At 31.4% G+C, this 57671-nt stretch carries 35 protein-coding genes and 2 tRNA genes (2 of these 37 cut by a window edge); 4 read left to right on the top strand and 33 right to left on the bottom strand.

Annotated features, from left to right (window positions below):
• The 6 genes from BW723_RS13905 to BW723_RS13930 all read right to left on the bottom strand — a co-directional run.
• On the bottom strand, positions 1 to 327 hold the 5' portion of the coding sequence (locus BW723_RS13905) for a DUF805 domain-containing protein (RefSeq protein ID WP_068359898.1). Its footprint begins 57 nt before the window's first position; the window shows 327 of its 384 coding nt (coding positions 1–327); the start codon lies at positions 325 to 327; the stop codon falls past the left edge of the window.
• Between the two features lie 26 nt (positions 328 to 353).
• Positions 354 to 1688, bottom strand: coding sequence for a DUF58 domain-containing protein (locus BW723_RS13910; protein ID WP_175335404.1), 1335 nt, complete (start codon positions 1686 to 1688; stop codon positions 354 to 356).
• A gap of 298 nt (positions 1689 to 1986) precedes the next feature.
• Positions 1987 to 3012 carry an AAA family ATPase gene (locus BW723_RS13915; protein WP_068359896.1) on the bottom strand — a complete coding sequence of 342 codons (1026 nt, stop codon included), beginning with the start codon at positions 3010 to 3012 and terminating at the stop codon, positions 1987 to 1989.
• A 4-nt stretch (positions 3013 to 3016) separates the two neighbouring features.
• Entirely contained in the window at positions 3017 to 4234 is a 1218-nt protein-coding gene (locus tag BW723_RS13920) for a hypothetical protein (protein ID WP_068359894.1), read from the bottom strand.
• A complete protein-coding gene (locus tag BW723_RS13925; RefSeq protein WP_068359892.1) occupies positions 4234 to 5001 on the bottom strand; it encodes a DUF4129 domain-containing protein in 768 nt (255 codons plus the stop codon). The genes BW723_RS13920 and BW723_RS13925 overlap by 1 nt, the downstream gene beginning before the upstream one ends.
• A complete protein-coding gene (locus tag BW723_RS13930; protein WP_068359890.1) occupies positions 5002 to 5967 on the bottom strand; it encodes a stage II sporulation protein M in 966 nt (321 codons plus the stop codon).
• A gap of 21 nt (positions 5968 to 5988) precedes the next feature.
• Here BW723_RS13930 and BW723_RS13935 point away from each other — a divergent pair, with 21 nt between their 5' ends.
• Entirely contained in the window at positions 5989 to 6801 is an 813-nt protein-coding gene (locus BW723_RS13935) for an RDD family protein (protein WP_068359888.1), read from the top strand.
• A 997-nt stretch (positions 6802 to 7798) separates the two neighbouring features.
• Here BW723_RS13935 and BW723_RS13940 read toward each other — a convergent pair.
• The 22 genes from BW723_RS13940 to BW723_RS14045 form a co-directional block, all read right to left on the bottom strand.
• Complete coding sequence (locus BW723_RS13940) at positions 7799 to 9637, bottom strand: hypothetical protein (RefSeq protein WP_068359886.1); 1839 nt, start codon at positions 9635 to 9637, stop codon at positions 7799 to 7801.
• A 154-nt stretch (positions 9638 to 9791) separates the two neighbouring features.
• Complete coding sequence (locus BW723_RS13945; protein WP_068359884.1) at positions 9792 to 11480, bottom strand: ATP-dependent nuclease; 1689 nt, start codon at positions 11478 to 11480, stop codon at positions 9792 to 9794.
• Between the two features lie 270 nt (positions 11481 to 11750).
• Positions 11751 to 12650, bottom strand: a complete 900-nt coding sequence (locus BW723_RS13950; protein ID WP_068359882.1) for a hypothetical protein — start codon at positions 12648 to 12650, stop codon at positions 11751 to 11753.
• Between the two features lie 1137 nt (positions 12651 to 13787).
• The gene (locus BW723_RS13955) at positions 13788 to 15233 is read right to left on the bottom strand and encodes a S41 family peptidase (protein ID WP_068360066.1); all 1446 of its coding nucleotides are present in this window, start codon (positions 15231 to 15233) and stop codon (positions 13788 to 13790) included.
• Between the two features lie 284 nt (positions 15234 to 15517).
• A complete protein-coding gene (locus BW723_RS13960; RefSeq protein WP_068359880.1) occupies positions 15518 to 15946 on the bottom strand; it encodes a UPF0158 family protein in 429 nt (142 codons plus the stop codon).
• A 72-nt stretch (positions 15947 to 16018) separates the two neighbouring features.
• The gene (locus BW723_RS13965; RefSeq protein ID WP_237150083.1) at positions 16019 to 16198 is read right to left on the bottom strand and encodes a helix-turn-helix transcriptional regulator; all 180 of its coding nucleotides are present in this window, start codon (positions 16196 to 16198) and stop codon (positions 16019 to 16021) included.
• A gap of 175 nt (positions 16199 to 16373) precedes the next feature.
• Positions 16374 to 17387, bottom strand: coding sequence for an NAD-dependent epimerase/dehydratase family protein (locus BW723_RS13970; RefSeq protein ID WP_175335403.1), 1014 nt, complete (start codon positions 17385 to 17387; stop codon positions 16374 to 16376).
• A 61-nt stretch (positions 17388 to 17448) separates the two neighbouring features.
• Positions 17449 to 18018 carry a Crp/Fnr family transcriptional regulator gene (locus BW723_RS13975; RefSeq protein WP_068359876.1) on the bottom strand — a complete coding sequence of 190 codons (570 nt, stop codon included), beginning with the start codon at positions 18016 to 18018 and terminating at the stop codon, positions 17449 to 17451.
• A 294-nt stretch (positions 18019 to 18312) separates the two neighbouring features.
• Positions 18313 to 19182 carry a carboxypeptidase-like regulatory domain-containing protein gene (locus BW723_RS13980; protein ID WP_068359874.1) on the bottom strand — a complete coding sequence of 290 codons (870 nt, stop codon included), beginning with the start codon at positions 19180 to 19182 and terminating at the stop codon, positions 18313 to 18315.
• A gap of 566 nt (positions 19183 to 19748) precedes the next feature.
• The gene (gene fucP / locus BW723_RS13985; RefSeq protein WP_068359872.1) at positions 19749 to 21071 is read right to left on the bottom strand and encodes an L-fucose:H+ symporter permease; all 1323 of its coding nucleotides are present in this window, start codon (positions 21069 to 21071) and stop codon (positions 19749 to 19751) included.
• A 101-nt stretch (positions 21072 to 21172) separates the two neighbouring features.
• Positions 21173 to 25222 (bottom strand): hybrid sensor histidine kinase/response regulator transcription factor, encoded by a 4050-nt coding sequence (locus tag BW723_RS13990; RefSeq protein WP_068359870.1) that lies wholly within the window; start codon positions 25220 to 25222, stop codon positions 21173 to 21175.
• A gap of 44 nt (positions 25223 to 25266) precedes the next feature.
• Complete coding sequence (locus BW723_RS13995; protein WP_068359869.1) at positions 25267 to 27114, bottom strand: metallophosphoesterase family protein; 1848 nt, start codon at positions 27112 to 27114, stop codon at positions 25267 to 25269.
• A 111-nt stretch (positions 27115 to 27225) separates the two neighbouring features.
• Positions 27226 to 30207: a glycosyl hydrolase 115 family protein gene (locus BW723_RS14000; RefSeq protein WP_083139718.1), complete on the bottom strand. Its 2982-nt coding sequence runs from the start codon at positions 30205 to 30207 to the stop codon at positions 27226 to 27228.
• A gap of 1 nt (position 30208) precedes the next feature.
• On the bottom strand, positions 30209 to 31354 hold the full coding sequence (locus tag BW723_RS14005) for an acyltransferase family protein (RefSeq protein ID WP_068359868.1): 1146 nt from the start codon (positions 31352 to 31354) through the stop codon (positions 30209 to 30211).
• Positions 31355 to 33580, bottom strand: a complete 2226-nt coding sequence (locus BW723_RS14010; protein WP_068359867.1) for an alpha-N-acetylglucosaminidase — start codon at positions 33578 to 33580, stop codon at positions 31355 to 31357. It lies immediately after the preceding gene.
• A 5-nt stretch (positions 33581 to 33585) separates the two neighbouring features.
• Positions 33586 to 36855: a beta-galactosidase, LacZ type gene (gene lacZ / locus BW723_RS14015; protein ID WP_068359866.1), complete on the bottom strand. Its 3270-nt coding sequence runs from the start codon at positions 36853 to 36855 to the stop codon at positions 33586 to 33588.
• A gap of 28 nt (positions 36856 to 36883) precedes the next feature.
• A complete protein-coding gene (locus BW723_RS14020; protein ID WP_226789186.1) occupies positions 36884 to 38386 on the bottom strand; it encodes a glycoside hydrolase family 28 protein in 1503 nt (500 codons plus the stop codon).
• Positions 38387 to 38510: 124 nt separating this feature from the next.
• A complete protein-coding gene (locus tag BW723_RS14025) occupies positions 38511 to 39077 on the bottom strand; it encodes a hypothetical protein (protein WP_068359862.1) in 567 nt (188 codons plus the stop codon).
• 3 nt (positions 39078 to 39080) lie between these two features.
• Complete coding sequence (locus BW723_RS14030; protein ID WP_068359860.1) at positions 39081 to 41348, bottom strand: GH92 family glycosyl hydrolase; 2268 nt, start codon at positions 41346 to 41348, stop codon at positions 39081 to 39083.
• A 7-nt stretch (positions 41349 to 41355) separates the two neighbouring features.
• Positions 41356 to 43713: a GH92 family glycosyl hydrolase gene (locus tag BW723_RS14035; protein WP_068359858.1), complete on the bottom strand. Its 2358-nt coding sequence runs from the start codon at positions 43711 to 43713 to the stop codon at positions 41356 to 41358.
• Between the two features lie 166 nt (positions 43714 to 43879).
• Complete coding sequence (locus BW723_RS14040) at positions 43880 to 45505, bottom strand: RagB/SusD family nutrient uptake outer membrane protein (RefSeq protein ID WP_068359856.1); 1626 nt, start codon at positions 45503 to 45505, stop codon at positions 43880 to 43882.
• Between the two features lie 28 nt (positions 45506 to 45533).
• The gene (locus BW723_RS14045) at positions 45534 to 48578 is read right to left on the bottom strand and encodes a SusC/RagA family TonB-linked outer membrane protein (RefSeq protein ID WP_083139715.1); all 3045 of its coding nucleotides are present in this window, start codon (positions 48576 to 48578) and stop codon (positions 45534 to 45536) included.
• A gap of 228 nt (positions 48579 to 48806) precedes the next feature.
• Here BW723_RS14045 and BW723_RS14050 point away from each other — a divergent pair, with 228 nt between their 5' ends.
• Positions 48807 to 49685, top strand: coding sequence for an inositol oxygenase family protein (locus BW723_RS14050; RefSeq protein ID WP_068359852.1), 879 nt, complete (start codon positions 48807 to 48809; stop codon positions 49683 to 49685).
• Between the two features lie 23 nt (positions 49686 to 49708).
• Positions 49709 to 51280: a solute:sodium symporter family transporter gene (locus BW723_RS14055; RefSeq protein ID WP_068359850.1), complete on the top strand. Its 1572-nt coding sequence runs from the start codon at positions 49709 to 49711 to the stop codon at positions 51278 to 51280.
• A 286-nt stretch (positions 51281 to 51566) separates the two neighbouring features.
• Here the strand turns inward: BW723_RS14055 and BW723_RS14060 are convergent.
• From BW723_RS14060 to BW723_RS14075, 4 genes are all read right to left on the bottom strand, one after another.
• Positions 51567 to 51648, bottom strand: a tRNA-Tyr gene (locus tag BW723_RS14060).
• 57 nt (positions 51649 to 51705) lie between these two features.
• A tRNA-Thr gene (locus tag BW723_RS14065) sits at positions 51706 to 51779 on the bottom strand.
• Between the two features lie 220 nt (positions 51780 to 51999).
• The gene (locus tag BW723_RS14070; protein ID WP_068359848.1) at positions 52000 to 52713 is read right to left on the bottom strand and encodes a LytR/AlgR family response regulator transcription factor; all 714 of its coding nucleotides are present in this window, start codon (positions 52711 to 52713) and stop codon (positions 52000 to 52002) included.
• Entirely contained in the window at positions 52710 to 53534 is an 825-nt protein-coding gene (locus BW723_RS14075; protein ID WP_162274042.1) for a sensor histidine kinase, read from the bottom strand. The genes BW723_RS14070 and BW723_RS14075 overlap by 4 nt, the downstream gene beginning before the upstream one ends.
• Positions 53535 to 53972: 438 nt before the next feature.
• Here BW723_RS14075 and BW723_RS14080 point away from each other — a divergent pair, with 438 nt between their 5' ends.
• Positions 53973 to 54845 (top strand): DUF5694 domain-containing protein, encoded by an 873-nt coding sequence (locus tag BW723_RS14080; RefSeq protein WP_068359844.1) that lies wholly within the window; start codon positions 53973 to 53975, stop codon positions 54843 to 54845.
• Positions 54846 to 55096: 251 nt separating this feature from the next.
• Here the strand turns inward: BW723_RS14080 and BW723_RS14085 are convergent, their stop codons facing one another.
• Positions 55097 to 57671, bottom strand: partial view of an ABC transporter permease/M1 family aminopeptidase gene (locus BW723_RS14085; protein WP_068359842.1) — the 3' portion only. The gene runs 716 nt beyond the window's last position; 2575 of the gene's 3291 nt are visible here — the last part of the coding sequence; its start codon lies off the right edge, out of view; its stop codon occupies positions 55097 to 55099.

The following is a 57671-nucleotide window of genomic DNA, read 5'->3' on the forward strand; positions in this document are numbered from 1 at the left end:
TCCCCATTTGTTTGGTTCTTCATCACCATCTGTACAAAAAAGAATCAAGTTATAGATTGGTATTAACATATACCAACCACTTTTACCAACATCATGCATTCTTCTAGCACTTACAGCCAAAGAGGGTACTAATGTAGCAATACTGTAAATAGTCTCAAAATATCCATCTTCATTTAAAGGTCCATAAGTTGTACCTAATAGATTATCTAAAACCATCATTATAATTGAAATGATTGCATTAATTAATACAAACATCCAATATTCTTTTCGTCTTGCTCTGCCTTTAAAATCTGCGTATTGTTTTAATACTTTTACATACCAATTCATAGTTTTTATTTTTTTAATTCATAATTTTAAAATAGACCTCTAGATTTTAGCTCAAGATATTTGTTGATTGTATCTCCGGTTAAATCTTGTGGTTTGGTGAGTACAGACTGGATTCCGTACTTTTTTAATTCGTTTACAATGCGTTTCTTTTCGTACATGAACTTCTCTGCAATAATGCTGTCGTAAACACCTTGAATATCATCTGATTCTGCATCAATTAAAGCATCTAATTCTGTGTTTTTAAAGAAGACCACTAATACCAAATGGTTTTTAGCTAAGGCTCTTAAATAGGGGAGTTGTCTGTTTAAACCGTCTATGGTTTCGAAATTCGTAAACAGTATTAATAAACTTCTGTGTGTTATTTTTCTTTTTACTACGGAATATAATGTACTAAAATCAGGTTCATCGAAATTGGTTTTAATGTTGTGTAATGCTTCAGAAATTAAACTCATTTGCGAGTTTCTTCTTTCTGCAACTACCCAATCTTCTAGCTTTGTAGCAAAAGACAACATCCCTGCTTTATCTTGTTTTCTAAGGATGACATTGCTGATGGCTAAAGTTGCATTTACAGCATAATCTAAGAGGCTTAAACCGTTAAAAGTCATTTGCATGGCCCTACCTTTATCAATAATAGCATAGACCGATTGTGATCTTTCTTCTACAAATTGATTCACCATTAGTTGGTTTCTCTTGGCAGTCGCTTTCCAGTTTAAGGTTCTAATATCATCACCAGAAACATATTCTTTAATTTGTTCGAACTCTAAAGAATGCCCAATTCTTCTTACTTTTTTAGATCCGTAAGAAGTGGTGGAGCTGTTAAAGTTCTTAATATCAAACTCTTTTAATCTTAGGAAAGAAGGATAACATTTGAGTTCTTTTTCAGTGCCCAACACATATTTTTTAGTGGCTAGTTGTAAACCTGAGTTTGCAAACACATTGATATGCCCAAAAAGATAAACACCTCTTTCTTTGGGTGTTAATTTATAATGAATGGTTTTGTCTGCTTTCTTTTGGATGATTTGTGTAAAAATAAAATCCCTTTTTTGGAATTGATAAGGTAATTCTTCAATAAGCGATAAATGTGCCACAAAAGGATAATTGTTTTTAATGGATAAAGAGATCTTATTTTCATCGCCATTGGATAATCTTTCTGGTAAATAACGATCTACTTCGATTCCTTTTTTGGTTTGATAAAGGATTAGAATATCAATAAAAGTTAAGACAATTAATATGAAAAACAACACTTTAGCTATTTCGAAAACTATAGGCGCAAAGAAGCCTACTACAAATAATGTAGCTACTATAGCTAGTGCGTAGTAGAATCTGTTGTTTAAGAATAAAGTATTGAATAGATTTTTCAATGTTATTTGCAATTGTTTATTTAAAAATTTCTCGATACAATTCCGCAAAAAAGCGGAATCACTCGAAATGACATACCTAACGTTTATTATTTTATTTATCCTGTAAAATACAGGGATGCTATTTATTTGTTATTCAATTTCTCGATACAATTCCGCAAAAAAGCGGAATCACTCGAAATGACATACTTATCGTTTATTATTTTATTTATCCTGCACAATACAGGGGTGTTATTTATTTGTTATTCAATTTCTCGATACAATTCCGCAAAAAAGCGGAATCACTCGAAATGACATACTTCTATCTTGGTATTTCTACGGCTTCGATGATTTGTTCAATAATTTGTTTACTGGTTAAACCTTCCATTTCTCTTTCTGGAGTAACGATTACTCTGTGTTGTAAAACTGGAATGGTAGCCTTTTTAATATCTTCTGGTGTTACAAAGTCTCGACCTTCTATGGCTGCAAATGCTTTGGATGCTGATAAAATAGCTATACTTGCTCTTGGTGAAGCCCCTAAATATAAAAAAGAGTTGGTTCTTGTATTTACCACAATGTTGGCAATGTATTTTAACAAGTTTTCTTCTATCTTTATTTGGTTGACTAAACTTCTGTATTCTAGAATTTTACTACCCTCTATAATGGTTTCTATTTTGCCAATTTTAGTGGTATTCTCTAAGGCCTGTTCTCTCATTATGATTTCTAATTCCTCTTCTGCATTTGGGTATTCGATAATTACCTTAAACAAAAAACGATCTAATTGGGCTTCTGGTAATCTGTACGTACCTTCTTGTTCTATAGGGTTTTGGGTTGCTAATACTATAAAAGGCTCTTGCATTGTATAGGTAGTACCATCCATAGTAACTTGCTTTTCTTCCATAACCTCGAACATTGCAGCTTGAGTTTTGGCAGGCGCTCTGTTGATCTCATCAATTAAAACCATATTCGAGAAAATAGGGCCTTTTTTAAACTCAAATTCTGAGTTTTTTACATTAAAAACTGATGTTCCTAAGATATCCGAAGGCATTAAATCTGGTGTAAACTGTATTCTGCTAAAGCCTATATTTAAGGTTTTAGACAATAACTTTGCTGTAATGGTTTTGGCAACTCCAGGTACACCTTCTATTAAAACGTGGCCGTTTGCTAAGAGGGCCACTAAGAGTAAATCCATCATTTCTTTTTGCCCAACAATTACCTTTTGCAATTGCTTTTTTATTTGAAAAACACTCTCTTGTAATTCGGTTAAATCGATTCTACTTTCGAATGCTAAATTGTTTGTATTTTCTAAACCCTCATTTTCATTGGTAGGCACATTAGGTGTATCCATAAACTTATTTTTTAAAGAATTTTACAATCATTTTATGAAGTACAAGTAACTCTTCTTGAGTACATTCTGACTTCTTATTTAAAGTGATAATTGTGTTGATTAAATATTTTGTATTTCTAATTTCATTATCTGATTTTGCGGCTAAATCTCTAATAAAATTCTTGTTTAAATTGGTGGTATTCAGTAAGTATTTGGTTCTTACTTTTTCTAAGAAATAGGCAATCTTTTTATCGACTAAATTCTTATGATTTTGTTCTTTTAAGTATAAACTTGCAATGGTTTGTGTAAAGGCAACCGTTGTATTTTGCAAAGGATGAATTACTGGAATTGCGCGTTGTTTTCTTCTAAAGTTAAAAAGCATAAATAATATAACGCCTGCGAAGGTGATGCATAAAAACCAAGTTAAGGTTTTGTGCTGTAAAAAGAACTTAAATACAGATTCTTGATCATTGTCTCTGTTGTTAACGTATTTGCTCCATTTTATTTGAGGATCCCAAAAGACGGTATTGGAAGGCAAATAGGAGAGTAGGTGCTCTGCATAGACTTCTTTACCCTTTAATAGGTTGTAATTGGTAAAGACAATAGGATTGGCGTGAATGTATATAGCGCCTTTACCATGATAGATTTTTAAGAAGTTGGGTACTAATTCTCCGTCTATTTTTGCATTTCCTAATACAATGGTTTTGTTTTCGTTGTAGGTTACAAAATAATGTCTTTTTATGTTTCTATCGAAGGTAAAGGTTTGGTCTTTAAAGCTTTCATCAACTAAAGAGAATTCCCCTTTTAAAGCCTTTAAATCTGCGTTATCGTAAACATTTTTATCTAAATTGTTGGTGGTGATGCCCAATTGTGCCTCTAAATTTTCTGAAAAATAGTTTAAGGATAAAAAGGCATTATTACCATCGTGTACAAAAGATAACAAGTCTTTTACACCTTCTTCAGGCAGTTTGTTGGCATTGTTTTTAATACAGATATAGTTGCCAAAATCAGCTTTTGTGGTATCGTAGTTTAAAAATAGGTAATCGTAAAAGTTCTCTTTTAAAAGTACTATTTCTTGATTCGGGAACAGATTTTTAGCTTCATTATATATAATGTACGTGCCAAAAGGACTTTTTTCCTTTTCTCTGTAATTTTCTATCCAGTTCGTTTTATTACAACTTGTGAATAGTAGTAAAATAACTATGATACCCAATGGTATTTTTAGAGGAGTTTTTATGAGCATCAAACTATAGAATTTAAAAAAGATTGATACTTGTTTTGGGCTTTTTCGAAGCTATTTTCATCTACAGGGAATTCGCCATACCACACATAAGCATATACATAAGACAGGTAAGAGAAATCGGTTCTGGTTTGGGTATTTTCTATTTCGAAAAGGTATTCTGAGTTGGTTTTATCCTTATGGTAATCAATAATTTGCTTGTTAGATAGGCCTTTTAGCGTTGTTAAGTAATAATATCTTATGGCAAGTCTAAAATCTTTGTTGGCAATGGCTTGTTGCAATAGAGCTTCTAAATTGAGCTCGTGAATGTCTTCGTCTTCATAAATGAGTTTATCCGAAGAAGTTTTTGCTTTATTTGTTGGTTTCCAGAAACGAGCATCGAAACCTAAAACGGACTTTAAAATTACGAATATTACAAATCCGCCTAAAAGAAAAGGGAAAATAGCCGACATGAAAAAGGAAAAGAACCCTAAAAAGGCACTACTAGAATTACTGTCTGTATCCGTTTCTAGTTCTTTCTTTTTCGTTTTATCTTCTTTATATATAAAATCTTCGTCGTTATATTTTTCTTTGAGGTTTGTGTTAAAATCCCTTTCTGTACTGATCTTGGTGGTTTTGTTGTATACGATGGTATCTTTCTGAACCGTAAGTGTATCTTGTATGATGGCATTGATATCACCATTTACAAGAACAGTATCCGCAGCCGAATTTACTTGCGCTTGTGTAAGAAATGCACACCAAAAAAGGAGGGAAGCCAGTACTCTTTTCATTTACCTTAAACTGTGTTTACGTGCCACTTTAAAAGGCAAAATCAAATAATAATAACTGATACTTACCAAGCTGAACCCAATAATTAAAAAACAAAATACAGTTGGCATTTTGTTGGAATAACGCGTTACATATCCCTCTAAAAAAGCCGCGATTATGGTAAATGGAATGGTACTAATAAAAATGTAAAACGCATCTCTAATTCCGTTTTTAAACGACTCAAAACGCTTTAAGGTACCAGGAAATAAGATGCTTGCCCCAATAATATAGCCAGCTGCAGCTTCTATAATAATACCGAAGATTTCGTAAGTACCATGAATCCAGATTCCTTTTAAGCTATCGAACAAACTATTGTATTGATAGAAGAACGCCTGAAAAACAGCCACCATAATAGCGTTCTTTACCACGTAAAAAGCGGTGCCAATGCCCAAGAAAATTCCGGATAAAAACATATATAAACCCACTCTTTGGTTGTTGTCGTAAATGCCAATAAAGGTTCCCCAATTGCTGCCCCCTTTGTAAATTGCCATTGCATCGCCACTTTCTATATTTTCTATAGTAATATCTACATAATTATCGCCAAGAATTTGTCTTGCAAAAGTTTCATCATTAAAAGTAGAGAGTAAGCCAACAAAAAAGCAGACAAAAAACACGATAAAGGATAAGTAAAAGTATTTTCGGTATTTGTAGCAGAGTAGTGGTACTTTGTCTAAAAAGAAGTATATAAACGGGTTTTTATCGGTTCTTTTGGCATCGTACACGTGGTTAAAACTCGATTTTGCTAACTTATTTAAATATACAGTAACCTTACTTTTAGGGTAATAGGTTTGTGCATATACCAAATCGTTCATGATTTTAATATGCAAGTTGGCAATGTCATCAGGACTTTTTTTATCTTTATTTTGAAATCCTTGTTCAAATTCAAGCCATTTTTCTTTATTTTGCTTTATAAAAGCGACCTCTCTCATTAGAGCGAATTTAATCATTGCATGAAAACACTCCAAATAAAAACCGCACAAAATGTAAATATAAAATTTACGGCAGCTAATGTATTTCAGCGTCTTTTGGCTTTTTCTGTAGACAACGTTATAAAGTTTGCCTACTTTTATTTTGCGGCTAAATTGTTTGATTTTAACCTTATCGATGATACTTTTAGGGGTGATGGTTGGACGATTAAAGCTATGGAAGTGCTTTTTTTATTGCCGATAACGTTTTATACCCTGTATTCTGAGATTTTAATGGATGGGCAAACCCTTGGTAAACGTTTGTTAAAGATTAAAGTGATTAATATTGACGGTTTTAAACCAAGTATTACCGATTACATTATTCGCTGGTTTTTACGTATTGTAGACTTTAATTTGTTTATTTTGTTGTTTATCTATGCAGCATCTTTGGGTTTAGGAGACCAGGCTGGTTTATTGGTTAGTTTGTTCTTTTTTGGTAAACTCGTTGGTTTTCTTTTGATTTTATTTACCAAAAACAGTCAGCGGTTTGGAGATATTATTGCCAATACGATTGTTATTTATTTGAAAGATGATGTGGCATTTTCTGAAACCATTTTAGAGAATATTAAAGCCAATTATGTACCTACATATGCGAATGTTATTAAACTTTCTGATAATGATGCACGTATTATTAAAGAGACTTACAAAACGGCGATTAAAACGAACGATTTTAAAACCTTAATAAAATTGCGTTCTAAAATCTTAGAGGTTACTGATATTAAATCTGTACATAAAAGTGATAGCGAATTTATTGATACGATTTTAAAGGATTACAATTACTATACACAAAATATGTAAATCATTTTATAGTTGATGATTGCACAGTAGGTGTTGGTACAGAAATATTCTATTTTACATAATATAAATTATAAGACATATTGTATTTGTTTTAAGTAGTGGTTTATTTAACTTTATTTGGGTTTATTATATGGTATATTGTTTTTAGTTTGATTCTACCCATTATTACCCTAAAAATTGGTGTGAATTCTATGCTATAATTTGTATAAATCTGTTTTTGAAATTATCTATAAATATCCTCCGATTTATTGGCTTAAATTCTGAACTAAAAAATGGCTGAAAATTGGGTCAATTTTGGGTTAAATTAGAGCTATTTTTTTGTGTTTTTTTACTCTTTTTTGGGTGTTTTTTTGAGGTGGCTTACTATGGCTTTGATATGACGTTCCTATGACGTTGCTATGACGTTGCTATGGAGTAACTATGGGGAACTTTTTTGGATGTTTAAGAATTATGCGAAATTTTATGGTTTTTGGGGTATAAAATTGCAGATTTTGGGTTTGTTTTTTGGGGGTTAATTTTGGTGTTTTTGAGGCTCTTTTTTGCCTTTTTTTTTTTTTTTCTGTGGGTTTTGTTTGGGGTGTTTGGTGTTCTGAGTCCTGAGTTTCTGAGTTACAAAGTTGCAGAGTTTCAAAGCTGCAGAGTTACAAAGTTTCTGAGTTAAAAAGTTTTGAGTTTAAAATTTTAAGTTTTGGGTTCAAAGTTTAACTCTTTTCTTTTTTCGATTGATAACCCTTCGACTGGGCTCAGGATTAAGAAATACTGAAATGAGTTGAGCATAGGATTTATCTGATCTAGATTTAGCACTTCCCTACCCAAATTACTTAGAAATAAAGTATATTTTGGTGATTATTTAGGGTTTTTGGAACGGTTTTGTGTATGATTAGTGGCGTGTTTCAAGCAACTAATTTAGTAAATAATTACCGACCAAGAAAGTCCGCGAGGACTTTCGCAAGCAGGCAAGAAGCCAGCAATAAATTATATAAGGTGTTAGGCATAGTTATTTTTTCGTTTTCTCTAAATGTTCACAAATTTCCTCTAATGTTCTTAATAATTCCTCTATTAAAAATTTTTGAGGTTGTATTTTTAAACTTTTTGATTTTTCTGTCAGTCTATTTTTTAAATCATCTAAAATTTCAAAATCGTCAAAAAGAAACTCCCCAATATTAACAGATTTATATCTATCTTTAAGAACTTCATTTAAATTAAATAATTGCTTATTAGTTGTTTCTGTTATTGCTGAACAAAGCTCAATCTTATCTATGTTGTTGAAAATTTTATCAGATAGATTATACTTGGCAAAAAAATCGGTTAAAGCAGTTTCGTCTTTTTCCTTTAGAATTATAATTAATTTGTTTGCCTCTTTAATGTCAAATTCCTTCTTAATTTCGTTATGAATGTTTTTTACCTTTTCTTTTAATTTTGTAATTCTCGCGTCTGCGTCTCCAAAATGCATTAAATTACTAATTCGTGTTTCGTTAATTTCTTTTCTTAATTTTGCTTTGTTAAGACCTTCCTCAATATTCGCATCAATTTCTTTAATGGAAATATCAAATAGATTATTTTCAGAGAAAAAATAAAAGAAATTCCCGATTTGAATGTAATCGTAAATTGAATACTTTCCTTCTTTAGAATACTTTAATACTTTGTTAGGTAATTTATCAAAATCTTCATTTGATAATTCACGAAAATGGTAACTTAATAGTTCTCTAAAACTTTTTATTTCATCACTAATAATTTCTGGCGAACGCTTTTCTATTTCTTCTTTTAGCTTATTTTCGTCTAAATATCCCGTAAGTATAAATGTGAAAATCGAAGAATAAAAGAAGTATTCATTAATTCGTTCAGTCAGATAAGTATCGTAAAATATTCTTGCAAACGATTTTTCAGGTTCTTCTTTTTTATCTTGGATTAAAGGTTTACCAACATTACTGTTCAGATTAAACAAATGAGGAAAATGCTTATCAATATGATTTATTCCTTTAGCATCATTGTACTCATTTGATTTTAATTTACCTAACTTAAATTCAATGGCAACCAATGCAGAAAATAATATGATTTCACGACTAAATTGTACGTTAATATCTTTAATAATCGGATGAAGTGTTTCTAATATTCTAAAATAAAAAGAAGTAATTCTTAAATTATTTTGATTAGAATCAATAAATATATTAGAAATTAATTCTTTATTTTGGTTTAGGAAATTGTAAAACACAATCTTTTCTTCTTTGTAATTATCGATTAACAAAGAAATAGATTCCTTTATGTCTAATTCAAAATTAAGTATTCTTCCAATTACTTTTTCCTTTATATTATCATAACCTTCTTGTGAGTTATCAATATTACCTTCATCTGCAAAAATTATTGTTTTAAGAAATTTATGTTCCGTGTAATTATTTATAAAACCTAATGTTTCTTTTATAGGTATTTGACATCTTTCTAAATCATCAAAACATATAACGTATTTATCAAAATCGAATGAATCTAAACCTACACCTTTGAATAAATCATTAAAATCTGATTTTGTAAAAAATTTGCTAATCGCATTTGCTGAATTACCTATAAGTTTTGTTAAGTTCTTTATGTATTTGTTTTTAGAATCTCCAATGAAAGGAATTAGTTTATAAAAAAGAGTTCGTTCCAATACTTCAGTACTACTAATTCCATTTAATGTTATATAAATCGCTTTATATCCATTATCTTTAGCAGTTTCTGTTAATTCATTTTTCCAATAATATGTTTTTCCACTTCCCCAAGTTCCATTTATTAAAATCGCATATTGTGTTTTAGGTTCGATAAGATAATTAATAAAAATAGTTTTGAGATGTTCAGTCTTCATAGTTGGTTTTGGGTGTCCTTTTAATTATGCCTAACGGTTATGTATAAGATTAGTTGCATGGTTTAAGCACTAAAGCTAGCAAATATATTACAGATAGAAAAACCGCGAGGACTTTCGTAAATAAGCTTTTACTAGCAATTAATTTTATACGGTGTTAGTTGCTTTTATTTTTAAACAACTCATTAATCAATATATTGATTTCCGTAATTTTAACCTTGTTGATAGTTTCTAGAAGTAAATAATCGGAAAGGTTCAACTTAAACTTTTTCCTATAATAATCTCTTACTTTGCCTAATGCATTTTTACCAGCTATAACTTTATATCGTTCATTTTTATCAAGCCAAATTTTATCAAATACAGGTATAACTTCTTTAAAAATGGTTTTTGCATCAATTTTTCCAGGATAAAAATCTGTATGAAGCTTAACTAGACTACCTTGAGAATCTGTTTTTTCTTCTTCTGAATAGATTGTTTCTTCATAACTTTTGAATTCTGAATCGTCTTTGAATAGCTCTTTTAAAACTTTAGGATGTAAAAACATATTTTCAATTTCTTTCCCAAGAGTAAAGAATAGGTCAATGTTTTTCTTTTTAAGATCTACCTTAAGTTTAGTTAAATATTTTTCTGGATAATAATCTCTATCTAGAAGCATTGTACACTCAACATCTTGACCAATAAGTAATTCATATGCTTCTTTATAATAAATTGCTTTATTATATTCACTGAATCCATGAAGCGGTATATTAAAAGTTTTCTTCTTAATGTTTTTGGCAATGCCTGTAATGTATTTGTAATCATCCACATTTTCAGTAAAAACAATTAAATCAACTTCTTCAAATTGAGATGAGATGAAATTAAAATTACTGCCAATATGTGATCTAATTTGTTCAAGATTTTTTTTGTCATTGGTCAGTTTTATTTTGGGATTCCTTTGAGTTTTTCTAACATGTATTATATGGCTAATATTTACGTTATTCATTAGTTCAACTGAATGAGTAGCTATAATTATACTACCTGCAAAATATTGCCTAATAATTCTTATTAAATCATTTTGTTTTTCAGGATGTAAGTTAATCTCAGGTTCATCAAGAATCAAAATTGACCTTGATTTTAATCTCACTAAATGTGCTATTATTTGGAACCAAACTTGCAAACCTTGACCTGCCCAACTGATTTCTCTTTCAAATCCTTTTTCTTTGAAAAAACAACTAATTCTACTTTCATTAAAATAATCAATTTTATAATCAATTAATTGTATTCCTTTCCAAGAATTTTTAACGATTTGTTTAATTAATTCGAAATCGCCATCAGATAAATTTTGAACTAAGTGATTTCTAAAATGCCTAGCAGCTAAAGATGTATTTAAGTTTGCTCTTAAGTATGAGATGTTTTTGATTAAATTTTCCTTTTCGGCAATTGGACCTAATGGTGGGATAAATCCAAATATTGACTCAAAACCTTTTTCAATTCTTCCATCATATTCACAATATATTTTGTCAATAATAGGATCTATATAAATAGTCAAATTGAATTTTTTTTCGAAATCAGCTTTTATTACAGCGATGTTGTCACTATAATTATATACCATTCTTTGTATTAAATAATCTTCTGTATCCTGTTTCAGGAATTCATAATACAATGTTGAATTAACTTTAATTTCATTCCTTTTTTTATTTATAACTCTGAAAGCTGCATCAATAAGCTTTAAAGCTAATATTATGTTTGATTTTCCTTCATTATTTTTCCCTGTGATTAAAAGGCAAACTTCATCGTTAGTCGCGAGATTAAGAGTATAGTTGTAGAAAGGTCCAAACTTATTGAGTTTTATTTGTTTAATCTTCATTCAGATAATTTGATTGTTAACCTAATTGCAACTAACTATAGTATATGCATCACTTTTATCAGTTTATAAATACAAACTACAAGGGTAATGCTTCGTTTTAGTAAGTTTTATGCTTTGTATTTTTTTGTTAAATATATTAATATACAAAGGAATAACCAACTTATTTTTTTGGTTGTTGATTTTTTCTAATATTCTTTTCCATTGACCCATCGACTGCGCTTAGGATTGAGAGTTTGCACAAAACCCACATGAAGTTTAGCCGGTGTAGTACTACGTTTTTTTCATTTTATTTATAAGTGATTCTATAACTAATTCAATTAACAAATCTCTTTGAGTATATATCGTATCCCATTGTTCTTTATTCCAAGTATTTTCTTCTCGTTTATATATACCATGAGCTAAAATATGTCTCATATCATCTAATTTTCGATTTCTCAAAAGGCCATTTTGATTTTCAATTTTATTAATGATACTTTTTCGTATAAATTTATTTTCTCGACCAGGAGCATAATCTTCAGATAGCATTCTGTTAAAACTAGTTTTTAGATTTGTGGTTTCTTTATCATTAGACCAAAATCCTTCAATAAAAGAATATAAACTTAGTAGTTCTAGTAGAATTTCGTTAATTCCCGTTATTTTATAAATTTCTTCAAGTACAGAACTATATTTAACATTCAATGAAGATAAAATGTTAAAATATTCTATTGCTTTTTCAAATGTTGTAGGATTAATTTCAAGTCTTGAAAAAGGAGAACAGTTTTTATACCCATCCCAATTAGGCATAACAATAGCTCCCTTAGGTATATACTCTGATGTACTAGAAACTAAACTTGGTGAAAAATAAACAAGTCTTAAACATAATTGAAATAAATGAGTGAAATCTGTAGAGTTTTGATTTTCATAACCATTGAGTGCTATAATAAAAATCGAATTTATCGGCAATGGTGAGTTTTTTGAGTACATCATTCCATTATTAATCAATTTGTTATATATCCAATCTTTAAAAGGTTCTTTAAGTTTTTTTAAATTTTTGTAATCAGTTATTAATAAATCTATTTTCTGATTTTTAAAAATTATTTGCTTTTTGAATTCTTCACCTGAGAAATTAATGTTGTCAATTAACCAACATCCATATCGTATATTGTCTTTTAAAAAATGAATATCATTCATAAATTTTTACCGAAATGTAGTACAACTATTGTATAAGCATCACTTTTATCAGTTTATATATACAAACTACACGGGTAATGCTAGTTTTAGTGAGTTTTGTGTTTTACAATTTTTTTGTTAAATATATTAATATACACAGGAATAACAAATTAATTGCTAAGGTTTTTGTGTTGGTTGTTGATTTTTTCTAATGTTCTTTTCCATTGAACTATCGACTGCGCTCAGGATTAAGAAATTCTGAAACGAGTTCAGCATAGGCTTCGCCTAAAATCTAGACTTATTATTCGCTACGCGAGTTACCTACAACCAAAATACATTTTGGTTTTGGTAGTTCGAATTCTACCTCCTATTCCACTATCGCATCCAGACCGTTTCACTCTTTGGACGCTTACCGTTTCATAGGACTTGAATTGCTACGTAAACTATAGTATGTCGGGGTTTTTGGAGTTTAGAATTCTATTTTTTAGTTTAAAAAGTTTAACTCTTTTCTTTTTTCCATTGATGACCCTTCAACTGCGCTCAGGATTGAGAAATACTGAAACGAGTTCAGCATAGGTTTTATATAACATCTAAACTTACTATATTTGGGTTCAAAGTTTAACTCTTTTCTTTTTTCCATTGATGACCCTTCGACTGCGCTCTGGATTGAGAAACAAAAAAATCTAGACTTACTATACTTCACTTGAATTCTACCTCCTATTCCACTATCGCGTCCAGACCGTTCCACTGCGTTGAGTTCCCCAATCAAGTTGAGGACAGGCTTTGGACGCTTACCGTTTCATAGGACTTGAATTGCTACGTAAACTATAGTATGTCGGGGTTTGGAGTTTAGAATGCTATTTTAGGGTTTAAAGTTTAATTCTTTATTTTTTTATTGATGACCCTTCGATTGCGCTCAGGATAACGAATACAGCATAGGTTTTATATAATCTAGATTTACCACTTCCCTACACTAGTTACTTAGAAGTATAGTATATTTTGGTGGTTATTTAGGGTTTTGGGAACGGTCTCCTATAAGCATAGTAAGGGATTGGAATGCGATTAGTTTCGATTTAGTAACGACTTTTGCAAACACAAAGCTGCTATCATTTTTATCCTTAAACCCTTATTATGTTTATACAATGTTACCTACAGGCATTATTCGTTTAATATTTCTGATACAAATTTTATCCATTCATATTTTGGAATTTCCTTATCAATATAGTAATCGGGTTGAATACCTTTGTCATCAATTGTCATTTCAGGAATTCTCATACTTTTTGACAAACTATAGCCTAATTCAAATTCCTCGCAAGGTGATTTAACAAAATACATATTGGAAATGTCAAGTACTCCAGTCGTTGTTGTTCCAAACAATTTTACCTTTTTACTCTGTTTAGCTGCGAGTAAGAACTGTTCGGTCGTGCTACCATTATTCTCATTAATAATTATTCCAATGTTTTTAGGAAATTTATGAATTGTGTCAAAAGTTTCTTTTGTAATTGGGTATTCATTGAGCATCACAAATTCCCCAATATGCTTTGATAATTTATCGTATGATTCTTGTGCCCATTTTTTTCCTTCCTCATCAAAACCGTATTCTTCTTTATTTATAAAATCTAACATTCTTTGATTGTTCAGAGGCGTGGACAACATTTGTACTCCCACAGTTCTAATAGGATTAGTATATAGTATGGGTAGTAGTTCTTGGAAACTACCATCGCTTCCACCTCCATTATTTCTGAGGTCTATAATTAGATTTTCAGTTTTTAATATTGTTTCTTTATTGCTATTTATTACACTATCTATCTTGCTCTTTTCTGAACCCCAAAATCTTGGAATTCTTAGAAGAACTGTATTAGCATTTATTTTTTCAAAATATGGATTTTCAGCAGAAATTGCTTTGAAATACATTTCAATTTGTGGATCAGGCTTAGTTTCAGGGTAAATTCTTTCGAGGGTAATAAAACCCATTTCTAAGTAATTGTTACCTAACATTTTTGCCGATTTAAAATTTTGAGCTGAATGGTCTCGCATATAATATGTAGAAGACAAATCCTCTTTTACTCTCAATTTGACCTGCCCTTTCGACCAAAATATCCCGTCAGCTTCTATTATGAAACCTAAATATTCATTTCCAACTTTTTTTATTCCAATTTTATATGGTTCAGATACCCAAATTCCCTCAAAATCATTCTCGTTTTTCTCCTTTAATTGATTTTGAAACTTTTTTAAATCAATCTCAACTTTCTCCCAATCTTTAAAACTGTCAATAATCTCTTGATTACTTTGCTTATTTTCAGATTGCGATTGTCCTTGATTAATTCTTCGGATACCAATGTGTCCAGAACGAAAAAAAGTCATCCATTGATAAATTACCTGTGTACATTCAACCGAATTACCGAGTTTAGCTATTTTTTCAAGGAAGCTTTTATTATGCTGTTTATAGGCTTCTTCTCCTTTATTGTCAATGGCAAATTGAAATCCTGCATCATTTTCTTCAAAGGTTTTCTTCACCCATTCAAAATTTGACATACAATCGCAATTCTGAGAAAATGAAAACAAAGGGAAGAATAAAAGTAATGTTAGTGTTAATTTCTTCATTTTAATACTTTTCATTAAAGACTTCATTTTTTAATATTTGTTACAGTATTGTTCTGCTTGTAGGTAACTATAGTAAAAGCATCACTTTTATCAGTTTATATATAGAAACTACAAGGGTAATGCTTCGTTTTAGTACGTTTTATACTTAGCATTTTTTTGTTAAATATATTAATATACACAGAAATAACAAATTAATTGTTAAGGTTTTTGAATGGGTTCAGAGTTTAAAGTTTTTAGCTCTGAGTTCTGAGTCTAAAGTTCAAATCAATTCCTTATGATCTAAATTATTTGATGACTCTGACTAATTTTTTTTCTACTATTTTTTCTAACTCTTTTTTCTTAAATTCAAACCAACTTTGTTTAAAATCAGAATGGTTGATTTTATGCTTGAAATTCTGAAATGGTTTTTTATTTACTAAAGTGTTTTCCAATTCCGTCTTTAAGTTTTGGTCCGGTAACTGCTCAACAAAAAGCTGCATAATTTTAAAAGACTCAAAGCTTTCTAATGTCTCGAATTTTATAAAATCCGCTTTATGTTTTTCCACCTTTTCTAAACTGTCACTAAAAGCCTCTGTAAATTCATCATCTTCTGGAAAATGTAAAAAATTGGGGATCGCAACAATTTCGTCAGTTTTAGAATTGTAATAACAGTCAAATCCGCAATCCAATTCTTGTGCTATTTTCTTTATTATTTCTAAATGTCTTTTTTCCATTAAATTGTTTTTCTTGGATATTGTTCCACTTGTTTTTCTAAACCCTTTACAATTAGTTTTAATTCGTTGTTGTTAATTATAGGCTTCCATTACTGAATAGCCTTTTCCTACTTTCGTTACAACTGGAATCCCCGATTTTTCAAGTGTTTGAATGTCTCGAAAAACTGTTCTGGTACTTACATTGTGTTTTTCGGCAATATTCTTTGCATTTACAATTCGTTTCGATTGTAATTGAGTTTGGATTGCTATCAATCTTACAAGGCTCTGTTTTTCTTTGTCCATTCGGTTTTTTCAGCTTGTTGCCAACTTTTTGTGTAAGCGTTAATAAGGGAAAAAAGTGTTCGTATTTTTTCTCTGACGCTACTAATTTAGTAAAAAGGGCTGAATTTACGATAGCGAATTTAGCAGTTATTGCGTTTACCTATTGCTATATGCCGTTTTCTTTTTTCCAATCGGTTTTCAAATATTTTAAAGCATCTTCTAAAGCTTTTCTTGAAGGTTTAGGATTAAAATCTAATTCTTTTCTTGATTTACTAATATCATAATCTTGTTTTAAGCCATAAAACATATCCAAGTAATGTCTTTGTAATAAAGGTTCTTTGCCTGTAAGTTTACTGCTAAACTCCATTAAACCTGCTACAGAGTACAATAAACATTTTGGTACTTTTTTAGGTGTTTTTAGTTTAAGTTCAGGATATAATTCTGATGCTATTTTTACCGTTTCTTGTAATGTAGTATGTTGTTCATTCGATAGAATATAGCGTTCTCCATTTCTACCTTTTTGCATAGCGTTATATAGACCAAAAGCTACATCTTTTACATCAACCCAATTTAAAGTTACGTTTGTATCTACAGGTATTTCTCCATTTAAAACTTGGAATACTAGATTGTTAGAATAACTTAATTTATAGGCTTTAGAACCAATCATTGCAGAAGGTAAAACAAGAACAGTTCTAATACCATATTTTTCACCCAATTCTAATGCTAGCTTATCTGAATCATTTTTAGAATTATAATACCAGTTTCGTCTGTCTTTGTTATATCCATTGTCCACATTTGCAGGTAATTTTGTGAAATCTAAACTTGCTACAGAACTTACGTAAACGATATTTTTGATGCCACACTCTTTAGCAATGTCAAACACGTTTTGAGTTCCTTGCATGTTATTATCATAAATTTCCTCTTTTGGATTTTTAGCCCACATACTAAAATTAGCAGCCACTGCATATAGGTCTGTAACTCCTTGAAATGCTTTTTTTAGAGATTCTCTGTCAGTAATATCAGCTTGAACAACTTCACAGTTTAATCCTTTAAAAGGTTTTGTATTGTTACTATTTCGAACTGTTGTTTTTACCTTTTGGTTATTGGAAAGTAAAAGTCTAATTAGATTGTTTCCTAAATGACCATTTCCGCCTGTAACTAATGAAATTTCATTGCTCATAATTCTTAAATTTTGTTTGAGCAAATTTAGATACCTTTTAAGAGGTTAGAAATAACATTTGTTAGAAAGCGATTTGTTTACGGATACGACTTAAAGATTGAGGTTCTATTCCTAAAAAAGAAGCAATATTATCAATAGATACATTCAACGCTAATTTTGGATACTGATTTATAAATTTGAGATAACGTTCTTTTGCCGTTAAAATTTGAAAGTCTTTAACACGCTCTAGTTTACAAGCTAAATGTTGGTTGGTTACTTCTTTGACAAAGATTGCCCAAAATTTTGTTTCCTTTTGTAAAATGTCGAAATCAGGCTTTGCTATTTTTATTAGATTACAATCTGTAATGGTTTCATAATAATCTACGGATGGGGTTTCTGTCATAAAACTATCTAAGGATGTGAAAAAATCTTGTTCCCCTACAAGATGCTGTACCACAATCTTTCCGTCAATATTTTGATATCCTTTTACAATTCCAGTATCTAAAAAATAAATGTATCGTTCCACTTTTCCTGCTTCTAACAGATTAGTTTGAGCTGGAATTTGATCAGAAACGAAATACTTTTTGATTAAATTAATTTCGTTTTGAGTTAACGTAATTTTTGATTGTATGTAATTAATTAGATTTTCCATTGTTGTGTTGTAATGGTATATAACTATTGTTTAGGCAAAACTTTTATCAGTTTATAAATACAAACTACAAGGGGATTGCATCTATTTCACATTTTTTTTGTTAAAGATATTCATTCACAAAATAATAGCAAACTAATTGTTAAGGTTTATGTGTTGGTTTTTGAATGCTGGATACTGGGTGTTTGGTTTAAGCATTATTGTTAGCAAATAATTACTGACAAAGAAAATCCGATAGGACTTGTGCAAGTAGGCTAAAAGCAAGCAATTAATTTTGTACGTTGTTCTAAGCAGTTTTTATTCACACATTGCATTTAAATAAAAACTCAAATTTTGTCCTCCTTTGTTCCAACTATCCATTGCTTTTTCTCTGAAATAGGCTGTATGAGTTGGCGAACTTGCTGTTGAAATCGCAAAATACTTACTCTTTTCATTTACTTTTACACTTTCTAGCCATTGAATTGTTACTGCAACCTCTTCGATTTCTTTGTTAAGAAAAATTTCATAAGGTTCTAAATCGACTGTAAACCAACCCAGAAAGTTGTCTTTTATTTCGAACACAATATTCTGTTGAATTATCAAATCTATAGGAAGTCCGTCTTTAATTCTATAAAAATTTACCCTGAATTTTAAAGATTTAAAGTCATTTGAAGTTATATTAAAATTCAAATTTTTGATATGACAATTTCGCCTCATTTTAAATTTCATTCCTCTTTCTTTACTTAATCGGTCGTCAACATCTTTTTCATAATATGAGTAAAAATTTGAGTGCATCAATCCAAGTCCTTTCGACGTTCTTCCTATTTTTTTAGATTTAAGTTTTATTTTTTTTGAGCTAACAACTACTTCATCTAATTCCATATTTTGGGGTTGAAGTAAAATGGGTTTGTTTATTTTATTTAGTTTCGATACCAAGTATTTTTCAGTTTTAAAACCAATGTATGAAAAAACCACAGTGTCTTTTAAAGATACTTTGTCATTTAATAAAAGCTTGAATAAACCATTGCTATTAGAAACGGTTCCTACAGTTTTGTTTTTAATTCCAATATTAACATAGGCAAGAGGTTCATTATTCTCGAAATTCCAAACTTTTCCAGTTATTGTTTTTTCTTGAGAATGAACAATTACACTTATAAAAACTGATATTATAGCGAAAAAAAAATTCATAAAAGTCGCTGATTTATGTTTAGTTATCAATGTTAAAAAATCAGAAATAATTATTAGTTAAGAATTTAATAATTGGGAAAATCTTAAGATTCAGACGCTGATTTTGTCGATTTTGAAGCTATCCTTAAATTGCTTACAATTATTGTATAAGCATAATTTTTATCAGTATATAAATACAAATTACAAGAGTATTGCATCTATTTTAGATTTTTTTTGTTAAAGATATTCATTTACAAAGGAATAGCAAACTAATTGTTAAGGTTTATGTGTTGGTTTTTGGGGCTTTGAGTTATGAGTTTAAAGTTTAAAGTTCTGAGTTCAATATTTAAAGTTCTGAGTTTAAAATATAGTATCTAATTTTAATTTTAGTAGTTTGAATTCTACCTCCTATTCCACTATTGTATCCAGACCGTTCGTTCCCCAATCTAGTTGAGGACAGGCTTTGAACACTTACCGTTTTATAAGATTTGAAGATGGAATATTAAACTTTTCTGACTAGTACAAAATTGCTCAAGTAAATGGAGAATTAACATTACAAATTGGTAACCAAGCGTTATTTGAAAATATTATAAATCAGTAAATTTAATATTAAACCCTTTATAAACATACAGTCCATACCAAGAGATAAACAGAAAGCATAACAGAGGTAAAATAAAAGAAAAATTAATTTCTGAAACCCCTAAAATTTTAATATCATTTACTTTATTACCTCCAAAATCTATAATAATACCTTGTAGTTTTGGCATTAACGCACCACCAACAATTGCCATAATTAATCCAGCAGAACCTACTTTAGATTGTTCTTCTGTTAAATCTCCTAATGCAATACCGTATATTGTAGGAAACATTAAAGACATACAAAATGAGACTGCAACCAGGCTATACAAGCCTACTATGCCTTCTATTACAATAGCGCCAAATGTAAATACAATACCCATTAAAGCAAAGTACATTAATAATTTTCCAGAACTTACAAATCTTAATAAATAAGTACCTACAGTACGACCAATAGTGAACAAAACAAAAGCAACCATTTGATAATAACCTGCAGTAACTGCATCTATTCCAATAGCCTCAGAATATTGATAAATATATGTCCAACACATGATAAGGCATCCCATATGAAATATTTGTGCCATAACACCTAAAGCGTATTTTTTATTTCTAAAAAGAGATTTAAAGGTATCTCCTATTCTTGGCATTTTACCTTCATCTTTAGATTGTGGCATTTTACTTATTAAAAACAAAATAAAAATCCCAATTAGTACCAATCCTAAAATTACATACGGGTTTCTTATTACTAATAGATCTGAAGTTTTTATTAAAATTTTTGAAGCTTCATCAAGTGTACTAAAATCTTTAATATCATCTGACTGTAAATTTTTTAAAACAAATTGTTGGGCAACAAATAAACCCACAATTAACCCAATAGGATTAAATGCTTGAGCTAAATTTAAACGTTGTGTTGCTGTTTCTTTAGCTCCCATTGATAAAGCATACGGGTTTGCAGCTGTTTCTAAAAAAGCCAAACCAAAAGTTAAGATGTACAAACCTAAACAGAAAAACCAAAATTGTTCTGTAATTGCAGCAGGATAAAATAATAAGGCGCCTGTTGCATACAAACCTAAACCAATTAAAATACCCACTTTATAAGAATATTTTCTCATAAACATTGCAGCTGGTAAGGCCATACAAAAGTAACCGCCATAAAAAGCCATTTGTACCCATGCAGCTTGTGAATTTGATAATTCTAAAACTTTTTTAAATGCTTGTACCATAGGATCTGTAACTGCATTTGCAAAACCCCAAAGGGCAAATAAAGAAGTTACTAATATAAATGGAATTAAAATTTCTTTAGAAACTACAGGTGGTTTAGACGAGTTTTTCATATATTTTATTTAATAAGTTTAGTATATTTTTTCAAATATGCTTATTAAATAGTTATGGAACCAAGACAAATTATTCAAAAGTATGGATAATTTTAAATTAACTACTTTATTAAAGTACTTGGGGCGTGACCAAACTGTTTTTTAAAACATCTACTAAAATATAAAGGATCATTAAAACCAACCATATTGGCAACTTCAGAAACGTTGTAATTTTTTGTTTTAAGAAGTTTTGCAGATTTTTTTAAACGAATAGTTCTTATAAATTCATTAGGAGACATGTCTGTTAATTGTGTAATTTTTCTATAAAATTTAGAAGAACTCATACCTAACTCTTTACATAAATAGCTCGAAGTTAATTCTGGATTACTAATATTTGTTTCTATAATATCTTTAATTTTTGAAATTAAATCGATATCTATTTGAGAATGCGCTAATGATATTACATCACTTTCTGGATCTCCAGAAAATTTTTGTTTTAAATCGAAATGAATTTTTATAATATTATCTATTCTTGTTTTAAGTAGCGCTGGGTCAAAAGGTTTTACCAAATAACCATCTACCCCAATTTCGTAACCTTTTATTCTATTTTCATTTTCGGCTAATGCTGTGAGTAAAATAACAGCTATATGACTTATATTTTCATCTGTTTTTAATTCTTCTACAAAGTGAAAACCATCCATGACCGGCATCATAACATCTGCAACGCATAGTGCTGGTTTTATTTTTCTGCAAACTTCTAAACCTTCCTTACCGTTTTCGGCTTCATAAACTTTGTAAAAATCAGATAAATATTCAACCACATATTTTCGTAACTCAGGATTATCTTCAATCACCAATATTTTATGCTTTATATCTACATTGGTTTTTGCCTTTTTTACCTTTATGTTTGTATAAGATTGTGCCACTTGGTTAATAGAAACTAATTTTTCTTCGTTTGCTTTAGAAACTGTAAAATTAAATATATCATCATCAGAAAAAGCGCCTAAAAAAACAGGTAATTCTACCGTAAAAATACTGCCTTCATTTGGTGTACTTTGTACTTTAATTTTTCCTTTATGAATATTAATTAAAGCCTTAACAAAAGACAAACCAATACCGGTTCCGGTGGTATTATCTTTACTATTTTGCGCTTGGTAAAATCGTGTAAATATTTTTTCTTGACTTTCTAAAGGAATTCCAATACCATCATCACTTACCTCTATAATCAGTTTTTTATTCTTTTTTCCTTTAAAACCTATAAACAAATCTACGTTTCCATAATTATTTGTAAACTTCATCGCATTAGATAATAAGTTATATAATATTTTATTATACTTATCCATATCTATCCAACATTCTAAGTTTTTTTCTTCAATATTTATATTAAAGTTGATGTTTTTTGTTTGAGATAATTCTATAAAAGAATTAAAGATATTTTTGGTACCCGTTAAAATATCTACTTTAGAAATTTTAAGCTTTAATTCTCCAGTTTCTGCTCTTCTAAAGTCTAAAATTTGATTTACGAGTCTTAGTAACCGATTGGCATTTTGGTTTATTAAATCGCCTCTACTTCTTGTATAAGCATTTATACCTTCTTGATCTAGTAATTGTTTTACAGGACCTAATATTAATGTTAATGGTGTTCTTAACTCATGAGATATATTAGTAAAAAAACGCAATTTTTCGTTATTCAACTTCTCGTCACGTTCTCGTTTTACTTTTTCTAATAACAGTTCTTGTTTTAAGTTAAAACGTATTTTAATTTGCTTTCTTAAAAAATAAACCAAAAATATAAGTAATAATATAATGATGGAAATCCCTTTATAGGTTAACCAAAATGTTTGTAGTACTTTAATTTTATACGATGAAACCTCACTCCAATTACCATCACTATTACTAGATCTAACTTTAAAAACGTAATCGTTAGCATACAAGTTGGTGTATTGTACTGTTCTAGATTCATTGTTTGTATCTATCCATTGCTTGTCAAAACCTTCTAACATGTATTGAAACTTGTTCAGCCTTTCATTGGTATAAGATGGTGTAGAAAACTGAATTGAAAAGTTTCTATTCATATAATCTAATGTAGCCTCTTTACCGAAGTTTAAATCTTTTGTAAACGGAACTTGGCCATTAATATTATCACCAGGAAATACTTCTTTATTCTGAACTTTAAATTCTGTAATTATAGGTTTTGGAGAGTACTTATTTTCTTTAATAGTATAAGGAGAAAACCAAATAACCCCTTCTTTACCGGCTACATAAATATGTGTATTATTAAAATTATAAAAACCGCTAGAGCTAAAAACATCTAATCTATTACCGCTATTTACATGATAAGCATTTACAGTTTTAGCCGAAACACTGTATTTTACAATGGTATTATTATTCATATTTAACCACAGATCGCCTGTATTATCTGCAGTAATATTTGTAATCCATTTACCTTCGTACTCTTTTAATTCGGATATTGTTTTAAAATTGTCTTTATCAGAACTATACAAGGCTAATCCTTTGCGAGTTGCTGCCCATAAATTATTATTTTCATCAATAAACACATCGCTCACATTTTCATGAGGCAAAGTAAATTTGTTATTAGGTTCATGACTATATTGCTTTGTAATTTTTGTAATGAAATTATATTTTAACAACCCTGCCTCTGTGGCAAACCATAGGTTATTATTATTTTTAATTATTTTGTTGATGTTAAAATTTGGTAATAATAAACCATGTGTTTTTTTAGGCTGTAATGTTTTAGCATCTAAAACCTTGGCACCTCCATAAGCACCGGCTATAATTGTTGTTTCATCATATTTTACAAATGTAAATATGGGGTTATTTACAAATCCAATATTTACTACTTTAGAGCTATTTTTAATATAGTTATAGACCAATATTTTACCACTCCATAAACCACAATAAAATATTTTACCATCGGTAGAATAAATACTAGCTATATTATATTTGGTGTTGTGTAGCGGAGAAAAATTTTTATCTTCAGAAATAAAAAGTCCGTTGTGCCATGTAGCGACTATAACATTATCATCAAAAGTTTTAGAAAACCCTCTAACTCTTGGCGCTTGATTGTCTATATATAATGAAATATCTTTATTTAAGTTGAATTGATTTTCATAAGGATCATACTTATCTAAACCATCTTCGGTACCAATCCATAAAACACCAGAAGCATCAAAATATAGCGCAGATATAAGGTTATCTACTAAAGATGTATCATCGGAAAGTATAGAATAATGCCATTGAAAATATCCTTTAGAGATGTCTTCTAATTGATTACAAACCAAAAGACCACCCAAGGTTCCTACCCAATACTTACCATCTGGAGCACGAGCAACAGATAAAAAATACGGACCAAGATTTTCGCGTACGGTTTTACTTTCTATATATAAATTGCTAAAGGTATTTGTTTCACTATCTAATTTATACAAACCAACTCTTGTACCCACGAATATGCTTGAATTCGCATCTTCGTAAATAAAATTCACATAAGGGTTTTTATCATTTGAATTTGGTATGTTTAAAGAATATGTTACAAGTTCTGAAATACCACCTTTAGTATCTAAAGAAATTCGTGCTATAGATCCTGAACCAAAACTACCAATCCAAATATTTCCTTTTTTGTCTTCGAAAATCTCTTTAATATATTCAAACCCTGGTAAATCAATTTTTTCGAAACGGTTTTCTTCTGGATAAAACAAAAACACACCGGCTGTTTTTGTACCCACCCAAACTCGTTTAAACTTATCGACATGAACCGAACGAATTTCCTCGTCAGTTAAGCTATTCGGATTATCTTTTTCTGGTAAAAAGGTGCTAAATGTTCTTGTATCTGTTTTAAAAAGAGTTAAGCCTTTTCTTGTGCCTATCCATAAATTATTAGAAGCCTCATCGAGTTCTAAATCTGTTATATCATCATTTAATAATTCATTGTTATCTAACGATGAACTTAAATATGATTTAAATTGATAGCCATCAAAACGATTTAATCCTGAAAATGTACCTAGCCACAAAAAACCATGTTTATCTTGTACAATATGTCTAACAGAATTATGAGATAAACCATCTGTATCGTTATAATGTTCGAATTTTAAATTTTGAGCATTACCAACAAAAAAAGGAATAAAACAAATAATTAAGGCAATATACTTCTTCATAAATTAAAAATTCCTGAACTGGATATTATTGTTATTAAAGGTTACTAATATAATGGATTAACAGTGGTTATAGTGTAAGATTCTAAATCTATTTTAAAATGATTAGCGGGTTTGCCATTCATAGTTTTTAAAAATATGGTAGCCCAAAGCTTTAATTCTTTATGATTAGATTTCTTTAAGCTATTACAAAGCTCTTTATAAGCCTTTAAACGAGGTTTTTTAATATCTGTAAAAGCCAATTTATCGGCGCTTCTGAGCTTGTAAAAATCATTAATCATATCTAAACCTGTCCAATTTTCAAAAGAAACTAAACTTAAATTTTGTTTATTTAATTCGGCTTCATTTTTAAATGCTTTTAATAATAAATCTTTACCTGTAGCATTTAACATAACCTTTTTAAAGGCTTCTGGCCAATCGCTTTTTAAAAAACGTAAGCGTACTAATTCTTCTAAATGCCAAGTTGTAAATTCTTTATAGGTTTTTGCTTTTAAAACGTCTTTATTCCAAATTACAGCATTATTTTTAGACGACAAATATTCGTGTTCTTGCTTATACAACGGAAATAACGAATTAAAATTAGGAACAGCATCTATAACAATAGTTTCCACCTCAAAATTAGAATGCGACTTAAGTGTAAGTAATTTATATCCTGGAATGTATGCTGCTAATGATGGTATTTGAATGTTTATAAGTGACTTTCCGTTCTTAAAATTTCGAATCCCAGTATCATTAATGTGCATATGCCCCCCAAAATGAACCTTTACGCCTGCCTCTGAAAGTGCTTGAGCAACGGTATGGTTTGGCACTCTGTGTAACTGCATTTTATTGGCTCCAAATAGCGCTTTCATTTCTGATGTAGCATCATCATTAAAATCGACCATTGGGTAATGGCTAAATACAATTAGGGTTTTACCTAAATCATTTGCTCTTTTAGTTACAGATTTAATCCATTTTAGTAAATGTACTTTATGGGTTAAAACATTATTGTAACCAATACTTGCGCCATTAAAATTCTCGGGATTATTATTGTTTTCATTAAGCATTTCCTTTGGAACATAAACATTAGCATCTATAGCCAAAAACCATAAATTATCGGCAGGTTCAACTAAATACGAAACATCAGGAATAGTTTGTTGTGTTTCTGGTAATTTATATGTTCTATTAGTTATTTCAGCTTGTTTTTCTGCTTCCTTAAAATCATAATTTTTATAGGAATAGTTGGTAAATGGTGTTTCCCAATACACATCGTTTTTTTTAGGAAAGAAACCAAAATCTTTTAATTCGTTTAACACACCTTGGTAACCCAACTTCGCAATATCTTCTGTTATTACCGGTTCTAAATCATCTTCGGTTTTTTGTGTAAATAGCTCTCGTTTGCTAAAAATTGCTTGAGATTTCCCTCCTATACCTAAAAAATCGATTTTTCCGGCATCTTGATAAAAGGGTTTTACAGGATCGTGATTTCCTGTGGTGGTTATAAACTGAATGTCATACTTTTCGCGGTAGCTATTCAGAATTCGTTTTAATCCTCTAATATTTATTAGTTGTCCATCGTCGCTAAAATCGCCAGGTAATACCACATATTTAACACCGCGTTTTGCCACATCGTCTAAAGCTGCTAAAAAAGCAAAATAGTTTTCGTTAAAAAGCCTCGTAGATTTTAACTGCGCTCCCATAGTTCTGGCTAAGGTGTATTTTCCTGTTAAAGGGTTTAAAACACCGTTATAATCATTATCTTGAAAACTGCCATAAATATCCCCCAAATGCACATCGGATAAGAATGCGATTTTAATATTTGCTTCTTTGTTATCGTTCTTTTTATGGCAAGCTGTTAAAATAAACAAAAGGACTAATAAGCCAGGTAAAGCATTTGAAAAATTATTTTTAGTCATTTTCATAAATTATAATAAAAACAAATTACTTGAAATTTTACTGTTTTAAAAGCAAACTTAATATTTATTAATCTTAATCAGTTTTAAATATGGTAGCTTATTTTAGGCGATTTAATTTATTATTTTTGTTTCCTTAGGAAAAGCATAGCTCGATTTCCAACCGCCTAAGTCTATTAAAATTTGATCTAACATTACGCCAGGATCTACCATCCAAACTTTTAAAGTATGTTTTCCGGCTTTATTTACAATTTGGGACACCTTTTGTACTGCGGCGTTTTTAAGTACATTTTGTTTCCATATATCACTACGTCCAAAGGTTTGAAAATTTACAATAACAGGCGCTGCATTATCTATGGCAACTGCCACACGCACGCCATATTCTGCATGAGGTGCATGCGTAGGTACCGCTTGAAGATTTACGGCTACTTCACCAAAATTAAAGCTATAAAAATCGTATTCTAAAACAGGGCTATGCTTTAAAATATCGGCTATATTCACCACTGGTTTTGCGTTTCTTGGTAATGTTGTTATCACATTATTGGTATATCCTAAACCTTCAAAAACAGTCCAATTAGCTGCTTTACCTTTTTCCTTTCGGGTGAAATGTTCTGCGTTAATAGACACATATCCTTTATCTTCAACAAAACCGTTGTAGTTTTTTAAGTCTTCGAATTTAGGATTGTAAACTGAAACGCCAATGCTTGTTGTTTTTCCTTCGGATATAAAATCGATGGCACTATTCACTTTAAAACTAGGCGGAATTAACTGAAAATCGTGACCAAGTGGGGCTTCCTTTTTATTTTCACCTTTGGGCACTTTATCCCAATCTATACTAACCCAAATACGTTTTTCGGGTGTACCTGAAGCTGAGTTTAGCGTACCTTTACTTTCCGATAATTTAATCCAATCTACTTTTGGTTTTGCTTCCCAATTAATACTGCCACTCCCCTTTACAAAAACATCTATAAAGTAAGTGCTGTTGGTATAGCTATTAAACACAGGTAAAACATCGGCATAACTATTTACAATTTTATCATTCACTTCCATTTGATAACCTTCTAAGGCCAAACCTAAAGTTGCTTGCTCTTCGGTTTCAATATGTGAGGTTGCAGGTTGTGAGAAAACAGGTAAAAAACGCGGTGTCATGGTCATAATATGGTTCCATTTTCCGTTTTGTAGTTCTGTATTATAATAATTGGTTTCTTTTTCTATGCGTTTAAACGCCGCTCTAGATAAATCGCCAAAGGTATTTGCACTTACTCGACCTTGTTTTGCCGTAAATTTATTTTTAAAACTATATAACCATTTCTCATTTAGTTTTGATGCTCCAATTATGGGGTAATATACCAACTGATAGAAAGCATCTTTACGATTATTGCGTATGGTTTTGTATAAATCCTCGGTGGTTTTAACTAGTTTTTTATGACTATCAATACGTGCTGAAACCTCATCACTATAATGAAATTGAGTTAACTCGGTTTTGCCTGCTTTAGTTACAGGTTCTACTTGACTCCATGCCATAAACTCAGGGCGTCTAATATAAGATAACCTGTTATTTTCGTATAAAACATTGGTGATTTCTGTGGCAGATTCGGTTCCAAATTCTCTTGTTGCCCAAGTATTCATATGTGTTTTTACGGCTGTACTTTTTTCAAAATTATCCATATTCCAGGCCATGTCTAAAAATAACTCTATGCTGTACTCATGAGGTTTAATATCACCACAATTTAGAATCCATAAATCTTTTGATTTAAACTCGAAAGCTTTCGCCATTTCTTCCCACATTAAAACAGGGTTTGAAGAGTTTAACCATAAATAATCATGTGGTCTTCCCCAATACGATGTATGGTAGTAAACACCCGCACCACCTTTACGTTTTTGCTCTTCCGGATTACTTAATTGACGTATATAACCATAGTTATCATCGGTCCAAACTAGCGTAATATCTTCAGGTAAGTTTAGTCCGCTTTGGTAATAATTTAAGACCTCTTTATAAGGTACAAAAGCTTGTGGAGTAGTTGTTGGATCTTTTTTAGTTTCTTGTTTTAAAATAGCTCTTTGATCTCTAATAACGCGCTCTAAAAGTTTTACTTGTGAGTCGGTATCATCTTCACCAACAATCATTGGCGAATCATGTTCACCACGCATACCAACTGTATAAATACCATCGTATTTTGCGGTTTCTTTAGCTCGTTTTTTAAATAATTTTTTAATCACTTCAGCATTGGTATCATATCGATATTCTCCCATAGCTTCATGATCCCATTCGGTGTTTATATTGCTTAACATAGGTTCTGCATGCGAGCTACCTATAACAATGGCATAATTGTCTGCCACCACTTTATTTTCTGGGTAATGGTAAAAGGCTTTGGTACTTTTATGCATTGCAGGCCAAATGGTGTTAGCGCGTAAACGCAGTAATAATTCAAATACTTTGGCATAGGTTTTTGGACCAATATCACCCGTTTCTGGTTCGTAATTTAAAGCAGCCCAACGTTGCAAACCCCAATCTTCATCATTTAAAAATACACCTCTATATTTTACCGAAGGTTCTCCATATATTTTTGAATTGATAGTTAGTACTAACTCCTCTTTTTTATCGGGGGTAACATCGGCCCACCATTCCCAAGGCGAAACGTTTAACATTCTGGATACTTCTAACAATCCATATGCCGTTGCTCTTCTATCGGATCCCACAATAACCAAGGCTTTGTCAATGCCTTTTAAAGGGTTGTCTACAACTTCAATTTTATAAGTCTCCCATTTTCCTTGTACTTGAGAAACCTCTATTTTTTGTTTTGAAACTAAATCATCAATCCATTTACTTTTGCCCAAGGTTCCAGCAATAATGGAAAACTTACCAACGGTGTTTATCTTAATCGTTTTATTAGAAATATTTTGAATATCGCGCACTAAAATACGAGCAGCAATGTCTACTACTTTAGCATCCTTTTTATCGATTAGAATACTTGCTTTTACTTCTGCAGAAACAATAGTAAACAACTGTTGTGCATCTAAATTATTCGACAAAACAAGGAACAACAATAGCAGACTATGATACTTAGTTTTAAACATTTTATTTGTTTTTTTCATGTTATAGTTTTATATAAATTCGCTTTTTGTGCAACCACCAACCCATAGACCAACAAAGCATCGTAAATGCAATGGCCGTTAAAAAAGCACCAAAACTTCCAGGACATATTTTTTGAAAAACATGTTGACTTACCCACTCAAAAACATCTAATCTGGATGCTGTTGGTATTAATCGTAAAGTGATGTAAAACAATTCGGAAAACAGGTAAATAAACAGCGGATTTTTCCCAAACACATTAAAAAATTCGGTGCCTCTGGTTTTTTTTTTTAGTTCGATAGCATAAATTAAAATTGCCATAACCGATACATCGATACCAACGGTAAGAAGCACAAACGAACTTGTCCATAATTTTTTGCTAATTGGAAAAACTAAATCCCACCAAAAGGCTAAAGCGGCTAATAAAAAACCAAGCATTAATAACTTAGCAATACCTTCGAAAGATTTACCTTTCTGCTGAATAAATCGCCCCGCTAAAAATCCTACGATAACATTTACTACCGATGGTAACGTGCTTAAAAGACCTTCGGGATCGAAAGGAATGCTGTCTTTTTTATAAATATGTCCTTCTCCTAAAATGGCTAAGTCTAATTTAGTAATAGCGTTTGTTGCCATTTCTAATTCTAAACCTGGTACACCGAATACATATAAAAGCCCCCAATACGCCAATAAAATAATTACTGATATTACTATGACAATCTTAGGTTTTAAATAGTAAAATAACACGGAAGCCATAAAATAACACAGGGCTATACGTTGCAAAACGCCCATAATTCTAGTTTCGGAAATAGGTTTTAATTCTAAACTGCCATTTACACCCGTTCTAAAAAACGGAAACCAGTACATTAAATACCCAATAAGAAATATTAAAACCGTTCGTTTTAATACTTTTTTCCAGAATACGGTGGCAGATCCCGTTTTCAATTTTTCCATAGAAAAACTCATGGCGTTTCCCATGGCGAATAAAAACGAAGGGAAAACCAAATCTGCTAGTGTAAAACCAAACCATTGTGCATGCACTAAATACGGATAAAGGTCTGCGCCTGTACCTGGTGTATTTACCACAATCATTAAAAAAATGGTAAGGCCTCTAAAAACATCAAGAGACAAAAATCGGTTAGATTTTGTTATAGAAGTCTCTGTCATCATTTAATAATTGTATTGAATAGGTTGCATTTTAGCGGTAATAGGCTGAATACGATTTCTGTATTTTTTGTGTAATGCCTTAACAACTTCTCGAGCGTTCCCTTGGGCTGTTACAGGAAAATCTTTTCGGGCGGTTACCCAATTCCATTCCCATTTTTTTATAGTTTTATCGAATGCATTTTGATCAAAATTGTTCCAATCTTTTTTAACGGTGGCAAAAAACTGTTCCCATCTTGGTTTGTAAAAATCAGAAAGTAATCCGCTCCATTGTCGGTTGCTGTACTCATGCAATCTATTATTAGCATCTCCCCACAGCGTAATTAAATCTCTTGCATTTTGTTCGTAAAGTGCTTTTTCTTGTTCGGTTTGCCCCCAACTTCTCGCATCGGCAATCCAAGGACCTAACAAGAAATCTTTTCGGGTGCCTAAAAGCGTATCCATATCATCAATTAAGGCGATAAATTCGTTACTATATTTATCAAAATCGGCTTTATTATTTGCCCTGTACGCTGTAGTTATTTGCTGTTGCAATGGCAATGCGTAGTTTGCTAGAACTTGTCGGGTTACATCGACTAAATCGTATTCAAAACCATCCGAATCTTTATGTAACGGTATTGTTTTTACAAACAAATCCCAAGCGGGTAATAAATCTTCTGGTGCATAATTTAGTTTGGTTCTAGCCCATCGTCTATAGCCTTCAAAAGTAGGTCTTGCCACAATAATAGATTCGGCACCATCACGAATTACTTGTCCGTTGTAAACGGTTTTCACCATAATATCCCAAGCTTTCAAAATGTCTGTATTCGATTGCCCATAACGGTTTAAAGTATAGCGCTCTAACCAAGTTTTTAAATCTATTGGTGTATCTCGCCAGGTGTTATCGGTCATTAATTCATATAAAACAGGATTTTGCTCAATAGATTCCATGGTTAATCCAATTCCTTTTAACTTGCCGGCATGGGCATTATTTAAAGCTTTGGCAGGTTCATTGGCAACGGTTTCTATACGCCCAAACATACTAATATTACCACCAAAACTGTGTAACATATTCCAAATCCATTGCTTTCCGTAAAAGGCTTCGGTACGTTTCCAAACCGGTTCTATTTCTGAGGCTAAATCGAGAATAATCATTTTATCGTCTGGAACAGGCGTTAACAAACCCTTAATTTGTGGTGCTTGCCAAAAATCTCTATGACTGTAAAACAGCCACCCTTGCATCACCCAAACGGCATCGGGATCGGCAGATTTCATACCTTCATAAACCTTACTACTTAAATTAGATAAATATTCGGGGTCGTTAGAGGGCGGTGTATTTTCATTAAATGTATCGGCAGAATACAAATGATCTGTGCCGTAAATACGTTGTTGGCTTTCTAAGAATTTCTTTCCGATTTCAGCAAATAACGGATCGTTAGCATCTAAAATATACGTATCAGAAAAATCGTTTCCCCAATTGGTTTGTTTTAAATTAGCTTCTGGAAAAAAAGTTTTAAAAGACGCAGGAACATGCCCTGTAAACGCCGGTAAAACAGGTTTCATACCTAATGCTCTTTCGCGTTTTAAAATCTTTATTTGTAAATCGCGGTGCGTGTCTTTCCAATGTTGCGATAACGGACCGCCCCAACCATCTAAATTTCCCATCCAAAACCACGAAAAATAAGCTGGCCCACTAAAAAAAGTACTTAAATCGGCATCTGTAAAACCATAAGACTTATAAACTTCGTCCCAAATATACTCTTCGCCTGTAATGGCTAGAGGCATATTAATACCGTGTAAAGCCATCCAATCGATTTCTTTTTCCCAACGTTCCCAATCCCACCAACTCATAGTGTAATTAAACGTACAGTAGTTTAAATAATAGCGGTATTCGTAAGGTGTTTTTTTATGAACTAGTGTTTTTAAAGCAGGTAGTTTTTTGGGTAAGTTAAGGTTTGTACCATTCCAAGTAATTTGGCTATTTGTGTATTCTTTTAAATAATAATAAAAAGCAGAAGCAATAGAAACGCCGTTATTACCTCGTAAAATAATTTTATCGTTTTTAGATTCAATTTCAAACCAATCTTCTTCTTCCGAAATTTTATCAATTTCTACAATAAACTGCGAAGCATGGTTTGGCGCAATACGTTTTATAAGCGCCATTTCTGGTAATTCGGTATTGGTAGCTTGCTTTTCTTTTTTACAAGAAACAAACAGTACAAAAACAAAAAACAGGCTTATACTTAACTTCATTTCTTCTAAAATTTAATGGTTTCCGGAGCGATTTTATTTAAGCTATCCGTTACAGGAACTAAATAAAACGCATAATTGTAATTGCCGCCTTTTATCTTAAATTCTTGGTGTGGTTCCGCTTTAAAAGACCACGTATTATCGCCACCAACACCTTGCTGAATTAAATCTACATTAACCGTTAAAACCGTTCTATCTTCTAATTGGTGTGTATGCGTTGCGGCGTCTATATTTTTGGTACTGTAAGGTGAAACACTAAAATTAATTGGGTTTTCGCCTTTTACTAATACACCTTGACTTGACGAATTTAACAAACTAAACCAGCGTGTATCCATGTGGTTCCCATATTCCTCTGGAACTACATAACCATAACTCATGGTGAAAGCATCACCTTTGTATAATCCTAAAAATGCACCCGAATTTCTATCTTGATAATTGGCTTGTGGACCTTTTCCAAAATATTCTACCGTTTTGTACTGGTTGGCAATATCAAACTGCATTCCTATTTTAGGAACATCAGGTACATTTTTATCAATACTAATAGCTTGTGCTACTTTTACATAGCCATTTCCTAAAATGATATAGTTTAAAGTAACTGCTGTTTTTGGATTTAAAATTTCCCCTTTTACTGTAATGCTAATTTGTGATGTATTAGAAGCATCAACCTTAATTTTTTGTACTTTAAATTGATTTGCGGCAGTTTTCCAATCTAATTCGTTGGTTTTTTTCATTGATCGTCTGTACGCTGCTTCGTTTTCGGTTTGAGCACGCCAGAAGTTTAATTTTAAAGGGGTTTCAATAAGTTTGATGCCTTTTGAATTGTACGATGAAATGTACCCCGTTGTTTTATCGACGATCAATTCCACCAATTCATTTCTTACGCTGATGGTTTTAGCCGTTTCTGAAACCGCTAATTTCTCTTTACTTTGCATGGAAGCAATAGTTTCTTTTGAAGATAAGTTTAAAGCAAACTGCTCTTGAAAAACAACATATCCTGCACGTTCCCACAAGGTATTTTCTTTTAATAAACCTTTTATATTGATGGCATAATGACTGCCTACTTTTGCTGAAACTTTTTTAAAGTTGACCTTAAATGATTCTTTTTGATAAGGCTTTGTATTTAAAGTTTCTAATTTACCTGATTGAATACTTTTTCCATTTTCTAAAAGTTCCCAAACCAAATTGTATTTAGTTAAACTAGAAGCATGATGACGGTTTAAAATCTCGAATTCGCCTTTTAATGCATTTACTTCTGAAATAACAACAGGCTGATTTACTTTTTTTGCTTCGTAAATTTCGGGTTTTGGTGTTCTATCGGCAGCCACAATACCATTTAAACAGAAACTACCATCGTTAGGCACATCTCCAAAATCGCCACCATAGGCAAAAAAATCTTTTCCATTTTCGGCGGTTTGCAAAATACCTTGGTCTATAAAATCCCAAATAAAACCTCCCATAGCTCTATCGTATTTATGTACAACATTCCAATAGGTTTTGTAATTCCCTAGAGAATTCCCCATTGCATGCGCATACTCGCACATTAACACCGGACGTTTATCGAAACTGGTATTATTAATTAAACTTTCTAATTCGTTTGGTTGCGGGTACATTCTACTTAGCATATCTACCCATTTTGGATCGGTTGGATTACCAACATGCGATGGCCAAAAACTACTTTTATATCTTGGATCTGTTGGATCGCCTTGTGCACCTTCGTAATGTACATAACGTGTCGGGTCTAAATCTTTAATCCAGCTAGCCATTGCTGCATGATTTGGCCCTGTACCAGACTCATTTCCTAAAGACCAAATAACAATACTTGGATGATTTTTATCGCGTTCTACCATACGAATTCCTCGCTCTAAAAAGGCATTTGCCCAAGATGCGTTGTTTGATAATTTTCCGCCTAAGGCATGACTTTCTATGTTGGCTTCGTCCATAACATAAAGTCCGTATTTATCGCATAATTCATAGAAATAAGGATTGTTTGGATAGTGCGATGTACGAACAGCATTAAAGTTGAATTTTTTAATAAGTTGCACATCCTTTTCCATATCGGCTTTGGTAACCGTTTTACCATTTATCATACTATGGTCGTGGCGGTTTACACCAATTAGCTTTACCGGATTTCCGTTTACCAAAAAGCGTCCTTTATCATCAATTTCAACTTCTCTAAAACCAACTTTGGTACTGGTGTATTCTATAGCTTTACCATTATTATCTTTAACTGTTAAAAGCAAGGTATATAAGTAAGGTGCGTCTGCAGACCATGGTTTTGGATTTTTAACTACGGTTTCAATGATCCCGAAATATACATTGTCTCTAGCTGGGTATTTTTCACCTAAAAAAGTTTTTAAAGGTTGCGTTTTTTCTGGAGTCACCTTGTTGCCTTCGGCATCTATTAATTGTGTGGTTAACGTCCAATTATCTACAACGGTTTGTAAAGGTGTATTGCTAAAATGACCTACTTTTTCAATAAATTTATCTTCAATATTTACAGTGAATTTAGGTCTAATTTGCAGTAAAGCATCTTGGTAGTTTTCATCGAAATCTGTACGAACCGTAAAATCGGAAAGGCGCACTTTTGGAACTGCCTGCAAGTATACTTCGCGCTCTATCCCGCTCATTCGCCAAGTATCTTGATCTTCTAAATAACTACCATCGCACCAGCGGTAAACTTTTACAGCTATTTTATTTGCACCCTTTTTTAGGTGTTTTGTAATATCAAATTCCGATGGCAATCGTGTGTCTTCACTATAACCAACAAACGCACCATTTACCCAAACATAAAATGCAGAAGAAACACCACCAAAATGAAGAATGACATCTCGATTTTGCCATGTTTCATCAATATTAAAACTTTTAACGTAATGTCCAACAGGGTTATCGTTATGATTTATAAAAGGCGCATTGTTAAAAAACGGATTGGTTGTATTGGTGTAAATAGCTTTTCCAAAACCACGCATTTCCCAGTTAGAAGGCACATCTATTGTAGCCCATTTTGAGACATCGAAATCGGTATTTTGAAAGGTATTAAACGCTTCGTTTGGTGTGGCTACCCAATTAAATTTCCAATCGCCATTTAAAGATTTAAAATATTTAGAATCTTCTCTACGATTTGCCTTTGCTAGATTGACATTTTCGTAAGAATAAAACGTTGCCTTTGCAGGTAATCTATTAATTTGATTGATGTTTGGATCTTCCCAAATATTGTTTTGCCCAAACAATAAAACAGGATATAATAAAAATAATATGCTTTTTAAAAACGATTTATTCATGTGTATTTTTTCTTTTTTTTTTAGATGATTATAGCTTTACTGTTAACGCTGAATATTTTGAGTCTAGTGTGGTGTTTTCTGTATCTTTTAGTATAATTTGTCCTTTATAATCTTTGTTTAAAGTGATGTTGTTTATCTCTAAAGTCTTTACATCATCGAACACAAAAGCAGGACGAAAATCTACATCATCTAGCGTGAATTTTATATTATTTAAACGAATACCTTGGGCATGTCTAACATAAAGACCATAAGCCGGATATTCACCAAACATAGAGAATTCTGGAGATGCCGTAATTTCTTCTGGCACTTGATCTAAACGACTTAAAGGCATATACGCCATTCCTTTAGAGGCTTTACCAGGATAGTTAATTTCAATATTTTCTAGGCTTACATTTTCAATCTTATAACCCGGAATACCTACTATAGCTGATGAAAAAGGGTTGTGAAAGAAATCGACTTCTGGCCCTCTTAAATCATAATTAATATCGGGTCTACCAAAAGGAACTTGCACTTTCATATTTTTAATAGTTACATTTTTAAGACTCCCTGGTTTTTCTCCAGAACGATGTCCCAATCTTAAAAAGATAGCATTTCCGGTATTTTCGGCGGTAATATTATTGACTGATACATTTTCTATAAAACCACCATCTACCGTTTGAATGGCAATTGCTGAACGAAATGTATCGAAAACCTTAATATCTTCAATAGTTATATTTTTAAAACCACCAATAGAGGCAGTTCCAAATTTTATAGCACTAGCACTAGAACGAATGGTGCAATTTGCAATATAAACCGAATCGTTAAAATAACCGGGATAATACGATTTTAAACAAATAGCATCATCTGCCGAATCGATATCGCAGTTGGTAATTTTAACATTTTTACAATCGGTAATATCGATACCATCGTTGTTCCAATACGCGCGATTGATAATTTTTAATTTGTTAATAGTTAGGTTATCACATAGCTCGAAAGACAAACCCCAACAAGCGGCTTGTCCTACTTTTACCCCTTCAATTAAAATAGTATTGCTTTGCGAAAAACGAAACAGTTTTGGCCGCATAGTTTCATTTGGTCGGTGTCTGCGGGAGTTGTAATTTGGATCTACAGCAACACCTGCATGATGTAAACTATCTACTGCTATGGCTAAAGCTAAACCTTGTCCATCTATTTCACCTTTACCTTTTAGCGCGATATTATTTGCTTTATGAGCTAAAATTAACGCTAACTGAGAGTTATCGTCTTTTTTAGGTGAAGTTGGCCTCCCCGGAAATTCCATTTTGTAATAATCTTTCGGGTTTGTGCTTCCTAATAAAACCGCACCTTCTTCAAAAAACAAAGTCACGTTACTTTTAAGCTGAATACTACCCGATAAAAAACGCCCTTTAGGAAAAACGACTTGTCCGCCATTATTTTTAAAAGCCGCATCTATCGCTTTTTGAATGGCATTTGTATTTAGCGTTTCGCCATCTGCAATAGCGCCATAGGCCAATATATTATAATTATTAATAGCTTCTTTTTCTGGATTCATTGTTTTTTCTTTCTCTGAATCTATACATCTAACAGACATAAAAACGACTACAAAAAAAGGTATTAGTGTTAAAAAAAAACGATTCAATTTTATCATAAAACAAGACTAAAAAATAGGTTTTACATTACTTTTCTGCAATGGTAGTTAATGTACAATTTACACCCAAAGGATTTTTTGCAATTTTACAAATTAACGGAAACTCGGGGTTATTTAAAATCCATAATTCGGTTTCATCAATCTCTGCTTTTACAAACAAAACATCTACAACTTTACCATCTATAACCACTTCGTTTGCAATTTTAGTTTTATCTAAATTATAGGTTGTGTTGTTATAAACGAACTTGTTGTGAGTTACCAAATCGGAAAAAGCCGATTTAGAAATCATAAAAAAAGTATCGGTGGGCGCTAAAGTTAATATTTCTGGTGATTCCCCTTGATTAAAACTTAAACCTGTACCGTTACTTAATGCTTCTGGCAAAATAGCGTACGTTCGTTTTATTTTACGTAAATCCCAATCTATAATTAGTGTATCGCCCACAAAAGTAGGACGTAAATTTACCGGTCTTGTTTGTCCGTACAATTTACAAATATATTGCAGTTCTGTGTTGTTTGTTATCTCTGGAATATGCCCTTGCGCTTGTCCTGTATTATATAGTAAGCAACCAATGGCAAAAAGAATTATTTTTTTCATGTTCTATATTTTTTTAGGTGGTAAAATAGTAGTTCCCCAAGCCGAAGGTTTTGCACTCATGGTAAATATAAGCTCACCACCTTTTACAATATCTTCGTGCATAATCCATGCTTTATCGTATGGTTTTCCGTTTAAATAAGCTTGTTTGATATACCTGTTTTTAGCACTTAAATTTTTAGTGGAAATTTTAAAATACACGCCCTTTTGCACTTCTATTTTAGTTTCTTCTAGCATCGGCGTATTTATTAAATAATATGGCTGACCAGCGTTAGGATAAAGCCCCATCATATGAAAAGCTAACCAAGAAGACATGGCACCAGAATCGTCGTTACCAGGTAAACCAAAGTTAGTGGCGTTAAAGTTGTTTCTAATAATTTCACCAATTCTATCGCTACTTAAATCCGGTCTTCCAATCCAGTGATACAACGTTGGTGTTAAAAACGAAGGCTCGTTGGCTACGTTGTATAAATCTTTATCAAAAAAGGTATTCAGCCTATTTTTAAATACCTCGTTTCCGCCAGATTTTTTAATAATCTTTGGAATGTCGTGAGGCAAACTAAACGAATATTCCCACGAGTCGCCTTCGTAAAAGAACACGCACCAATGGCAAACATACCAAGGTGATTCTTTTACATGCGTTGTATATTTAAAGGTTGGCTTTTGTATTTTTGACGTTCCAAAAACAATATCATCTAACCAATTACCATCTTCATCTTTAGGCATAATAAAGCCTTTAAAACCTTCATCTTCATAATTATCGCGCCACAGGTTTTCCCAATAACTCGATTGTTTCATGTAACGCTCGTAAATATCATTATACCCCAAGCCTTTTGCTACGGTCGCAATATTATAATCGTTGTAAGCATAATCTATGGTTCTGTTTCCTGCGCGCGGAATTCCGTAAGGAATATACCCCAAACTTAAATACTCATTTAAACCACCACGACCTTCGGCTTCTTCGTTTCCTCCTGGCGGTACTTCGGCATCTTTAAGCATTGCTTGTAAAGCCAACTCATAATCGATACCTTTTAATTTTTTAACAAAAGCATCAGCTAAAACAACCTCAGCATTAGAACCACCTTGTGTACGTCCGTTTGCATTTCCACTTCGGCCTTCTGGTAAATAGCCATCTCTTTTATAAATATTAAGCATAGCGTTTACAATTTCGACTTCGCGCTCTGGATCTATAAGCGTAATTAACGGACTTGAAGTTCTAAAGGTATCCCAAATACAATAAAAATCGTCGTAGTATGGCACTTCGTTCCAAAGTGGATTTTCGCCACTTCTATCTACTGGCATTAACATAGTATGATACAAACCGGTGTAGAACATTTTTTTATATTCTTCGGATGTATCTTCGGCGATAGTAATACGTTTGATAATTTTTTCCCATTTATTTTCTAAGCTTGATAACACCTTGTTAAAATCCCAATGTGGAATTTCGACTTTAATATTATTTTTAGCTTTAGAAGAACTTAAATATGAAATTCCAATTTTTACATTTAAAGTTTTATTTCCTTTATTTCCGAAGGAAAGCAAAGCCCCTGTTTTTTCGCTAGAATCGAATTGTAATGGTTCGTTAGCGACTAGTTTTCCGTTTTTCCAGGTTACATATTTAGCAATAGGCTGATCGAATTCTGCCCAGAAAAACACCGTGTAAGCTGGTCCATTATTCCAACCTCCTCTAATTCTGCTGTAGCCTCTAACTTCGGTATCTGAAATAATTTCAATTTCAGAACCCACAAATTGTTGAGATTCTCTACTATTGGGAATTTCTTTTTCTCCTAAGAAAAAGCCTGGGTCTATTTTAAATTCTTTACTCGCTGCTTTGGGATATGTAATACGATAGAAAGCAACTTTCTCGCCAGTGGTAATTTCTGTTTTAATATTATTTTCTTTAAAAACAGTTTCATAATAACCAAGTTTTACGTTTTCTTCTGCACGAAAAGAGGTTTGATCTATTTTATCTAAAGTGCCAGAAAAAGGCATCACTTGTATATTTCCATATTTTGGTCCGCCACCAGTTCCACTAACATGTACCTGACTAAAACCCGTGACTTCTTTTGGCATTGGCAACCAACCACTATTTGGCGATACCGTACAATCTGGACTTGGTTTTACCATGCCGTAAGGACAAGAAGGCCCAATAAAAACACGCCCTGTTCCTTCTGAACCTATCATAGGATCTATATATTTATGAAGTACTTCTTGAGCATTAATCATATTAAAAAGTACTCCCGTAAACACTATAAGTAATATCTTTTTTCTCATAATTAATTTATCTTTTTTCGGTAAGTAAACCAGCTGAATTATTACTAACTTCTTTATTCATCTTTAAAACTAATGTACCTCCATTAGTAATATCATTATGTTTTATGCTATAATTATTTAACTTCTTATTATCAAACTCAACATCATTTACATAGATATTCTCTGCGGAATTGTTTTCTGCTTGGATAACAAATTCTTTTCCCGTGGCATACTCTGGATGTAACTTTATGGTTATTTTTTTAAATGCAGGACTACCAATTTGATACTCAGGATTTTCTTCGGTTCCACCATTCATTTGAAAGATTCCCATTTTCATTAAAACAGCTAAACTTCCCATTAACCCTTGATCTTCATCACCATTATAACCAGTTGAAGAAGACAAACCTGAAAATACATTTTCTACAACTTGTCTAGACCAATATTGTGTTAAATCTGGACGCCCAATTTTATTAAAAATAAATGCAGTTTGTATGGAAGGCTGATTTCCGTAGTTAATAGGAATTCTGCTATATTCTGGATGTAATTCTGCGGCATGTGATGTACCTGAAGTAAATTTTAATTTTGCAGCCGTTTTAAACTGTGTGTTTAATTTTTTAACAGCGATTTCATTTCCACCCATTAAACTAGCTAAACCTTCAATATCTTGAGGTACAAACCAAGTAGATTGAGCACCATTAGATTCTGTAAATCCAGTTTCATACTGATACGGATCGAAATCTTTTTTCCAATTTCCGTTGATATCTTTAGGTGCCATCCAACCAACTTCTGTATTAAAAACATTTTTATAGTTTTCAGAACGTTTTAAAAAGTATTTGTAATCATCAGTTTTATTTAGTTTTTTCGCCAATTGAGCTAGAGTCCAATCTTGATAAGCATACTCGTTTGTTTGGCTTGTACCATCCATATGAATACCAAATTTACCTTCTTTATGAGCTATTGGGAATGGGTATGGAACATAGCCATTTTTAATATAATAGTTTAAACCACCTCCAATATCTGTGTTATGTTCATAACCTGCTTTACCCATAATACCGTTAAGCATATGATTCTTTTTTAAAGCAGCATAAACAGTTTCTAAGCTATCTTTTAATATATTTTTTTGAATAGCTGTAACTATAAAGGGAGTAGATGTAGCTCCGGTCATTACATATGTATAATTACCTCCTGAAGGACCACGAGGTATAAGGCCACCATCTTTATAATACTGCATTAAAGAGTGTGTAAACTCATCCATTATTTCCGGATAAACTAAGCCCCAAAGGGTATTGATAGTCCATTGTGCACCCCAAAAAGAATCAGAATTGTAATGATTAAATTTTGGTTTTCCGTTGGCATCTAATGGTAATTGACCTATTCTAAAGGTTTCGCCAGTATTATCTGGGTAAGCACCATTGTAATCGCTAATTACACGTCTACCTTGAAGTGCATGCCATAAATCGGTATAAAAACGGCTTTGTTCTTTCTCTGTTCCGCCTTCAATTTTAATACGTTCTAGTAAACCGTTCCATTCTGTCTTAGAATTAGCAACTACACTATCAAAATCCCAATCTGGTAACTCTTCATTTATATTATTATTGGCGTTTTCTATGGATGTATATGAAATTCCTACCTTCATTAATAAAGCATTATCAACATCACTTACATTTAATAGGTAATTATTCGTGATGCTATCTTGCTCTATTGATGTTAATGGAACGTTTAATTTTATTTTGAAGAACACTGTAACTGGTTTTGGTCTGCGGTGTGTGGGTTGCATTACCAATTGACCAGAAAGTTCTTTATCACTATCCTTTTTTAAGGTGCCTTGTGTGTTTTCACAAGGTCCCAACATTGTATTTAGATTAAAAAGGATGGCTTTTTGAATATTTTTTTTCGGATAGGTATACTTATGGAAACCTACTCGTTTTGTACTTGTTAATTCTGTTGTTATCTTATAACGTTCTAGTTCAGTATAGTGATAACCTGGAAGTGCTTGTTCTTTGTTGTGACTGAATTTTGAGTAAAAATCTGTAAAAATGTGCTCTTTATTTTCTGTGTTTACGGTTACTGGCATCACTGATAAACCAGACATTTGCCAAGCATGAATATGGCTAAAGCCTTTAATGGTGTCTTTGGCATACCGATAACCACTTCCCCAAGCTCCATTTATTTCGGTATCTGGACTTAAATTTACCATTCCAAAAGGTCTATTTGCAGAAGAAAAGAAAAACCACCTAGAATTTTCTGTATCGAGCATAGGGAATACTTTTTCTACTAGTTGTTCTTTTTGAATAGGAGTCTTTTTTTCATCTTTACAAGAGGCTAAAAAGAGAGCTATTAGTGCTATCCCTACAATTTTTCTTAAATGAATTCTGTATAATTCCATTCGTTTATAAAGCTATGATGATTTGGGGTTTGGATAAGTATTATATATCCTTTAACAATAGTATCAATTATTTTAAAGAAAAAAATATAAGCAGGCAATCTTACAAACCTGCCTATATTCAAATAAAAACCTAATTCAAATTAACTAATTCTATATATTTTTTTTATTAATTATAATCTGGATTTTGTGTAATGCTACCACTTGTAAGATCTATTTCTTTTTGAGGAATTGGTCTTAATAAGTGTTTTGATTTTAAAGCATTGTTTAACGCTGCGTGTGGATTGTGCATTAAAGTTCTTTCAATTAATTTTCCAGTTCTTTTTAAATCCATCCATCTGTTAACTTCACCAGTTAATTCTCTAGCTCTTTCATCTAATATAAAATCTAAAGTAACCTCCGCATTTGTTACTGCTGTAGTTAAGCCAGCTCTTGATCTTAAAGTTGTAAGATGTGCTGCAGCTGTACTTATTTCAGATGCTTTAAAACGTGCTTCTGCTGCAATTAAATATGCTTCACCAGATCTCATAATTACCATATCTCTTTCTCCTTGAGAAGATTGATCTGGTTGTGTAAATGGAACTCCTGGATCATCGAATTTTGTAAATTGAGGATATTGAACAATTGTAATACCATCACTATCAAAATAAGTTCCTGGGTTAATTACTGCATATGGTACTGCATCAATTTCAGCTTGTGTCCAAACTGTTTTTGGAAAAAAGATAGCTAGTTCTCCAGCAGACATTGCTTCACCATTTTTACCAGTATAGTCTTCAGTTGCATAGATTTCTCTTGTAAAAGTTGCATCTGCTCTTTCATCTGCATCATCAAAAAGACTATAGTAGAAAGGGGTTGGCATTGGGCCTAATCCTTTTACAGTTCTAGATAAACCTGGATAATCAAAAAATCTAAATTTATATAACATATGTCTTGAATTTCCCCAACCTCTACTCACAGAACTATTACCAAATAAGTATGAGAAAACAACTTCAGAATTTCTTTGGTTATCAATACTAACTAAATTCGAAAAAGATGGTACTAAAGGATGATTAGTAATTACACTTTCTGCCAATACAGCAGCGTCTTTAAAATCTGTTGCACCTGCAAATGTTTTATATCCTCTAGTTAAAAGTACCTTAGATCTAAGATGTCTTACAGCGTCTTTTGTTACTCTACCATATTCACTTACTGAGCTAGGAACATTTGTTAAAGCATCATCTAAATCTTGAAGAATTTGTGTATAAACGGCCTCTTCACTTGCTCTAGAATAATCTGTGTCTGCATTAGATATTTGATTTAATACTAATGGTACACCACCATAATTTTCAACTAAATTAAAATAAGACATAGCTCTAAAAAACTTAGCTTCACCAATACCAATAGATTTGGTATTTGCATCTACACCTTGAATTAAATCTGCATTATCAATAGCAATGTTTGCAGCAGAAATAATGCCGTATTGATTAGACCAATATACACCAACAGCCCAGTTTAATGGCGTAAAGTTTACATAATCGTTTACATCATCTATACCAGAGATAGAGGTTCCTCTTGTAACAATATCTGTTCCAAGGTCTTCTAAAGCATAGTATAAATTTGAAGTATAACGAGTAGAACTTTCTCTAGAACGTTGATAAACAGTAGCTACCAATTGGTTAAAAGTTTCTGGTTTTGAACTAGCGTTCTCTATACTTAGAAAAGAATTGTTTTCCTCTTCTAAGTAGCTTTCGCAACTGGTACCTAACATACCAAGTGAAAGTAGTATTATAATTAATCTATAATTTATATTTTTCATATTTCTTAAATTTAATTTAATGAATAATTTAGAAGCTTAAGTTTACACCAGTCATAAAAGTACGAGACATAAATGCTGCTCCGTATTGGTTTCTTCCTGCATTTTCAGGATCCCATCCATCATAATTTGTAAATACAAAAGGATTTTGAACTGTAGCGTAAATTCTAAATTTGCTAACTTTAAATTTGTCTAAAATTGTTGATGGTATTTGGTAACCTAAAGTTATATAACCAACTTTAGTAAAAGAAATGTCTTTATATTGAATTGCATGCCCCCAAGGACCTGGGTTTCCTGGTTGATTCCAATCATTAGATTGGTTTTCTGGTGTCCAATAATTTACATTATAACCGTTAAAAGTTCTATTTGGTTCTTCTTGCCAGCCCCAAGCGTAATTACTATGAAAATTACTTCTCATTTTAGCACCTTGACTTGTATTTATCATAAAAGAAAAATCGAAATTTTTATAGTTTAAAGTACTTGTAAAACCACCTGTCCATTTTGGTGTAACTTGTCCTATAACTTTTCTATCTGCAGATGTAATATCTCCACTACCATCTACATCTGTAACTTTAACTTGACCAGGAAGTTGATCGTAAGTTGCAGCCTCAGCAGCTTCATCTAACTGCCAGATACCTGCATATTCATAATCAAATATTGCACCAATAGGTTCGCCAACTCTATGAATTAGACTTGTACCACCGACGTTAAAAAAGATATCTTGATCTTTTGCAAGTTTTGTTAACTCATTTTTATTAGATGCAAAATTAAAGTTTGTAGTCCATCTTAAATCACCATTATCAATATTAGTAGTATTTAAAGAAATTTCTATTCCTTGGTTTGTAGATTCTCCAATGTTTTCAAAAATTGAATAAAAACCAGTTAAAGAAGGTAATTCTTTACCAAAAATTATATCTGTATTTTTTCTGTTGTAAAGATCTATAGAACCACTAATTTTATTGTCTAAGAAGCCATAGTCAAACCCAATATTTACCTCAGTTGTTCTTTCCCAAGAAAGGTCTTTATTAGCGATACCTGTAATATATGCTGTAGATACAGAAGAATCTCCTAAATTTGTAGCATCAGCACCTAATAAAGATTGTGAAGAAAGTGGAGCCAAACCACCTCCTTGACCGTTGTTACCTGTTTGACCATAACTAAGTCTTAACTTAGCATTAGAAAAAACTTGTTGATCATGCATAAAATCTTCTTCGATAATTTTCCAAGCAAATGCAGCTGAAGGGAAAAATGCCCATTTGTTATCTGCTGCTAAAATTGAAGCACCATCATATCTACCAGTTACTGTAAATAGGTATTTATCTAAAAAGTTATAGTTAATTCTACCCGTATAAGATTCTAAAGTTTGTTTAGAAAAACCACTAGATACATCTCTAATATCTAAACCAGCTCCTAAATTATAGAATGTAAAGTCGTCTGTTGTAAAGTTTCTTACTTGATTGTTATAGTACTCAGATCTTTCTAAAAATCTAGACATAACAGCTGTAATATCTAAAGCATGATCCGCTTTTTCAAATTTATAATTAAAAATATTATCCCAAGAATAAGAAAAATAGTTTCTGTTTTGTACTACAGCTCTTCTGTTAGAAGCATTTCCACTTACACTTTTTGTTAATAGTCCACGAAATTCACCATATCTTTCATACTTTAAATTTGGTGAGAATTTAGAAGTTATTGTTAAACCTTTTGTAGGTTTTATTTTTAAGGCAATATCTCCTATAAATTGTAAAAATTTAGTTTCTCTAGTATCGTTTTTTGTATCTAAAATTGGATTTGTAATTTGAGTTTCTTTGTTCGTTGGAAAAAAACGTAAACTACCATCATCATTATAAGGTAATCCAATTGGTTTTAAACGAACAGCACTTCTAAAAGCTTCTAAACTACCTTGATTTTGTATAGCAGTTGTTATATAATTGCTTATACTTAAATTTAACCAATTTGTTAAATCGCTATTTAAACTACTTCTTAGATTATATCTTGTATAATCCTCACCCTCTACATTTCCTTCGTCTTTAGTATATGCTAAACCTGCAGAATATGTAGTTTTGTCGTTACCGCCACTTAATCCTAAAGTATGATTAGATTGAAAACCATTTTTAACAATTAAGTCTACCCAATCTGTACTTACTCCATTAGCTACATTGTTTAATTCTTCTGCATCAAAAATATTGTCTGAAGCTAAATTTACATCACTTGCTCTATAGTTTATATTACCAGAAGCAAATTGTCTACCAACCGCTACATCTTTAATAAATTGTACATATTCTTGTCCGTTATATAAAGAAGGCATGTGGTAAGCCTGTTTAAATCCTGCATAATTACTGTATTCTATTCTTAATTTTCCATTTTTACCACGTTTAGTTTCAATTAAAACCACACCGTTACTTCCTCTAGAACCATAAACAGCTGTTGCAGAAGCATCTTTTAGAATATCCATTCTATTAATATCTGCAGGATTTAAGAAAGAAATATCATCAACAAAAATACCATCTACAATAAATAAAGGATTTTGCCCTGGGTTAAAACCTCCACTATCTGATGTGTTAATTGTACTTGCACCACGAATACGAATATTAAAACCACCTGAACCTGGTTTGTTATCTGTTCGTTGAATTACCACACCCGCAGCTTGTCCTTGAAGAGCTGAAACTGCATCTACTTTATTGGTTTGTTGTATTGTTTTAGTACCAATTGAATTAACAGATCCTGTTAAATCGCTCTTTTTAACAGAGCCATAACCAATAATAACAATCTCATCTAATTGCGCTGAATCTTCTTTTAGTGTAACATTAAGAGTTTTACCTCCTTTATAAGTTACCTCTAAAGTCTTATAACCTATGTATGAAAACATAAGTACATCGCCTTCTTTAGCCTTAATCTTGAAGTTTCCATCAAAATCTGTAGCACTACCAACAGAACTTCCTTTTACCAAGATATTTACACCAGGTAAAGGATTATCTAAGACATCTTTTACAATACCAGAGATATTGTCTTGTGCCCAAGAAATCGACGAAAAACATAGCGACATAGCTATTAATAAAATTTTAAGTTTTTTCATTCTAATTTGTTTAGTTAAAAATATTTGTTATAATCTTTTGTTAAAATTATGGTTAATGATTCTTATTATTATGGATATATTATTCAAAAGGATGGAAATTTATCAATAACTAAAAAAAAGATATAATTATTTAATTAATCCATATTTTTGAATTTTTAATCCATATAGATATTCTTGGTGTATGCTAATTTTGATAGTATTAGGCTATTAACAATTAAAACATATATCATGGGAAATCTAACCAATAAGAACACTTCTAACCCAATGGATAATATTGATGATTGGGAAGAAAATTTAAAAGAACGTTACCCAGATCCTGAAACACCAATTAAAGAAAAAGAAGAATTTAGAAACTATGTAGATTCTGAAAGATTAGAAACTGTAAGAGAATTTTACAGGATAAATCATGAATTTCAAACTTATGATTTCGTTTGTAAAAAGGAAGAAGAATTTCTAAAGTTTGATAAAAAAGAATTGTCATTATGGGAAGCTATAGATTTTTTAAACACTTTGGTAGATGATAGTGATCCGGACATCGATTTAGATCAGTTTCAACATTTATTACAAACTTCAGAAGCAATAAGAGCAGATGGTCATCCAGATTGGTTTGTTTTAACAGGCTTTATTCATGATATGGGTAAAGTTTTATGTCTGTTTGGCGAACCACAATGGGCAGTTGTTGGAGATACATTTCCTGTAGGTTGTAAATTTTCTGATAAAATAGTGTATCCTGAGTTTTTTGCAGCAAATCCAGATTCTACAAACGAAAAATACAATACTAAGTATGGTGTTTACTCTCCTAATTGCGGACTTGATCATGTAAAAATGAGTTGGGGACATGATGAATATTTGTATCAGATAATGAAAGATTATTTACCAGAACCCGCATTGTATATTATTAGGTATCATTCTTTTTATTCTCAGCATAGAGAAGAAGCGTATTTGCATTTAATGAATGAAAAAGATATTGAAATGTTTGAATGGGTAAAGAAATTTAATCCTTATGATTTATATACAAAAGCACCTGTAAAACCAGATGCAGAAGCTTTGAGACCTTATTATGAAGAACTAGTTAAAAAATATTTACCAAATAAATTAAACCTTTAATAATAACCAAACCAACCTTTACAATGTTATTTACTTATTTAGGCTTTTTCGGATTTACTTTATTCGTTATACTTTACACAACTTATAAACTTCGAAAAGATAAGTTTACAACTACAAAAGGTTATTTTTTAGCCGGTAAAAGTTTAACAGGGCCCATTATTGCTGGTTCTATGATATTAACCAATATTTCTACCGAACATTTAATTGGTATGAATGGTAGTTCTTATAAAAACGGAATTATTATAATAGCTTGGGAAGTTACATCAGCAATTGCATTGGTTATTGCTGCTATCTTTTTTATTCCGAAGTTTATTAAAATGGGGTTAACTACAATTCCAGAATTCTTAGAAAGGCGTTTTGATGGTGCTATCAGGTCTATAGTAGCATTTTTATTAATGTCTTCTTTTGTGGTTACCTTACTACCTATAGTATTGTATTCTGGTGCTATTAATATTGAAAGTGTTTTCGATTTTTCTTTAATGTTTAATATTTCTAAAGAACAATCTTTAATATATACAGTTTTAGTAATAGGAATTATTGGTTCTCTTTATGCAATTTTTGGTGGATTAAAAGCTGTAGCATATTCAGATTCTTTAAACGGAATTGGTTTAATGTTAGGTGGTTTATTAATACCTATTATTGCACTTTACCAAATAGGAGAAGGAGATATGTTTAGCGGTTTAACAACTGTTTACAATTTTGCACCAGATAAGTTTGATATTATAGGGAAACCAGATTCTGTGTTGCCTTTTTCGGTATTATTTACCGGTTTAATGATAAACCAGTTGTATTTCTGGGGAATGAATCAAGCAATTATACAAAGAGCTTTTGGAGCAAAAAATTTAGTAGAAGCACAAAAAGGATTAATTTATACCGGAGTTTTAAAGTTATTTGTGCCTGCAATTATTGTATTACCAGGTCTTATAGCTTATTATTACTTTCAAGACCAATATTATGAAACGCCAGATTTAATTTATCCGCTTTTGGTTAAAAAAGTATTACCTACATATTTATATGGCTTTTTTGCTGCAGTTATTTTAGGAGCTGTATTAAGTACATTTAATAGTGTGTTAAATTCTGCAAGTACAATTTTCTGTCTAGATATTTATAAAAAAATAATTAATAAAAACGCTTCAGACCCTAAATTGGTTAAATTTGGTAAAATTTCTTCTGTAGTTTTAGCCTTAATTTCTATTGCTGTAGCACCTATGGTTGCTTATGCACCAGAAGGTTTATATCAATTATTACAACAATTAAATGGTATATTTTTTATACCAATTTCATCTATAATTATTGCTGGTATATTTTTTAAACAAATAAATACTTTAGGCGCTAAAGTGGGTCTTTTCTTTGGTTTTGTATTCTATATTTTATCAACATTTATATTGAATATAGACATCCATTTTGTCCATTTATGGGGAATAGAATTTGTTTTAAACTTTATAATTATGTTTTTAGTTTCTCACTTTTACCCATCAAAAGAACAAATAAAATACAAGGAAGAAAAATCAGAAGAAAAATCTTGGTCTTATGTTAAACCAGCAGGTTTTATACTAGTTTTCTTAACCATCTTAATTTATATTTTACTTTCTTAATAACATAAGATGGTAATTTGCTATTAATTTTTAAACCTTTATTTATTTTCTATTCCCCTTTTGTCTTTGCTTAGGATAAATTTTAAGAACCAAAAATCTATCCTTATTTTATCTTTATTTAGTACTTTAATTATTCAGTATTTCAATCTTTATATTGGTTGTATATGTGGTAAGTAAATATTTGCAATTCATTATAATGAAACCAAGAATATTTAAAGTTCATATACACACCATTTCCATTGGTTCTGCAATTCCTGGGGAAGTGTGGTAGTTGTATAAACAATTGTGGGGAGAGCAGGATTCGAACCTGCGAAGACGTAGTCAACGGAGTTACAGTCCGTCCTCGTTGGCCGCTTGAGTATCTCCCCTAGTTATTTACTGTTTTAAAGAACCTAAACATTACTTCTGTAATGTTGTGTTATTTGAGCCGATGGAGGGACTCGAACCCACGACCTGCTGATTACAAATCAGCTGCTCTAGCCAGCTGAGCTACATCGGCTTTTGTTGTAAATAACTGCCTTTTATCATAAAGGTGCGCGAATATACTAAGTTTTGAAATAAATCCTAATAATTATTTTATTTTTTTGAGGTTATTTGTCTATAAACTTCTGACAAAATTGATGAAAACAACCTATGTTATTGGTAATTAAATAAATATATAAACTGTAAGATTTAAAGGTTATTTCTGTTTTTTTTTATTAATGAGAAGAACAAAAAATTTATAATTTGCTTTTCCCTATTCTATGAAAAAAAGAATTTTTATAAGTATTCCCTAAGGGTACCTCTTTTCCATTTATTTGTACAGTTATAGAACTTGTTTTTTCTATATGCTTTAGTGCTACAATAAATGATTTATGAATTTGTATAAAATTGCTTTTGGGCAAACTATCACTAATGTATTTTAAAGTATTGTATGTTATAATTTGCTTGTTTGGTGTATGAATTGCAACATAGTTTTTTAAGCTTTCGATATACAAGATTTCTGAAATTATTATCTTTTCGAAGTTGTTTTTTCCATCGGTTTTTACAAACAAAAACTCTTCTGTTGCTGTACTCGTGTTTTTATTTTCTTTATCTAAAACATTGAGTTTGGCTACTGCTTTATAAAAACGTTCAAATTCTATCGGTTTTAAAAGATAATCTATTGCATTAAGCTCGTAACTTTCTAACGCAAATTGTGGGTATGCTGTTGTAAAGATAATTTTGGTTTTATCATTCACAATTTTAGATAATTGTATGCCTGTAAGGTTTGGCATTTGTATGTCTAAAAATACCAAGTCTATGGCTTCTTTTTCTATTATATGTAATGCCTCTAAAGAATTGGTTGTTGTAGCCACAAGTTCTAAAAATGCAATTTTATCTACATACTTCTTTAACAAACGTATTGCTGGTGGTTCGTCATCTACTATAATACATTTTATAGACGTGTTCATAAAGGCATTTTTAGATAGGTGTTAAAATAAGGAGTTTCTTTTGTATAAACTAATTTATAGTTTGTATTAAATAATGTAGTTAATCTACGTTTTACATTCTGTGTGCCTATACCAGATTCCATAAATTTATCTGAGGTTAATATTTTATTTCTTGTACTTACCTCAATAAATTGTTCGTGTATAATTATATTTATTGTTGCAGGATTTTTTTTATCATTTACAACGCCGTGTTTAAATAGGTTTTCAATAAAATGTATTAGGATGAGCGATGGTATTTCCTGGTTTTTTAGGTTTCCGGTAACTTGAAAGGTTACTGAAAAGTCACTTTCGAAGCGTTTGTTAAAGAAATGAATATAATCTTTTAGAAACTGAATTTCATTTTTTAATAAAACCACATCTTTTTGAGAATCGTAAGTGACATAGCGTAATAATTCTGAAAGTTTATGAATATCTTTAGCTGTTTCTGGCTTATCATCAATTAATTCTACATAAAAAGCGTTAAGCGTATTAAATAAAAAATGCGGACTTATTTGAGATTTTAAGAGATTTAATTCTGCTTTGTTATGGTCGTTTGTTTCCATAAACTTTATTGCTAAATAAATAAGTGTACTATATAAAATAGCTTTTATAGCATAGTAAGAATTGTCTATAATATAAAATATTGGTCTTCTAGACGTTTCATAATAATTATGGATACCTGTAAAATTAAATAATACTATTTCTTGTAAAACATATCTTAACCCCGCAAATAACAAGATTAAACCTACAATTGCTACTATAAATTGAACAACTTTTGTTTTCTTTAAATAGTCTGGACACACTATTATAAAATTGATAAAATAGATGATTATGGAGCTAATATAAAACGTTATTCTAAATGCAAAAAAATGTAGCTCAAGGTTTTTTGTTAACTCTTCATTCTCTAGCAGAATGAAAGTTTGAAAGCATTCCATCACTAATAAGAAAGCAGCAAGAATTAAGTGGTATTTCCATTTTTTGTTAATCTTCATACTACAAATATATCTTTAAAAGTGTTTCTTATTATGTTTGAGGTATAAATATGGAGTTTTATAGTACAAAACGACAAAACTATACAACAAAACTAAATGTTGTATGTATAGTATACTTCATACTATACAAAATAAGGTTTATGTAAAAGGATAAAAATACAGGTACTACTAAACTACTTTTGTACTCAACAAATATAAAAACAACCTTATGGCTAAAGCTATAGGTTTGTTTTCTAAAACACAATTAAAATGAATACAGACACTATTCTGAAAAAAATACTTCTTATTTTAAGTATAACCCTTATGTCTTGCAACAATACTCCTATTGCAGAAAAAACAACAGCAGAATACCAAAGTACACCAAGTGATAAAGTGGAAGTGTTGCTTGTAGGCACATCTCATTGGAATAATTATAACTCTAAAGGACTTGATGTTGCACAAACCAATCAGATGGATATTTTGTCACCAAGGTATCAAAGCGATTTACTAGAGATCGTTGAAAAAATAAAAGAGTTTCATCCTGATAAAATTTTTGTTGAAAGAACCTTAGTATATCAACCAAAATTGGACTCTCTTTTTAACCTGTATTCAACTAACGATTGGGGTAAAGAGCGAAGAAATGAAATTTACCAGCTTGGTTTTAGACTCGCTAAAGAATTGAAACACGAACGAGTATATGGTGTTGACTATAGAGAGATGGAGTTTCCGTATGATAGTTTAATGAAATCTATGAAACAGGCGAACCAAATAGCGCTTATGGAAAGTTTTAATAATGATATAAAGCAATATGAAACAAACTATAACCAACTTATAGCTGAACAAAAGCCTCTTAAAGATATTCTTTATTATTTAAATGATCCGGAACAAAGAAAACTAGATTTATCTTGGTATTTGAATGGTGCGAATAAAGGAGGTGATTTGGAGACAACGGTTGGTTCTTATTTAGCTTCTGAATGGATAAAAAGGAATATTTATATCTACGGATTAATTCAAAAATATACCGAACCAAAAGATGAACGCATTATGATTCTTATGGGAGCTAGCCATATAGGGGTTTTAGAAAATTTAATATCGTATCATCCTGAATGGAAAACCGTTGAATTAAAAGAAATTATGGAATAATAATATAAAGGTTTTGGACTCAACAGTCAACAACAAATCAATATTTGTATTTGAGTCCAAAACCTTAAATTCTTCTAATTCTAGTGGTTACTTTTTTTGTAAAGAGAACAATTAGTAAGGCGAAAAATAGTTTAGCGTTAAAAGCATAACAAACCTCATAAATGTTGCTTGAACCTATGGAAAGGTAATTCAACAGCTAATGACAAGTCTGTCTTGGGTTCTTAAACTCATAATTAGAAACCAAATACCTTTTACAACTCCAAATTGGAAACTGTTTCAAATAATTCTGTAATTAGGTGCTGTTCTGCTTTTGGTGTTACCTCTCTAAAATAGCCTAACAAATCTTGTGTTGTGGCATATCTGTTGGTTGCTGTTTTTAGTTTTCCGGTTTTGGTATTCCAATCTTTTAAGAAAAGGCCTAAGGCTTTATTTACCTGCTTCTCTCCTATTGCTTTTTGGAACTTGTACATGGCAATTGCTCCTTTAGCGTAATAGATATAATCTTGATTCTCTACCATTGCCAATGATGGTTCTTTGTGACTTTCTCTATCTTTTCCTTCTAAATATTTCTCTTTCTGTAGCTCTAAAAATTGCATTACTTTTTCTTCGGAATACTTTTGTTTTAAAACCATCATAGCTGCATATTGAGATAAGGTTTCTAAGATCATTAATTGTCCTTTTACATTTGCAGCTTCTACTTGCATGCCAAACCATTGATGCGCAATTTCGTGAGCCGTTACATAAAATGCCATATCTACATCTTTTTCATCATCTATATTTAAAACAAAACCTATGGCTTCTGAAAAGGGAATGGTACCTGGAAATGATTGTGCAAAATGGGCATAACGTGGGAACTCCATAATGCGTAGTTGATTGTATTGATAAGGACTAAAGTTTTTGCTGTAATAATCTAAGGATGCTTTCATGGCCATCATCATTCTATCTACATTATAATTATGAGCTTTATGATAGTAAATTTCAAGATTTACGGGATTAGATGCTGTATCTTGATATGTTATCCATTTGTCTTTTTTAACGGTATAATTCGCAGAAACCATGGAATAAAAGTTCATCATTGGTTGTTTCATTTTATAATGATAATAATTACGATTATTGGCGGTCCATTTTCTCAATAAATCCCCAGGAACTAAAGCCGTTTGATCTTTAGATGTGCCCATAATCATTTCAAAATGAATACCGTCTGAATCGCTACCAGATCTTGCAATTTTAAGGGCATTGGCATCGTCTCTATTCGCTTTATGGTTTCTTATGGGTAAATGATAATCTGCTCGTTCATCGTTATCATTAAGCTCGTATTTTTTAGAATATCCTAGCGTTGGCAAATCTGAATTCTTAAAGAATGTACCATTGTAATTGATGTTTGCATTCGAGTTTCCAGATTCAAATCCGTTGGTGGTAAAGCTTTGTTTGAAATGCATTTTTATAGTATCCCCAGGTTTTAAAGGGGTGTCTAGCTTAAAAATTGAATAGTCAAACTTTTTATATTGATGATTGGTTGTCCACTTTTTATCAAAAGAAATGCTATCTAATGTAATCTGCTCTTCTAGAAGTTTTTGAATGTGAATGGATTTTATGTCTTCAGAATTGGTGTTTTTCAAAATATAATAGCCTTCTACTGTGTAATCTCTTGTGGAAGGATACAATTCCACTTTTAAATTCACATCTACTATTTTTGGTTGTGGTATAAATTCATATTGTTTGAGCTCTTTTTCATATGCAATTCTAAAGGCAGTCGCTTTAGCATCTGACCAATAGGTATTTAAAATATTGGTATTGTAAAAGATAAAAGCCCCTACTAGTACAAAGACCAAACTAACCAAAGCTGTCAATTTAAATAGTGGCTTACTAAACCTGTATTTGCTTGCTTTTATACGCTTTAATAGATTCGTTTCTGTACCTCTTACCATTACTAAAGAGCCTAGAATTAACAGTAGTAATCCGAATAAAAACCAATACGATTTTATCATAAGATAGGGTTGTAAGAAATGCCCATAGCCATTCATATCAGAATAAGCACTTAATGCGCTACCACCAAAGAGATATAAATCGTGATTGAATCCGAATACATCCAAAGCACTATTGAGCATAAAAAATACGATGACTAACAGAATACCTACAAATTTATGATTTACTACAGATTGTATAAAAAATGCAACAAAGGTATATAAAGCTAAAAAGGGTAAGATATCTATAAAGAAACCAGAGAGATATACCCCAAATTCGTACTTATAATAGCCATTTACAGTTTGGAATATAATCCCTGAAATTATTAACGCAAACATTAATACTACGTAAATGAAGTTTAACCCCAAATACTTACCCAATAGTTTGCAAAAGCTAGACATTGGGGTGGCATCGTAAATAAGATCTAGTTTTACGCTTCTTTCTTTCCAAACCAATTCGCCTGAATAAAATACTAGCAAAATGATAAAGAAATACATTGAAGTTTCTTTCAGTTCTTCTACTATAAAATAAGTGGCAGGATAACTGTCTACGCCATAAACAGTGCCTAAGTTTACGGAATTGATTAAGATGATAATCATACCAGAAATAACGATTCCCCAAAAGGAGGCTTGTTTAAAAATACTGGTAAAATAAAACCACGTAAATTGTTTTAGTTGCTGCCATTTAGAGGCTATACCATAATGTTTATTTACTGTAGGTATTTGTACATTATGGATTTCTTTAGTGATTATAGCAGTTAATGTTTGTGCCTTTTTATTTTTAGAACGCTTTTCTTTTACCACATTAAAATTGAATCTTTTATAGCCAAATACTAAGGCCATGATTCCTAGAGAAATCCAA

The organism is Polaribacter reichenbachii (genome assembly GCF_001975665.1).
GTDB classification, from domain to species: Bacteria; Bacteroidota; Bacteroidia; order Flavobacteriales; family Flavobacteriaceae; genus Polaribacter; species Polaribacter reichenbachii.

Excerpts from the sequence above, each read along its gene's own strand:
- BW723_RS13915 (WP_068359896.1), bottom strand. The coding sequence starts at position 3,012 with ATGGATACACCTAATGTGCCTACCAATGAAAATGAGGGTTTAGAAAAT.
- BW723_RS13920 (WP_068359894.1), bottom strand. The coding sequence starts at position 4,234 with ATGCTCATAAAAACTCCTCTAAAAATACCATTGGGTATCATAGTTATT.
- BW723_RS13925 (WP_068359892.1), bottom strand. The coding sequence starts at position 5,001 with ATGAAAAGAGTACTGGCTTCCCTCCTTTTTTGGTGTGCATTTCTTACA.
- BW723_RS13930 (WP_068359890.1), bottom strand. The coding sequence starts at position 5,967 with ATGAGAGAGGTCGCTTTTATAAAGCAAAATAAAGAAAAATGGCTTGAA.
- BW723_RS13935 (WP_068359888.1), top strand. The coding sequence starts at position 5,989 with ATGAAAACACTCCAAATAAAAACCGCACAAAATGTAAATATAAAATTT.
- BW723_RS13940 (WP_068359886.1), bottom strand. The coding sequence starts at position 9,637 with ATGAAGACTGAACATCTCAAAACTATTTTTATTAATTATCTTATCGAA.
- BW723_RS13945 (WP_068359884.1), bottom strand. The coding sequence starts at position 11,480 with ATGAAGATTAAACAAATAAAACTCAATAAGTTTGGACCTTTCTACAAC.
- BW723_RS13950 (WP_068359882.1), bottom strand. The coding sequence starts at position 12,650 with ATGAATGATATTCATTTTTTAAAAGACAATATACGATATGGATGTTGG.
- BW723_RS13955 (WP_068360066.1), bottom strand. The coding sequence starts at position 15,233 with ATGAAGAAATTAACACTAACATTACTTTTATTCTTCCCTTTGTTTTCA.
- BW723_RS13960 (WP_068359880.1), bottom strand. The coding sequence starts at position 15,946 with ATGGAAAAAAGACATTTAGAAATAATAAAGAAAATAGCACAAGAATTG.
- BW723_RS13970 (WP_175335403.1), bottom strand. The coding sequence starts at position 17,387 with ATGAGCAATGAAATTTCATTAGTTACAGGCGGAAATGGTCATTTAGGA.
- BW723_RS13975 (WP_068359876.1), bottom strand. The coding sequence starts at position 18,018 with ATGGAAAATCTAATTAATTACATACAATCAAAAATTACGTTAACTCAA.
- BW723_RS13980 (WP_068359874.1), bottom strand. The coding sequence starts at position 19,182 with ATGAATTTTTTTTTCGCTATAATATCAGTTTTTATAAGTGTAATTGTT.
- fucP (WP_068359872.1), bottom strand. The coding sequence starts at position 21,071 with ATGAAAAACTCGTCTAAACCACCTGTAGTTTCTAAAGAAATTTTAATT.
- BW723_RS13990 (WP_068359870.1), bottom strand. The coding sequence starts at position 25,222 with ATGAAGAAGTATATTGCCTTAATTATTTGTTTTATTCCTTTTTTTGTT.
- BW723_RS13995 (WP_068359869.1), bottom strand. The coding sequence starts at position 27,114 with ATGACTAAAAATAATTTTTCAAATGCTTTACCTGGCTTATTAGTCCTT.
- BW723_RS14000 (WP_083139718.1), bottom strand. The coding sequence starts at position 30,207 with ATGAAAAAAACAAATAAAATGTTTAAAACTAAGTATCATAGTCTGCTA.
- BW723_RS14005 (WP_068359868.1), bottom strand. The coding sequence starts at position 31,354 with ATGATGACAGAGACTTCTATAACAAAATCTAACCGATTTTTGTCTCTT.
- BW723_RS14010 (WP_068359867.1), bottom strand. The coding sequence starts at position 33,580 with ATGAAGTTAAGTATAAGCCTGTTTTTTGTTTTTGTACTGTTTGTTTCT.
- lacZ (WP_068359866.1), bottom strand. The coding sequence starts at position 36,855 with ATGAATAAATCGTTTTTAAAAAGCATATTATTTTTATTATATCCTGTT.
- BW723_RS14020 (WP_226789186.1), bottom strand. The coding sequence starts at position 38,386 with ATGAATCCAGAAAAAGAAGCTATTAATAATTATAATATATTGGCCTAT.
- BW723_RS14025 (WP_068359862.1), bottom strand. The coding sequence starts at position 39,077 with ATGAAAAAAATAATTCTTTTTGCCATTGGTTGCTTACTATATAATACA.
- BW723_RS14030 (WP_068359860.1), bottom strand. The coding sequence starts at position 41,348 with ATGAGAAAAAAGATATTACTTATAGTGTTTACGGGAGTACTTTTTAAT.
- BW723_RS14035 (WP_068359858.1), bottom strand. The coding sequence starts at position 43,713 with ATGGAATTATACAGAATTCATTTAAGAAAAATTGTAGGGATAGCACTA.
- BW723_RS14040 (WP_068359856.1), bottom strand. The coding sequence starts at position 45,505 with ATGAAAAATATAAATTATAGATTAATTATAATACTACTTTCACTTGGT.
- BW723_RS14045 (WP_083139715.1), bottom strand. The coding sequence starts at position 48,578 with ATGAAAAAACTTAAAATTTTATTAATAGCTATGTCGCTATGTTTTTCG.
- BW723_RS14050 (WP_068359852.1), top strand. The coding sequence starts at position 48,807 with ATGGGAAATCTAACCAATAAGAACACTTCTAACCCAATGGATAATATT.
- BW723_RS14055 (WP_068359850.1), top strand. The coding sequence starts at position 49,709 with ATGTTATTTACTTATTTAGGCTTTTTCGGATTTACTTTATTCGTTATA.
- BW723_RS14070 (WP_068359848.1), bottom strand. The coding sequence starts at position 52,713 with ATGAACACGTCTATAAAATGTATTATAGTAGATGACGAACCACCAGCA.
- BW723_RS14080 (WP_068359844.1), top strand. The coding sequence starts at position 53,973 with ATGAATACAGACACTATTCTGAAAAAAATACTTCTTATTTTAAGTATA.